A 57,671-nucleotide genomic window follows, 5' to 3' on the forward strand; every position below is an offset into this window, starting at 1 on the left:
AGAGGCAGACCAGGGGAACTGAAACATCTAAGTACCCTGAGGAAGAGAAAACAATAGTGATTCCGTCAGTAGCGGCGAGCGAACGCGGAACAGCCTAAACCAAGGGGCTTGCCCCTTGGGGTTGTGGGACGTCTCACATGGAGTTACAAAGGAATATGGTAGGCGAAGAGGTCTGGAAAGGCCCGCGATAGAGGTAAAAGCCCTGTAGCCTAAACTGTGTTCTCTCCGAGACGGATCCCGAGTAGTGCGGGGCACGTGAAACCCCGTATGAATCCAGCAGGACCATCTGCTAAGGCTAAATACTACCTGGCGACCGATAGTGAAACAGTACCGTGAGGGAAAGGTGAAAAGCACCCCGGAAGGGGAGTGAAATAGAACCTGAAACCGTGTGCTTACAAAAAGTCAGAGCCCGATCTATGGGTGATGGCGTGCCTTTTGTAGAATGAACCGGCGAGTTACGTTTAACATGCAAGGTTAAGGTGAGAAGCCGGAGCCGCAGCGAAAGCGAGTCTGAATAGGGCGACTAAGTATGTGGACGTAGACCCGAAACCGTGTGATCTACCCCTGTCCAGGGTGAAGGTGCGGTAACACGCACTGGAGGCCCGAACCCACGCATGTTGAAAAATGCGGGGATGAGGTGGGGGTAGCGGAGAAATTCCAATCGAACTCGGAGATAGCTGGTTCTCCCCGAAATAGCTTTAGGGCTAGCCTCGGTGAATGGAGTGGTGGAGGTAGAGCACTGATTGGGTGCGGGGCCCGCAAGGGTTACCAAGCTCAGTCAAACTCCGAATGCCATTAACTTCTTGCCGGGAGTCAGACAGTGAGTGCTAAGATCCATTGTCAAAAGGGAAACAGCCCAGACCATCAGCTAAGGTCCCCAAGTGTGTGTTAAGTGGGAAAGGATGTGGAGTTGCACAGACAACCAGGATGTTGGCTTAGAAGCAGCCACCATTGAAAGAGTGCGTAATAGCTCACTGGTCGAGTGACTCTGCGCCGAAAATGTAACGGGGCTAAACACACCACCGAAGCTATGGCTAGATGCAGAGGCAGACCAGGGGAACTGAAACATCTAAGTACCCTGAGGAAGAGAAAACAATAGTGATTCCGTCAGTAGCGGCGAGCGAACGCGGAACAGCCTAAACCAAGGGGCTTGCCCCTTGGGGTTGTGGGACGTCTCACATGGAGTTACAAAGGAATATGGTAGGCGAAGAGGTCTGGAAAGGCCCGCGATAGAGGTAAAAGCCCTGTAGCCTAAACTGTGTTCTCTCCGAGACGGATCCCGAGTAGTGCGGGGCACGTGAAACCCCGTATGAATCCAGCAGGACCATCTGCTAAGGCTAAATACTACCTGGCGACCGATAGTGAAACAGTACCGTGAGGGAAAGGTGAAAAGCACCCCGGAAGGGGAGTGAAATAGAACCTGAAACCGTGTGCTTACAAAAAGTCAGAGCCCGATCTATGGGTGATGGCGTGCCTTTTGTAGAATGAACCGGCGAGTTACGTTTAACATGCAAGGTTAAGGTGAGAAGCCGGAGCCGCAGCGAAAGCGAGTCTGAATAGGGCGACTAAGTATGTGGACGTAGACCCGAAACCGTGTGATCTACCCCTGTCCAGGGTGAAGGTGCGGTAACACGCACTGGAGGCCCGAACCCACGCATGTTGAAAAATGCGGGGATGAGGTGGGGGTAGCGGAGAAATTCCAATCGAACTCGGAGATAGCTGGTTCTCCCCGAAATAGCTTTAGGGCTAGCCTCGGTGAATGGAGTGGTGGAGGTAGAGCACTGATTGGGTGCGGGGCCCGCAAGGGTTACCAAGCTCAGTCAAACTCCGAATGCCATTAACTTCTTGCCGGGAGTCAGACAGTGAGTGCTAAGATCCATTGTCAAAAGGGAAACAGCCCAGACCATCAGCTAAGGTCCCCAAGTGTGTGTTAAGTGGGAAAGGATGTGGAGTTGCACAGACAACCAGGATGTTGGCTTAGAAGCAGCCACCATTGAAAGAGTGCGTAATAGCTCACTGGTCGAGTGACTCTGCGCCGAAAATGTAACGGGGCTAAACACACCACCGAAGCTATGGCTAGGATCGACTTCACTGCGCCTTTGAGGCGTGTTTATCCGGATTGACATTGATGCCGTACATCATCCACAGGGATGAAAGGCTAAATGCTTCCAGGGGATAAACACAAGGCTTCGAAGCTGGAGTGAAGTCGATCCTGGGGTAGGGGAGCGTTGTATGTAGGTTGAAGGTGTACCGTAAGGAGCGCTGGACAGCATACAAGTGAGAATGCCGGTATGAGTAACGAAAAGATCAGTGAGAATCTGATCCGCCGAAAGCCCAAGGTTTCCTGAGGAAGGCTCGTCCGCTCAGGGTAAGTCGGGACCTAAGGCGAGGCCGAAAGGCGTAGTCGAAGGACAACAGTTTGAAATTACTGTACCACCGTAATCCGCTATGAGCGATGGGGTGACGCAGGAGGGTAGTGACGCGGACTGATGGATATGTCCGTCTAAGCAGTGAAGAGGCAGACCAGGGGAACTGAAACATCTAAGTACCCTGAGGAAGAGAAAACAATAGTGATTCCGTCAGTAGCGGCGAGCGAACGCGGAACAGCCTAAACCAAGGGGCTTGCCCCTTGGGGTTGTGGGACGTCTCACATGGAGTTACAAAGGAATATGGTAGGCGAAGAGGTCTGGAAAGGCCCGCGATAGAGGTAAAAGCCCTGTAGCCTAAACTGTGTTCTCTCCGAGACGGATCCCGAGTAGTGCGGGGCACGTGAAACCCCGTATGAATCCAGCAGGACCATCTGCTAAGGCTAAATACTACCTGGCGACCGATAGTGAAACAGTACCGTGAGGGAAAGGTGAAAAGCACCCCGGAAGGGGAGTGAAATAGAACCTGAAACCGTGTGCTTACAAAAAGTCAGAGCCCGATCTATGGGTGATGGCGTGCCTTTTGTAGAATGAACCGGCGAGTTACGTTTAACATGCAAGGTTAAGGTGAGAAGCCGGAGCCGCAGCGAAAGCGAGTCTGAATAGGGCGACTAAGTATGTGGACGTAGACCCGAAACCGTGTGATCTACCCCTGTCCAGGGTGAAGGTGCGGTAACACGCACTGGAGGCCCGAACCCACGCATGTTGAAAAATGCGGGGATGAGGTGGGGGTAGCGGAGAAATTCCAATCGAACTCGGAGATAGCTGGTTCTCCCCGAAATAGCTTTAGGGCTAGCCTCGGTGAATGGAGTGGTGGAGGTAGAGCACTGATTGGGTGCGGGGCCCGCAAGGGTTACCAAGCTCAGTCAAACTCCGAATGCCATTAACTTCTTGCCGGGAGTCAGACAGTGAGTGCTAAGATCCATTGTCAAAAGGGAAACAGCCCAGACCATCAGCTAAGGTCCCCAAGTGTGTGTTAAGTGGGAAAGGATGTGGAGTTGCACAGACAACCAGGATGTTGGCTTAGAAGCAGCCACCATTGAAAGAGTGCGTAATAGCTCACTGGTCGAGTGACTCTGCGCCGAAAATGTAACGGGGCTAAACACACCACCGAAGCTATGGCTAGATGCTTTGCATCTGGGGTAGGGGAGCGTTGTATGTGGGTTGAAGGTGTACCGTAAGGAGCGCTGGACAGCATACAAGTGAGAATGCCGGTATGAGTAACGAAAAGATCAGTGAGAATCTGATCCGCCGAAAGCCCAAGGTTTCCTGAGGAAGGCTCGTCCGCTCAGGGTAAGTCGGGACCTAAGGCGAGGCCGAAAGGCGTAGTCGAAGGACAACAGTTTGAAATTACTGTACCACCGTAATCCGCTATGAGCGATGGGGTGACGCAGGAGGGTAGTGACGCGGACTGATGGATATGTCCGTCTAAGCAGTGAAGCTGATGTGTAGGCAAATCCGCACATCAATAAGGCTGGGCTGTGATGGGGAGCGAAAATTGTAGTAGCGAAGCTGGGGTAGGGGAGCGTTGTATGTAGGTTGAAGGTGTACCGTAAGGAGCGCTGGACAGCATACAAGTGAGAATGCCGGTATGAGTAACGAAAAGATCAGTGAGAATCTGATCCGCCGAAAGCCCAAGGTTTCCTGAGGAAGGCTCGTCCGCTCAGGGTAAGTCGGGACCTAAGGCGAGGCCGAAAGGCGTAGTCGAAGGACAACAGTTTGAAATTACTGTACCACCGTAATCCGCTATGAGCGATGGGGTGACGCAGGAGGGTAGTGACGCGGACTGATGGATATGTCCGTCTAAGCAGTGAAGCTGATGTGTAGGCAAATCCGCACATCAATAAGGCTGGGCTGTGATGGGGAGCGAAAATTGTAGTAGCGAAGGTCATGATCTCACACTGCCAAGAAAAGCCTCTAGCCAGGAGAAGGTGCCCGTACCGCAAACCGACACAGGTAGGCGAGAAGAGAATTCTAAGGCGCGCGGAAGAACTCTCGTTAAGGAACTCGGCAAAATGACCTCGTAACTTCGGGAGAAGAGGTGCCTCGGTAGGGTGAATAGCCCGAGGGGGCCGCAGTGAAAAGGCCCAAGCGACTGTTTAGCAAAAACACAGGTCTGTGCGAAGCCGCAAGGCGAAGTATACGGGCTGACGCCTGCCCGGTGCTGGAAGGTTAAGGGGAGTGGTTAGGCCGAAGCTGTGAACCGAAGCCCCAGTAAACGGCGGCCGTAACTATAACGGTCCTAAGGTAGCGAAATTCCTTGTCAGGTAAATTCTGACCCGCACGAATGGCGTAACGACTTGGGCGCTGTCTCAACGAGAGATCCGGTGAAATTTTAATACCTGTGAAGATGCAGGTTACCCGCGACAAGACGGAAAGACCCCATGGAGCTTTACTGCAGCTTGATATTGAATTTGGGTACGATCTGTACAGGATAGGTGGGAGCCGTTGAGGCAGGAGCGCAAGCTTCTGCGGAGGCGCCGTTGGGATACCACCCTGATCGTATCTAGGTTCTAACCTAGTGCCCTTACCGGGTACGGGGACCGTGTCAGGCGGGCAGTTTGACTGGGGCGGTCGCCTCCTAAAGAGTAACGGAGGCGTTCAAAGGTTCCCTCAGAATGGTTGGAAATCATTCGCAGAGTGCAAAGGCATAAGGGAGCTTGACTGCGAGACCTACAAGTCGAGCAGGGACGAAAGTCGGACTTAGTGATCCGGTGGTACCGCATGGAAGGGCCATCGCTCAACGGATAAAAGCTACCCTGGGGATAACAGGCTTATCTCCCCCAAGAGTCCACATCGACGGGGAGGTTTGGCACCTCGATGTCGGCTCATCGCATCCTGGGGCTGAAGTAGGTCCCAAGGGTTGGGCTGTTCGCCCATTAAAGCGGTACGCGAGCTGGGTTCAGAACGTCGTGAGACAGTTCGGTCCCTATCTGTCGTGGGCGCAGGAAATTTGAGAGGAGCTGTCCTTAGTACGAGAGGACCGGGATGGACGTACCGCTGGTGCATCAGTTGTTCCGCCAGGAGCATGGCTGAGTAGCTACGTACGGACGGGATAAGCGCTGAAAGCATCTAAGCGTGAAGCCCCCCTCAAGATGAGATTTCCCAATTAGTAAGACCCCTTGAAGACGACGAGGTAGATAGGTTGGAGGTGGAAGTGCAGCAATGCATGGAGCTGACCAATACTAATCGGTCGAGGGCTTATCCAAATTTCGAACAACGCAGATTCGTTTCGGATTCAGTTTTCAGGAATCAATTCCTGAAGCATTTACGCTGTAAATGCCCGTTTGGTGGCGATAGCGGAGGGGTTCCACGCGTACCCATCCCGAACACGACCGTTAAGCCCTCCAGCGCCGATGGTACTTGGACCGAAGGGTCCTACAAGTCGAGCAGGGACGAAAGTCGGACTTAGTGATCCGGTGGTACCGCATGGAAGGGCCATCGCTCAACGGATAAAAGCTACCCTGGGGATAACAGGCTTATCTCCCCCAAGAGTCCACATCGACGGGGAGGTTTGGCACCTCGATGTCGGCTCATCGCATCCTGGGGCTGAAGTAGGTCCCAAGGGTTGGGCTGTTCGCCCATTAAAGCGGTACGCGAGCTGGGTTCAGAACGTCGTGAGACAGTTCGGTCCCTATCTGTCGTGGGCGCAGGAAATTTGAGAGGAGCTGTCCTTAGTACGAGAGGACCGGGATGGACGTACCGCTGGTGCATCAGTTGTTCCGCCAGGAGCATGGCTGAGTAGCTACGTACGGACGGGATAAGCGCTGAAAGCATCTAAGCGTGAAGCCCCCCTCAAGATGAGATTTCCCAATTAGTAAGACCCCTTGAAGACGACGAGGTAGATAGGTTGGAGGTGGAAGTGCAGCAATGCATGGAGCTGACCAATACTAATCGGTCGAGGGCTTATCCAAATTTCTTAGAGCGCAGATTCGTTTCGGATTCAGTTTTCAGGCGATCAAGCCTGATACACCTTAAGCTGCATGTCCTTTCTGGGGACTGATCTTTTCTCGCAGCGATTTCGAGAAGCGGAAGCTTCGAAAAATCATGTTTGGTGGCGATAGCGGAGGGGTTCCACGCGTACCCATCCCGAACACGACCGTTAAGCCCTCCAGCGCCGATGGTACTTGGACCGAAGGGTCCTGGGAGAGTAGGACGCCGCCAAGCACATGAAGCCATTGTTGAGCAATCGACAGTGGCTTTTTTGGTTTGTGCAGGGTTGTGGAAAAGCTGTGGATAAATTTCAGTAACTACTGAAAACTTACGCACATGTGGATACAATTTCAGGAAGAAGTCTTTTCCCTGATAATGTGGACTGAAACGCATATTCAGGCGAATGAGTCAAGAGAAAACCTAAGTAATCCACTGTTTTTGTGGATAAAAAGTGAATTTTGTGGATAGATAAATATGAATCGTGGATAACTAATTTTTGCCGGGAAGAAACTCTTTCCGGTTTTTTGTTTTACTGTACAAAACCTGTGGATAACTTTTGTTCACGGGCTATTTTTGTACCTCATTAGCTTCTGGACAATTTGAGAGTGCAAAGGCATAAGGGAGCTTGACTGCGAGACCTACAAGTCGAGCAGGGACGAAAGTCGGACTTAGTGATCCGGTGGTACCGCATGGAAGGGCCATCGCTCAACGGATAAAAGCTACCCTGGGGATAACAGGCTTATCTCCCCCAAGAGTCCACATCGACGGGGAGGTTTGGCACCTCGATGTCGGCTCATCGCATCCTGGGGCTGAAGTAGGTCCCAAGGGTTGGGCTGTTCGCCCATTAAAGCGGTACGCGAGCTGGGTTCAGAACGTCGTGAGACAGTTCGGTCCCTATCTGTCGTGGGCGCAGGAAATTTGAGAGGAGCTGTCCTTAGTACGAGAGGACCGGGATGGACGTACCGCTGGTGCATCAGTTGTTCCGCCAGGAGCATGGCTGAGTAGCTACGTACGGACGGGATAAGCGCTGAAAGCATCTAAGCGTGAAGCCCCCCTCAAGATGAGATTTCCCAATTAGTAAGACCCCTTGAAGACGACGAGGTAGATAGGTTGGAGGTGGAAGTGCAGCAATGCATGGAGCTGACCAATACTAATCGGTCGAGGGCTTATCCAAATTTCGAACAACGCAGATTCGTTTCGGATTCAGTTTTCAGGAATCAATTCCTGAAGCATTTACGCTGTAAATGCCCGTTTGGTGGCGATAGCGGAGGGGTTCCACGCGTACCCATCCCGAACACGACCGTTAAGCCCTCCAGCGCCGATGGTACTTGGACCGAAGGGTCCTGGGAGAGTAGGACGCCGCCAAGCACATGAAGCCATTGTTGAGCAATCGACAGTGGCTTTTTTGGTTTGTGCAGGGTTGTGGAAAAGCTGTGGATAAATTTCAGTAACTACTGAAAACTTACGCACATGTGGATACAATTTCAGGAAGAAGTCTTTTCCCTGATAATGTGGACTGAAACGCATATTCAGGCGAATGAGTCAAGAGAAAACCTAAGTAATCCACTGTTTTTGTGGATAAAAAGTGAATTTTGTGGATAGATAAATATGAATCGTGGATAACTAATTTTTGCCGGGAAGAAACTCTTTCCGGTTTTTTGTTTTACTGTACAAAACCTGTGGATAACTTTTGTTCACGGGCTATTTTTGTACCTCATTAGCTTCTGGACAATTTGCTTGATATACTCAATCTGAGCAACCATTGGACTCTATCTCTATAAATTCATTAACGGGGTGAGCAGCATGGAAATAAGGCAATTGCATGCAGATGATTTTGAAGAAGGCTTAGGCTTGTCTGAATATGCTTTTCAGTACAAGGTGTCCGGAGAAGACAGGGAACGCGCCAGAGAGAAGTTCAAGCCGGAACAAATATGGGGAGTATTCGAAGGACCAAGTTTAAGTGCCAAGCTGGTACTTCTTCCGCTTCAGGCATACATACAGGGCAAGCCCGTATCTATGGGCGGAATTGCGGGTGTAGCCACGTGGCCGGAGAACCGCAGGCAGGGATATGTGGCCAAGCTGCTGACCCATGCGCTGCAAACAATGAACGAGGCGGGTCAAACGCTGTCTTTTCTGCACCCGTTTTTAATCCCCTTTTACCGGAAATTCGGCTGGGAGATCTATTGTGAATATAAGAAATACAACATACCTGTGAATAAATTTCCGCGGAAGGCTGAAATACAGGGTTCTGTGAAACGCGGTGCGGCTAATGTTGAAATATTACAGCAGCTGTACAACTCATTTGCAAGCCGTTATAATGGCACGCTCCTGCGTGATGAGGACTGGTGGAGAGACAGTGTACTCGATGAGGATACACATCAGTGTGTGTTTTATTCGGAGCAGGGTGAACCGGAAGGGTATGTGCTGTATAAAATAGTGAACAAAGAACTGGTCATTGATGAATTTGTCTATCTGAATGAGAAGGCCCGCCAAGGGCTGTGGACTTTTCTGGCCAACCATGACTCGATGATCACCGGAGCTTCATTGAAGCTGGTTCCCTCTGATGACATCCTGCCGTATTTGCTTCCCGACCCGCGGATTGCCCAGGAGAATTATCCGTACTTCATGGCACGCATTGTCAACGCCAAAGCCTTTATAGAGAATTTGTCTTTCCATGCGCTGAGCGGTATCCGGGAACGGCTGCTTTATATTGAAGATGAGCATGCCCCCTGGAATAACGGCCTGTGGCGTTGGATAGTAGCTGAACATGGGGAGGTATCATTTACTCAGATCCAAGGAGACAGATCAAACGCTGATCTTATATGCAGTATTGGTACACTTACCGCGCTGTTGATGGGATATAGACGTCCAGTTGAAATGGCCCGGTATGGACAGTTATCCGGTACACATGAAGCTGTAGATTGGCTGGAGAAGCTGATCCCGCAGGCGCAAACGGCTTTATTTGATTTTTTCTGACAAACCTGAAGGCTCTTCTGCTTACCGTAGAAGCAGGGGAGCCTAATATACATATCCCCTTGCAATGGGATCCGTGAAGCTATTCGGAATACAATGCGGCTAAAAAGTAAAAAATAAGAGCAACCACTTGGAATTCAGTGAGAATATGTTATAATATGAAAAAAGTCAAAGAAAGTCAAAGTCAACGCAAGCTCGACAGCAGTGTTCTTAGGATTGTAACAGTTGGTGGTCTGGCTAAGTACGAAGGCTGTTGCAGCCGATTCGCACTTCGGTCCCCGGGTTAAATTCTTTAGAGCTATGTATGGACGGCGGACGTTGACACAGCACAAGCTTAACCAAGGCTTACACACTGGAGGATGAGTGATGCGTAATATCTCCGATATTATTGAACAATATCTGAAGAATATTTTGCATGAAAGTCCCGAAGGTACGGTGGAAATTCAGCGCAATGATCTGGCGGACCAGTTCTCTTGTGTGCCGTCGCAGATCAATTACGTCATCAGTACACGCTTTACTTTGGAAAAGGGATATGTAGTGGAGAGCAAACGCGGCGGTGGAGGTTATATCCGGATTCAGCGCTTCGAGCTGCCTCAGAATGTGGCACTGTATGCACATCTGAACTCCACAATAGGGAATGATATTGACCAGAATTCCGCCGAAGGACTGATTTATCAGCTGGAGGAGGCCCGTTTTCTCTCCAAGCGTGAAGCGTGTCTTATGCGGTCTGCTGTTTCCAGGGAATGCCTGACGGTTAATCTGCCGTACCGGGATGAGATTCGTGCCAAGCTAATGAAGGCCATGCTAATCTCTTTGTTAGGTAAATAATTGTCAAAATGTGAGGGAGGGACACCGCTCATGCTATGCCAGGAATGCGGGGTCAAACCGGCTACACTCCACTTCACGAAGATCGTGAACGGAGAGAAGACAGAATTTCATATTTGTGAAAGCTGTGCGCGGGAAAAGGGGGAGCTCATCCCCGGTACTGCCGGAGGATTCTCCATACACAGCTTGCTTTCCGGGCTGCTTGATCTGGAGAGCGCAGGCAAGGGCAAGTCAGAGGCCGCACAGACTGTGCAGGGGCTGCAGTGTGAGAACTGCGGTATGACCTATTCACAGTTCAGCAAGCTTGGACGGTTCGGCTGCAGCTCCTGCTACAAATATTTTGACAGCACGCTGGACCCGCTCTTCAGACGGGTACACGGAAGTACGGCCCATGTGGGCAAGCTTCCCAAACGGGCGGGTGCACAGATCATGTGTAAACGCCAAATTGATGAGCTGAAGCAGGAATTACAGCAGAGCATTATGCAGGAGGAGTTTGAAACTGCAGCTGAGCTGAGGGACAGAATCCGCAAACTTGAAAAAGAAATGCCACAAGAGTAAAGTCTTTGATATATAGGAGGGGATTCCACATGTCAAGTCTCCGGTTTACCGAACAAGCACTTAGTGACTGGATGCGCTGCGGCGGGAGTCATTCCGAGATTGTTATCAGCAGCCGCATGCGTATCGCCCGTAATCTGGAGCACCTTCCTTTCCCGCTATTGGCGTCTGCGCAGCAGTCGGAAGAGGTGCTGGAGCAGCTTGCTCCTGTATTTCAGGGAGAAGCCTCCGCGGATTTCGGCAACTTTCAGCTGCTGAGACTGGATGAGCTCGATGAGCTGGATAAAAAAGTACTGGTGGAGAAGCATCTGATCAGTCCTAATCTGGCTGATGATTCCAAAGGCGGAGCAGTCATTCTTAATGAGGACGAGTCAGTCAGCATTATGATCAACGAGGAGGATCATCTCCGCATTCAATGCCTGTTTCCGGGTCTGCAGGTGAGAGAAGCCTGGGTAAGGGCAACAGCCATCGATGATATCTTTGAGGCTGCTGTCAATTACGCTTTTGATGACCGCAGAGGATACCTGACCAGTTGTCCCACCAATGTGGGAACCGGGCTCAGAGCCTCGGTAATGGTTCATCTGCCGGCATTGGTTATGACCCATCAGATTAACCGAATTCTATCCGCTGTTAATCAGGTCGGTCTTACCGTTAGAGGAATTTATGGTGAAGGCAGCGAAGCAGTAGGGAATATCTTTCAGATTTCCAACCAGATTACGCTTGGTCAGACCGAGAATGAGATTATTGAGAATCTCCACAGCGTAGTCACCCAGATTATAGAGCATGAGCGGAACGCGCGTGAACGCCTGCTTGTGGATTCCGCCCTGCGGATTACCGATCGCATCAAACGTTCATACGGGATTCTAGCCTACGCGGCTGTGATGGAGCTTAAAGAGTCAGCACAGCGGCTCTCCGATCTGAGGCTTGGTGTAGATTTGGGGATACTGGAAGGGCCTTCGATTTCAGTGCTTAATGAGCTGAATGTCAAGACTCAGCCGGGTTTTCTGCAAAAGCTGTTCGGCGACGAGCTTTCGTCCACCGAACGCGATATGTACCGGGCGAAGCTGCTCCGGGAAACACTGGGATCACAACATTAATTATAGATATATATTATCCGTGGAGGTGCAGGAGATATGATGTTTGGAAGATTTACAGAACGCGCACAAAAGGTGCTGGCGCTGGCGCAGGAAGAAGCCGTACGTTTGGGACACAACAACATTGGGACAGAACATATTTTGCTCGGACTGATTCGTGAAGGTGACGGCATAGCCGCCAAGGCACTGATCGGACTCGGTCTGGGTCTTGAGAAGATTCAGGATGAAGTGGAAACGCTGATTGGCAGAGGTCAGGAACAACCGACCAACATCGCTTATACTCCTCGTGCCAAAAAAGTTATCGAGCTGTCTATGGACGAAGCCCGCAAGCTGGGACATACGTACGTGGGCACAGAACATATCCTGCTCGGACTCATCCGGGAAGGAGAGGGCGTAGCTGCCCGTGTGCTGAACAATCTCGGTATCAGCCTGAATAAGGCCCGTCAGCAGGTGCTGCAGCTTCTGGGCAGCAGTGAAGCCACTTCAAGCCATAGCGGTGCTCCGGTTAATGTCAGCACACCAACGCTGGATGGTCTGGCCCGTGACTTGACTGCCTATGCCAAGGACGGCAACCTCGACCCTGTTATCGGCCGCAGCAAGGAAATTGAACGTGTTATTCAGGTGCTCAGCCGCCGTACCAAGAACAATCCGGTGCTGATCGGTGAGCCAGGGGTTGGTAAAACAGCAATTGCTGAAGGCCTGGCCCAAAAGATCATCAATAATGAAATTCCGGAAACCTTGCGCGACAAACGCGTAATGACCCTGGATATGGGTTCTGTAGTTGCCGGTACGAAATACCGCGGTGAGTTCGAAGACCGCCTCAAAAAAATCATGGATGAGATTCGCCAGGCAGGCAATATCGTGCTCTTCATCGATGAGCTGCATACCCTGATCGGAGCCGGTGGTGCGGAAGGTGCAATTGATGCCTCCAACATCCTGAAGCCCGCTCTGGCCCGTGGTGAACTGCAGTGCATCGGTGCCACAACGCTTGACGAATACCGCAAATACATTGAGAAAGACGCAGCGCTCGAACGCCGCTTCCAGCCGATTACGGTGGATCAGCCTTCTCCTGCAGAAGCTGTACAGATCTTATTCGGTCTTCGGGACCGTTATGAAGCCCATCACCGGGTGAAGATTACGGATGAAGCTATTGTGGAAGCTGTGAAGCTGTCCGACCGCTATATCCCTGACCGGTTCCTGCCGGACAAAGCGATTGACCTGATAGATGAAGCAGGCTCCAAGGTAAGACTTAACTCTTACACCATCCCGCCGAATCTGAAGGAACTCGAAATGCGTCTGGATGATATCCGCAAGGAGAAGGATTCCGCTGTACAAAGCCAGGAATTCGAGAAGGCTGCAGCGCTGCGCGATACCGAGCAGAAGATCCGTGAAGAGCTCGATACCACGAAGAACCAGTGGAAAGAGAAGCAGGGCCGTACGGACTCCCAGGTTACGCCTGAGGATATCGCACAGGTGGTTGCCAGCTGGACCGGCATTCCGGTCAGCAAGCTGAAGGAAGAGGAGACCGACCGTCTGCTCAATATGGAATCAATACTGCATGAACGGGTAATCGGCCAGGATGAAGCCGTTAAGGCTGTCAGCCGGGCACTCCGCCGGGCGCGTGCGGGTCTGAAGGATCCGAAACGACCAATGGGCTCCTTCATCTTCCTCGGTCCAACCGGGGTCGGTAAAACTGAGCTGGCACGGGCACTTGCCGAAGCCATGTTTGGTGACGAGAATGCGGTAATCCGCATCGATATGTCGGAGTACATGGAGAAGCACTCTACCTCCCGTCTGGTCGGAGCGCCTCCAGGCTATGTAGGATATGAAGAAGGCGGACAGCTGACTGAGAAGGTGCGCCGCAAACCGTATTCCGTTGTCCTGCTGGATGAGATTGAGAAGGCTCACCCAGAAGTATTCAATATTCTGCTGCAGGTACTGGAAGACGGCCGTCTGACCGACTCCAAAGGCCGTGTAGTCGATTTCCGCAATACCTTAATTATCCTGACCTCTAACGTAGGCGCACAAGCGATCCGCAAGAATTCGACTCTGGGCTTCACCGCGGTACAGGATGCCGGTGCCGATTACGGCAATATGAAGGGCAAGGTAATGGAAGAGCTGAAGAAGAGCTTCCGCCCTGAGTTCCTGAACCGGATCGACGAGATTATTGTCTTCCACTCTCTGGATGAGAAGCATATCGCCGAGATCGTTACCCTGATGTCCGAGGAGCTGCGCAAGCGTCTGCGTGAATATGATGTAGACTTCCTGCTTACCGACGGCGCCAAGGCGTTCCTGGCCAAAGAGGGCTATGACCCGGCCTTCGGTGCCCGCCCGCTCCGCCGGGCGATTCAGAAGCACATCGAAGACCGCCTTTCCGAAGAGCTGCTTAAGGGCAACATCAAGAAAGGTGATTCCCTCAACATTGATGAGGTGAACGGTGAGCTTGTGGTAACCAAAGTGGAAGTGCCGGCCGAGCTCTCCCTGGAGAAGGAAGAGAAGGAAGTCGAAACTGAATAATTTTCCAGCAATATGAAACAAAGCTCCCGCTCCTCCGTATAGAGGGGCGGGAGCTTTTATATGTCCGGAGTGATTAATTCTGCCCTGAATCAGGCAGGTTAAGGAGGACGCAAACGAAAAGTAGATCTTAAGTGACCTTTCGTTCAGTGTGCAGAAATGGTAAACTTTGATTAAGAGAAAATTATCCGCAATTTTAGCAAGTTCGGACTGTAAGGAGCGCACATGGCCAAACCAAAAACAAAATTTTTCTGCACCGAATGTGGTTACGAATCACCGAAATGGTTCGGGAAATGCCCGGGCTGCCAGGAATGGAACTCAATGGTGGAAGAAACGGAAAGCGTAGTCAAAACACAAGGCATGAATGCACCTATTTTTCAGAGTAAAGAAAAGGCGCAATCGATCATAAATATAGAAAGTGACAAAGAGCCGCGTATCCTGACAGGCATCGGAGAGCTTAACCGTGTGCTTGGCGGCGGTATCGTACCCGGCTCGCTGGTACTGGTCGGTGGCGACCCCGGAATCGGGAAGTCCACATTGCTGCTGCAGACATCGCACGCCCTTACAACCCAGGGGCTCCGCGTTCTGTATATCTCCGGGGAAGAATCAGTGCGCCAGACCAAGCTTCGGGCTGACCGCCTCGGGGCGTTGTCGGCGGAACTGTATGTTCTGTGTGAGACGAACATGGAGAGCATTGAAGAAGCAATCGAGCAGATTAAGCCGCAGTTTCTGGTCATCGACTCGATTCAGACGGTATTTATGCCTGAAGTGACTAGTGCACCAGGTAGTGTAACTCAGGTGCGGGAATGTACGACAAGATTTATGCGGATTGCCAAAATCCGTGGAATCGCAACGGTACTTGTAGGACATGTAACGAAAGAAGGCGCAATTGCCGGTCCACGGATGCTGGAGCATATGGTGGACTGTGTGCTCTATTTCGAAGGAGAACGTCATCATACGTACCGGTTGCTGCGGGCGGTGAAGAACCGCTTTGGCTCAACCAATGAAATCGGTATTTTCGAGATGGGTGAGGTTGGGCTTACCGAGGTGGAGAACCCTTCCGAGCTGTTCCTTTCTGAGCGGCCGCTCGGAGTAGCCGGTTCCGCGGTTGTAGCCAGCATGGAAGGCACAAGACCAGTGCTTGTCGAATTACAGGCGCTGGTTGCAGCAACCCATTTCCCTTCGCCCCGCAGAATGTGCACAGGTATGGATCATCAGAGAATGGCGCTGATCATTGCTGTCCTGGAGAAACGGATGGGCATGTTCCTGCAGAATCAGGATGCTTACCTCAATGTTGCCGGAGGTGTTAAGCTGGATGAGCCGGCGGTGGATCTGGCTGTCGCCATCAGTATTGCTTCCAGCTTCCGGGATATTCCGACCAAGCCGTATGATGTGTTTTTTGGGGAGGTAGGACTTACCGGCGAGGTGAGAGGGGTGTCACGCGCAGAGATGCGGGTGAAGGAGGCCGCTAAGCTCGGCTTCCGGCGGGTAATTATGCCTGAGAAAAGCATGAAAGGCTGGAAGCATCCGCAGGATATCCAGATTATAGGCGTCAGCACCGTAGCAGATGCACTAGCGGTCGCGTTAGATTAGGGGGCACAGGGACATGAAAGAATACAATCCATTAGATAATATGAATGATCTGCTTAGAATGGCCGCACCCGGAACACCTTTCCGGGAGGGGCTGGAGAATGTGCTGCGCGCGAAGACCGGGGCACTTATTGTTGTCGGATACAGTCCGGAAGTGATGGAAGTTGTCGATGGCGGATTCTCCATTAACTGCGATTTTTCACCCAATTATTTATACGAGCTGGCCAAAATGGACGGAGCGATCATTCTGAGTGAGGATCTGAAGCGGATTCTGTATGCCAACACCCAGCTGATCCCCGATTCCTCCATTTCATCCATTGAGACAGGTATCCGTCACCGGACCGCTGAACGGGTGGCTAAACAGACCGGCAAACTGGTTGTTTCCATTTCCCAGCGGCGGAATATAATCACCCTGTATCAGGGCTCTATCCGCTATGCGCTGAAGGAGATAGGAGCGATTCTGGCCAAAGCCAATCAGGCGATTCAGACCTTAGAGAAGTACAAAGCCGTGCTGACACAGGGGTTGACTAACCTTTCTGCTGCCGAATATGAGGGGCTTGTGACGGTTGCTGAGGTAGTCGGCGTGATCCAGCGGGTAGAAATGGTATTGCGGATCAAAATGGAAATTAAGCGATATATTAACGAACTCGGCAATGAAGGCCGGCTGATCAGCATGCAGATGGAAGAACTGGTCGGAAATACAGAGGAAGAAGCCTGGCTTCTGTACAGAGACTATGCAAGAGAGGAGCAGGAGGACAAAATCCGCGAAATTATCGCCGGGCTGAAGCGAAGCAGTGACGATGAACTGATGGATGACAACCATATTGCCCGCTTGCTGGGCTATTCCTCCACGGCTATTGCATCCGAGGAAGCCGTAACTCCGCGCGGTTACCGTCTGCTCAACAAAATTCCGCGGCTGCCGAATGTGATCATCCACAATCTGGTGGAACGCTTTGAAATGCTGCCTAATCTGATGACGGCGAGCATTGCTGAACTTGATGAGGTAGACGGCATTGGCGAGGTCCGCGCACGTAATATTCAGGACGGACTGAAGCGGCTCCAGAAACAAGTTCTTATTGACAGGCAAATGTAAATAACATACAATCACGTAATATTGGGAACCCATGAAGTTCAAAGTAGGAAAATTGAGGTGAAGAAATGATACAAAAATCAATTCCGAGTCTTTTTACCATCGGTAATCTGATGCTTGGAATGTTTGGTATCATGATGGCGTTTGACGGTAAGCTGAGCATGGCCGCTATCATGGTGATTATCGCTATGCTGCTCGACGGGCTCGATGGCCGTGTTGCGCGCGCGCTGAAGTGTGAGAGTGAGTTCGGCAAGGAGCTGGATTCCTTATCCGATGTAGTATCTTTCGGTGTGGCGCCAGCGCTGATCATGTATCTCACAAGCCTGCAGGATTTGAACTCTGCACTAGGATGGACTATTACAGCGATTTTCCCGGTGTTTGGAGCTTTGCGTCTGGCCCGGTTTAATGTCCGCCCGGGGATTCCGGGATATTTTGTAGGATTGCCGATTCCTGCTGCAGGTGGCGTTCTGGCCACGCTGGCACTTTTTCATAAAGATGTATCTGCACCGTTTATGATTGTCGCTACCCTGCTGCTGTCTTACCTGATGGTTAGCACGGTGAAGTACCCTAACTTCAAGAAGATCGGCTTCCCCAAAAAGGCAGTTATAGGTGCACCTGTAGTAATTGTGATCGCCGTAGCGGTAGCCGTTGTTTTCCCTGAACAGATTGCCAAGCTGATCTTTGCTTTGCTTGCGTTATATGCCCTATACGGGTTCAGGCAGAGTCTGGGCCTCTTGACAGCCCGCCGTCAACGCCGCCGCAGGAAGAGACATGCGGAAGATAAGGTGTATCACTCCAAGAACGGATAGTCCTAACTACGTAATTATTACTTTTTTTATCTATACAGAAAAGGGACGCCGCCGCAGGAAGAGACATGCGGAAGATAAGGTGTATCACTCCAAGAACGGATAGTCCTAACTACGTAATTATTACTTTTTTTATCTATACAGAAAAGGCTGTGCCCTCCCTGACTCAGGAGAAGGCACAGCCTTTTCTGTATTTGTAACGGATGAAGGAGAGCGCGGGCTGCCCTGCTAGGACAAGTTAAATAATCCGAGTGTAGCGCATTTTTGCGATTCCTTTGACACAACCTCGTCCATATTAATATCGAGCAAATTGCAAAGTGCAGACATATAGAACAGCTCGCGGCCCAGTTCTGAGGCAATGACTTCCCGGCAGTTCTCACACAGTTCACCTTCAAGGTGGGTTCCGGCAAGCTCTTTGGCTTGTTCAAGTCCCAAAGCCGGTTCGAAGACCTGCTTGGTTGCGTGCAGCTGAATGCAGCCGCATTCAGTAATGGATTTGACGACAGCTCGGTTGACGGATGCACTGCTCTGTCCGTTCTTGGACATTACATCCAGAAGACTGCGGTGACGGAGCAGCAGTTCGGAAACTTGATCCTGGAAAGCCTGTAAACTTGGTGCGCTCATTTTCCATTCACCCCTGGGTTCGTAATTGAGTTCATTATATGCCAGGGCCTCCCCTGTTTTCAACAAGGAATAGAAGTTTACGGCAAGCTTTGCAGACCAGGAAATTAATGGATTCAGAAAAAATAACGGCCCCCCGGATTATCGTCCTAAAAATTGGAACATACTGGTGAGGTATAGATGATTTTTGGATGAATAGAAGGAGGTGCTGGTTATGTGGAAAAAGATTATTTTGACGCTTGCCGGGTTATGTGGAGCCTGGTCCGGTTATTCGCTATATCATGCGGCAGAAAGAGGGTTCCCGGAAGGCATGGGAAAACTGGGTGATAGCTTGCCTGTGGAAGGAAGCATTTTGTTTGCGGTGCTGGGTGCCATTATTTTTTTGATTGCGGGGACGTTATGCGCGGATTGGGCGAGTACAAAACTGCAGGAGGCGGTTCAGTATTGTTCGCGCATACCGATGAGCGAACTCGCTGCAGGCGCTGCAGGACTTACAGGAGGTCTGCTGCTGTCACTGCTGCTGTATCCAGTCATGGCTTGGCTGGGCAAGGCCGGAGAGCTGCTGCAGGTGGCAGCAACCCTGGCTCTGGGTTATTTGGGCCTGCGGATCGGGCTGGAGAAGAAGGAAGAGCTGGCTTCGCTTTGGACTACCGGACGCTGGGGGCGTTCTGCTGAACCGGAGGGACGGGGACCTGAGGAGCATAAGATTCTTGATACGAGCGTTATTATCGATGGCCGGATTGCCGATATCTGCAAAACGGGTTTCATTGAAGGAACCATCGTTATTCCCGAGTTTGTTCTTGAGGAGCTTCAGCATATCGCGGATTCGTCAGATCTGCTGAAGCGCAACCGCGGACGCAGAGGGCTTGATATCCTAAACAAGATCCAGAAAGAACTGGATGTCAAAGTGCTGATCTACGAGGGTGATTTCGAGGAGATTTCCGAAGTGGACAGCAAGCTGGTCAAGCTGGCTAAGGTGCTGCATGGCAAGGTTGTTACCAATGACTTCAATCTCAACAAGGTTTGCGAGCTCCAGGGCGTATCGGTGCTGAACATTAACGATCTGGCCAACGCGGTGAAGCCGGTGGTTCTGCCTGGTGAGGAAATTATTGTGCAGGTGATCAAAGACGGCAAAGAACATGGACAAGGCGTGGCTTATCTTGACGACGGCACCATGATTGTCGTGGAAGGCGGCCGTGATTATATCGGCAGTACGATGGAGGTTCTGGTTACCAGTGTGCTACAGACTTCCGCAGGCCGGATGATTTTTGCCAAACCGAAGCTGCTGGAAAAAGCGCAATAAGGGTAAGTCAGCCCCTGGAGCGGTCTTATAGGCTTGGAAATGCCGTCCAAACACGTTATGATGGGGATATACGTGAAAGACAGGAGCCGAAAGAATGTCAAACAGTGTAGGCGCCGTTATAGTGGCGGCAGGCAGAGGGACACGAATGGGAACGGCAGAGAGCAAACAATATCTGCTGCTTCAGGGCAAACCGATTATCGTGCATACCCTTGAGGTATTCCAGAAGCATGAACTCATCTCTGAAATCGTGCTTGTCACCGGTGAAGAGGATGTGCAGCGCTGCCGGCAATGGGTACAGGCCTACAAGCTGGACAAAGTGTCTGTTGTTATTCCGGGAGGGGCTGAACGCCAGCACTCGGTACGCCGGGGATTGGGAGAACTTACGACCACCTGGGTAATGGTACATGATGGTGTCCGGCCTTTCGTACAGGGCAGTGAGATTGAAGCTTGTTATGAACGGGCCAGATCTGCCGGAGCCTCTGTGCTTGCAGTTCCGGTTAAGGATACGATCAAGCAGGTGGATGGCGAAGGCAATGTGCTGTCTACGCCGGACCGGCGAAGTCTGTGGGCGATTCAGACCCCGCAGACTTTTCGTTTGTCCGAACTGTTGTCAGCCTACGACGAGGCAGAGCGTGACGGCTTCCTCGGTACAGATGACTCCAGTCTGGCGGAACGCAGCGGAATTACCGTTTCTGTAGTAGAAGGAAGCTACAGGAATATTAAGATTACGACACCGGAAGACCTGGATTTCGCTGAATTCACAGAAAGAAGCAGGGGAGAGGAACAGAGATGATCGCTGTAGGACAAGGATTTGACGTGCATCAGTTGGTGGAAGGAAGGCCGTGTATCATTGGCGGAGTGACTATTCCCTATGAAAAGGGGTTACTGGGACACTCTGACGCGGATGTGCTGCTGCATGCAATAAGCGATGCTATACTGGGGGCGCTTGGACTGGGGGATATCGGCAGACATTTTCCAGATACCGATCCTGCCTTCAAGGATGCAGACAGCTTGAAGCTGCTGGAGCATGTATGGGCGCTTGCCCGTGACCGGGGATACCGGCTGGGAAATATAGATTCGACCATCATTGCCCAGAAACCCAAAATGGCGCCTTATATTCCGCAAATGACCGAGGTTATTGCCCGTGCACTGGATGCGGACCTCTCAAAGGTCAATGTAAAAGCGACAACTACCGAGCAACTCGGCTTCGCCGGACGCGGAGAAGGAATTGCTGCACAATCTATTGTCTGTCTGCTCCAAGATGTGATATCATCTTGAGATGGCTGAAGTAACAATAGCCTAATTTTAACCAATATGAAGCGGAGGGAAAACCATGACGGATCAAGTCCGGGTGCGTTACGCACCGAGCCCTACGGGACATTTACATATCGGAAATGCCAGAACGGCGTTGTTTAACTACCTGTTCGCCCGCAATCTGGGCGGCAAATTCATTATCCGGATCGAAGATACAGACCTTAAGCGTAATATCGCAGAAGGCGAAGAAAGCCAGTTGAAATATTTGAAATGGCTGGGAATGGATTGGGATGAGAGCGTAGATGTAGGCGGCGAATATGGCCCTTACCGCCAGACAGAACGTCTGGATCTGTACCGTGTCTACTGGCAGGATCTGCTGGACCGCGGCCTTGCTTACCGCTGCTATTGTACAGAAGAGGAGCTGGAAGCAGAGCGTGAAGAACAGACTGCACGCGGCGAAACCCCTCGTTATTCGGGCAGACACCGTAATCTGACGGAGGAGCAGCGCCTTGCCTATGAGGCGGAAGGCCGTATTGCCAGCATCCGTTTCCTGGTTCCGGAAGACCGTACTTATACCTTCAATGATATCGTTAAAGGCAGCATTTCGTTCAACACCAAAGAAATGGGCGACTTCGTCATTGTGAAGAAGGATGGTATTCCAACCTATAACTTCGCTGTAGCTGTAGATGATCATTTGATGGCCATCTCCCATGTGCTGCGCGGGGAAGACCATATCTCCAACACGCCGCGTCAGCTCATGATCTATGAAGCTCTTGGCTGGGAAGCGCCGCTGTTCGGCCACATGACACTGATTGTCGGCGATGACCACAAGAAGCTGAGCAAACGGAATGAATCGATCATTCAGTTTATCGAGCAGTATGACCAGCTTGGCTATCTGCCGGAAGCGCTCTTCAACTTCATCACATTACTCGGCTGGTCGCCGGAGGGTGAGGAGGAGATCTTCAGCAAGGAACAGCTGATCTCGATCTTCACTGCCGACCGTCTGTCGAAGAGCCCGGCTGTATTCGATACGAACAAGCTGGCACATCTCAATAATCATTATATCAAGCATGCCGATCCTAAGCGGATCGCGGCACTTGCTATTCCCCATCTGCAGAAGGCGGGACGTCTGCCGGAGGTTCTGAGTGATGAGCAGCAGATATGGGCGGAAAGCCTGGTTGCGCTGTATCAGGAACAGATGAACTCCGCTTCGGATATTGTGGGGCTCTCCGAGCTCTTCTTCCGCAGCCATCTGGAACTGGAGACGGAAGCGGCACAAGTACTTGCCGAAGCCCAGGTTCCTGAAGTGCTCTCCGCTTTTCTCGCTAAAGTGGAAGCTGCCGAGGATTTCGGCGCTGCCAATATGGCTGTGCTGATCAAAGAAGTCCAGAAAGAAACCGGACACAAAGGTAAAGCGCTGTTTATGCCGATTCGTGTCGCTCTGACCGGTCAGATGCATGGCCGTGATTTGAATGCGACCATCGCGCTGCTTGGCCGGGAACGGGTCATCGAACGTCTGAAATCGCAGATCAAAGGCGCATAAACCGGGGGATATGAGGGTAGAACCCCTTGTCAGCCCTGCGGCTTTTCGCTAAGATAGAAGAATATAATAACTAATAATAGCTGTGATCAGGAAAAGTACGCGTATACGGGCAATTGCCAGAGAGAATAACCGCTGAGGGAGATTTCCCTTGCAGGCTGGGAGTTATTCATTTGTCTGCCGCTGAACATGCACCTGTGAGCTGCACGGTTGAGCGTCCCTGTCTGTCAGGGGACAGTAGACTGTGCCGGGGACGTTGCCGTTACAGACGCCAAGAGGAACACCGCATGCACCTGCCGCGAAGATAACGGCAGTCTGATTGTGCGTATGTTCAAGCAGAGTGGGACCACGGTTAAACGTCTCTGCAGCATTATGCTGCAGGGGCGTTTTTTGTTGAAATATAAGGATACCGATTGAATGCTCACAGCATACAGATGAATAGAGCAAGTGGGCTGAAGACACTATCTTCCTTTGCGCACCTGTAAACAGGAGGTGGGGAAGTCAAAGAAGAGGGGAACCGTGATGTTTAAGCATATCAAGTCGGACATTCGGGCAGTATTCGACAACGATCCCGCTGCCCGCAGCAAGTTCGAGGTTGTCTTCACCTACGCCGGGCTTCATGCTATATGGGCACACCGGATTGCCCACTCTTTTTATAAACGCCGCTGGTTTACACTGGCACGCATCGTATCGCAGATGAGCAGATTTATGACCGGAGTGGAGATTCATCCGGGTGCGGTTGTCGGCAGCCGGTTGTTCATCGACCATGGAATGGGTATAGTCATTGGTGAAACCTGTGAGATTGGTGACGATGTCATTATCTATCAGGGGGTCACACTTGGAGGGACAGGGAAAGAAAAGGGCAAACGCCATCCTACCGTCGGCAATAATGTTGTCATCGGCTCCGGTGCCAAAGTACTGGGATCGTTTAGAATCGGCGATAATTGCAATATCGGCTCCAATTCAGTGGTTCTGCGCGAAGTGCCCAGCAACAGCACCGTTGTAGGAAATCCCGGGCGCGTGGTTAAGCGCAACGGGGAACGCGTGTCCGACCGGCTGGATCATACCCAGATGCCGGATCCGCTGATTGATTCCCTGCGTTTCCTGCAGAAGGAAATCGAAGAGCTGCGCGAGCAGATGGGCTCCGAAGACAAGCAGAAGAAGGAACAGCGGCGGCTGGAGAGCCAGCAGTATATCGGCGATTATGAAATATAACCATATGGAGATTCAAGAGAATCCAGGGGGAACAGAAAGGATTGGGAACAGAATGGCTGTACAGATTTATAACACAATGACACGGAGCAAGGAAGAATTCGTACCGCAGGAACCTGGCAAAGTAAAAATGTATGTATGCGGTCCAACCGTTTACGGCTATATGCATATCGGGAATGCCAGACCGGTTATCGTTTTTGACATGGTCCGCAACTACCTGGAGGCCCTCGGCAATGAAGTCCGCTATCTGACGAACTTTACCGATGTGGATGATAAAATGATCCGCAAAGCGGAAGAGATGAACATTACTGTAGCTGAGGTCGCGGAAATGTTCATCTCCGCCTATCAGGAAGACCTGGCCGGACTTGGTGTAAAGCCGGCAACAATGAATCCGCGCGTTACAGAGAGCATGGACAAGATCATTGAGTTCATTAAGGAGCTTGAGGAGAAGGGATATGCTTACGAGAACGGCGGAGATGTGTACTACCGGACCGGCAAGTTTGCCAATTATGGCAAGCTCTCAGGCCAGAATCTGGAGGAGCTGCGCTTTGGTATCCGTGTTGAGGTGGATTCGCGCAAGGAGAACCAGGAGGATTTTGTGCTCTGGAAGGCAGCCAAGCCGGGTGAGGTACACTGGTCCAGTCCATGGGGAGAGGGGCGTCCGGGCTGGCATATCGAGTGCTCGGCAATGGTCCGCGAATATTTGGGTACAACGATCGACATCCATGGCGGCGGTGAGGATTTGAAGTTCCCGCACCATGAGTGCGAATGCGCGCAAACAGAAGTGCTGACGGGTGAGCCGCTGTCGAAGTATTGGATGCACAACGCATTTTTGAACATTGGTGATGAGAAAATGTCGAAATCACTTGGAAATGGTCTGCTTGTGAAGGATATTCGTGCACGCTTCAAAGCGGGGACTATCCGTTATTTCATGCTTTCAAGCCATTACCGCAATCAGCTGAACTTCTCGGAGGAAGCACTGCTGTCTGCTGAAAAAAGCGTGGAGCGCATCACTACGGCAGCAGGTAATGTGAAGCATCGCCTTGAACTGGATACGGACGGGGCAGAGGGAGCGGCAAGTCCACAGATCGTGGAACGCCTGGCAGCTATTGTTGGCAATTTCCACGCCAGAATGCAGGATGATTTCAATACGCCGGATGCGATTACCGCTCTGTTTGACTGGGTAAGCCTGGCCAATTTGACGCTTGCTGATAATGACGCTCATTCCGCAGACTTTGCAGCACTGCTGAAGGCTTTTTCCGAGATGAATTCAGTACTGCGCCTTACTCCGGAGGCGGATGAAGAGGTCGCCAGTGAAGAGGTTGAGCGTCTCATTGCTGAACGCGCTGAAGCGCGCAAGAATAAGAACTGGAGCCGGTCCGATGAAATCCGCGATGAGCTGAATGCTCTGGGCATCCTGCTGGAAGACACTCCACAGGGAATGCGGTGGCGGCGTAAATGAGCGGGCAGTTTGATCTGAACAGCGCATGGTTCCCGTACGAACCGTCCAAGCCGGCCCGTTTGCTCTCGCCGATTGTTCTGGCGTATGCAGGAGATGCCATTTATGAAGTGGCTGTGCGGCAGTATCTGATTTCGCTGCCCAATCTGCGTCCGAATCATCTGCACCGCTCGGCAACGGGACTGGTCTCGGCCAAAGCCCAGAGCACGATTCTTGCCTACCTTGAGCCGGTGCTCACAGAGGAAGAGAAGGATGTGGTAAGACGAGGGCGCAATGCCAAGTCCGGCACGATTCCCAAAAATGCAGATGTGCTGGAATACCGCCACGCGACTGCTTTTGAATGCCTGATCGGGCATTTGTATTATACAGGACAGCAGGCGAGAATCCAGGAGCTTGTTCACAGCAGCATCGAATACATGTTGAACCGGACCAAGTGAGTTTAAACAGGCCGCGGAGTTTATAGTTATATATGGGTACTTAGAACAGGAGACATGAACATGGAAGAATTGAGAACGGAAGAGGAAATACTGGCGGGCAAGCATTCAGTCCTTGAAGCGCTTCGTGCCGGCCGGACACTGAACAAAATATGGATCGCCGAAACCGCACAAAAGCACTTAACGGCACCTATCGTCGCTGAAGCCCGCAAAGCAGGAATTGTAATTCAGCATGTAGATAAGCGGAAGCTGGATCAGCTCGCACCGGGAGTTCAGCATCAAGGGGTGGTTGCGCAGGCGGCACCGTTTGCCTACACCGAGGTTGCTGATATTCTTGCGGTTGCTGAAGCCAAAGGGGAACCGCCTTTTCTTCTTTTGCTGGATGAAATTGAGGACCCTCATAACCTGGGATCTATCTTGCGTACTGCCGACTGCACCGGTGTGCATGGTGTCATTGTACCGAAACGGCGTTCGGCGCAGATTACAGCAACAGTATCCAAAACCTCTGCCGGTGCAGTGGAATATGTGCCTGTTGCACGCGTAACCAATCTGGGCCAGACAATAGACCGCCTGAAAGAACTTGGGGTGTGGGTGGTTGGAACCGATGTGGATACAGATCAGAATCTCTTCGGATCTGATATTTTTAACGGACCGGTAGCGGTGGTTATCGGCAATGAGAATAAAGGAATGGGCCGCCTGATCCGTGAGAAATGCGACGTGCTGCTGAAGCTGCCGATGGCGGGAAGAATCAACTCTCTTAATGCTTCCGTGGCAGCCGGTGTAATTATGTACGAGGTGCTCCGCCGCCGGCAAGAACAGGGATAACTATGGCAGACTGGCGCGATATACTGCTCGTGGACGGATACAACATGATCGGAGGCTGGCCGGAACTTGCGGCGCTGTCGCAGACCGGCATGCAGGGGGCACGCGACCGGCTGCTCGATATGCTGGCCGATTATCAGGCATTCTCCGGGCTGCGCGTCATAGCCGTATTCGATGCATACCGTGTGCCGGGACTTGGACGGTCGTTTGTACAGGGGAAAGTCCAGGTCTTCTTCACTAAGGAAAAGGAAACGGCAGATGAGTGCATTGAGCGGCTGGTGGGAGAATTCACTCACCGCCGCAGACAGATTTCTGTGGCGACCAGCGATTTTGTGGAGCAGCATGTTGTTTTTGCGCAAGGGGCGCTCCGGATCTCGGCAAGAGAACTGAGACTGGAGATTGAAGAGAATCATAAACAGGTTAAAAAGGCTATTGAACCGGGAAGTGTAAGCAGCACCCGTCACTCCCTGGAAGACAAGCTGCCTCCGGAAACGCGGAAACGTCTTGAAGACTGGCGCAGGCAGTAATTAAGAAATGCCATAATATGTTATAGAAGATTGTTTTTGGACAATCTTCGGTTGACGTTGTAAGGTAACATAATATATACTGATCCTATATTTCGCGAAGTAACGATGTGTCTTGCGTTGCAGCCGGGGGGATTCTTGGTGAGTGTCGACCTCAAGGAATTAATGCTATCCGAGTATGATTTCATAAGTGATGAAGAAATTGTCGAGATCTTCCGTGGTGGCGACAGTGGCGCATTGGAACATTTAATCAACAAGTACCGTAATTTCGTACGTGCCAAGGCTCGTTCCTATTTTTTGATCGGGGCAGATCGTGAAGATATTGTACAGGAAGGCATGATTGGCTTATATAAGGCAATTCGTGACTTCAAGGGGGACAAGCTTTCCTCGTTCAAGGCGTTTGCCGAGCTGTGCATCACCCGACAGATTATAACTGCCATTAAGACGGCGACCCGCCAGAAGCATATTCCGCTGAACTCATATGTCTCGCTCGACAAACCCATCTATGATGAGGATTCCGACCGGACACTGATGGATGTGATTTGCGGAACGCAGGTGCTTGATCCTGAAGAACTGATTATCAACCAGGAGGAGTTCATCGGACTGGAAGATAAGATGGCGGAGATCCTTAGTGATCTGGAACGCAAGGTTCTGATGCTCTATCTGGATGGACGGTCCTATCAGGAAATTGCTGAGGACTTGAAGCGGCATGTGAAGTCTATTGACAATGCTCTGCAGCGAGTGAAGCGTAAGTTAGAAAGATATCTGGAAGTGCGTGACAATTAATGATATAATGAACTAGAAAGGCTCGGGACTCGAGTCTTTTTTTAGTGTCCCGCAAGATTTCGGCGTGATGGGTGTAATTTGTTCAGACAACAGTAGGCTGCAGGTTTATACCATGGCGGAATGATCCATAATGGTAGTGAAGACAGCGAGTGGCAAAGGAATACTCAAGACCAAAGATTATGTACGGCACCAGGCTACACCACCCGGAAAAACCCAGTGCGATGGGGGAATTCTTTCGTTGACACGGGCAATGATATTATGCTAAAGTGTTTTAGGTAGGCCTAAATTCGCGGCTTTTTTTTGAATCAATATTTGCGTCTTCTAATTTAACGGTTAGAAGTACGTCTTCGGGAGGTGCATATCATGCGGGTAATTATCACTTTAGCTTGTACAAGTTGCAAACAAAGAAACTATGCAACAACCAAAAACAAGCGAAATCACCCCGACCGCTTGGAGATGAAGAAATTTTGCAAGTTTTGTAACGAGCAAACTCCTCATCGCGAAACCAGATAGTCTTTGGAGGTGTAGTCGGCGTGAAACGTAGTTTCAAGTCTTTGTTTTCCTTTTTCACTGAGAGCTGGAGTGAACTCAAAAAGGTTCGCTGGCCTAGCCGTAAGGAACTGAAAAACTATACATTGATCGTTCTCGGTACAATTGTAGTTATCGCTCTTTACTTCTGGGTTCTGGACATCGGTATTTCCGCTGTGATTGAAGCGATTATTTAGAGAGGTCCCAGGTGGCTTGATATGGAAAAAAGATGGTATGTCGTTCATACCTATTCCGGGTATGAGAATAAGGTCAAGGCCAATTTGGAAAAACGCGTTGAGTCCATGGGCATGGAAGACAAAATATTCCGCGTTCTTGTTCCTATGGAAGAAGAACTGGTAAACAAGGATGGCAAGAAAAAAACTGTCATGCGCAAAGTTTACCCTGGTTACGTTTTGGTCGAAATGGTTCAGACTGATGATTCCTGGTATGTAGTCCGCAATACGCCGGGCGTTACCGGATTTGTCGGTTCAACTGGTTCGGGGTCCAAGCCTACCGCTCTGCTCCCTGAAGAGGTTGAACAAATTCTGAAGCATATGGGCATGGTTGAACCTAAAGCGAAGATTGATTTCGAAATTAAGGAATCCGTACGTATTATGGTCGGTCCGTTTGCGAATTTTGTGGGCTCCGTGGAAGAGATTTTGGCAGACAAAAGCAAGATCAAGGTACATGTCAACATGTTTGGACGGGAAACCCCGCTCGAGTTGGATTTCACTCAAGTGGAGAAGATATAACAAGCGCAAGGGTTTCTTGTGGGAGAATGCTGTTTAGCATTCGAATACCACTATTTACGCAAGGAGGTGTCACTCATGGCTAAAAAAGTTATTAAAATGGTGAAACTGCAGATTCCTGCAGGGAAAGCGAATCCAGCGCCTCCAGTAGGTCCGGCGTTAGGTCAAGCAGGTGTCAACATCATGGCATTCTGTAAGGAATTCAACGCTCGTACTGCCGACCAGGCTGGCCTGATCATCCCGGTTGAAATTACAGTATTTGAAGACCGTTCCTTTACCTTCATCACTAAAACTCCTCCGGCTGCTGTTCTGCTTCGCATCGCTGCAAAAGTAGAAAAAGGATCCGGTGAACCAAACAAGAAGAAAGTAGCAAAACTCGGCCGCGCAGCGGTTCGTGAAATTGCTGAAACAAAAATGCCCGATCTGAACGCTGCATCTATCGAAGCTGCAATGCGTATGGTTGAAGGTACTGCCCGCAGTATGGGTATCACAATCGAAGACTAATATGTATTCGATGAACCGGTCATTCATGACCGCAATATGTGGGAGGAATTTCCGCTAACACCACAAAGGAGGAACATTTTCATGGCTAAACATGGTAAGAAATACCAAGAATCTGCTAAGCTGATCAACAGCGAAGCAACTTACGAGCCTTCAGAAGCTGTAGAGCTTGTGAAAAAGGCAGCAACTGCTAAATTCGACGAAACCGTTGAAGCAGCAGTTCGTCTGGGTGTAGACCCGCGTAAACAAGACCAAGCTGTTCGTGGTGTTGTTGTCCTGCCTCACGGCACAGGCAAAACTCAACGCGTGCTTGTATTTGCAAAAGGTGAAAAAGCGAAAGAAGCGGAAGCTGCTGGCGCGGATTTTGTTGGTGATGCTGATATGATCAACAAAATTCAACAGGGCTGGTTTGAATTCGACGTCTGCGTTGCTACACCTGATATGATGAGTGAAGTCGGTAAACTGGGTCGTCTGCTCGGTGGTAAAGGCCTCATGCCTAACCCTAAAGCAGGTACAGTTACTTTCGACGTTACCAAGGCTGTTCAAGAAATTAAAGCCGGTAAAATCGAATATCGTCTTGACAAAGCGGGTCAAATTCACGCGCCAATCGGCAAAGTGTCTTTCAACGCTGAACAACTGAACGAGAACCTTAAATCCCTCATCGACGCTCTGAATCGTGCGAAACCGGCTGCTGCTAAAGGTGTATACCTTAAAGGCATCGCTATTTCGTCCACAATGGGACCTAGCGCTCGCGTGAACGCAGCTGCTTTCAGATAATTAAGGGTTGACTCTTTGAGTCATCTTTGATAATCTATAACAGTTGTGAACATTAAGGTGATCAATCTTGAATTCGAATATGCTTACCGTAGACAGTAGGTGCCGTAGGGCTTAATTTCCTACCGAGGTGTTGTGATAGAAACAAAAAGTAACAGGTTCGCCTGACTGCTTTCCGTTTTATCAAGCCTTCGTGAATCTGCGGAGGCTTTTCTAATGCCTGCGTAGGAACGGCGCGGATTCTCCGGAAGAATCGCCGTCACATAAATTTTCAGGAGGTGTATACAATTGGCAAATGCAAAAGTAATCCAAGCTAAACAGGATGCGGTTGATGTTGTAACTGGCAAACTGCAGAACAGTATCTCTACTGTTGTTGCGGACTACCGCGGATTGAACGTTTCGCAAGTGACTGAACTGCGTAAGCAGCTTCGTGAAGCTGGCGTTGATTTTCAAGTCCTGAAGAACACATTGCTTCGCCGTGCAACTGCAGCGGCTGAGTTGACTGATCTGGACGCTGTCCTGACTGGTCCTACAGCGATCGCTTTCAGTGAAACTGATGCGGTAGTAGCAGCCAAAATTTTGAACGACTTCGCTAAGAAGAACGACGCTCTGAAACTTAAAGGCGGCGTTGTAGAAGGTCGCGTTATCGACGCTGACCAACTGAAAGCACTGGCTGAGCTTCCATCCCGCGATGGTTTGCTGTCCATGCTGCTTAGCGTGCTTCAAGCTCCAATCCGCAACTTCGCGCTTGCAGTTAAAGCTGTTGCTGAAAAAGAAGAACAAAGCGCGTAAGCCTTTGCTTCTAGCTTCATAATCAATACCACAAACCAATTCAAATATAATGGAGGTTCAATCATGAGCAAAGAAACAATCTTGGAAGAAATTAAAGGCATGAGCGTATTGGAACTGAACGACCTGGTTAAAGCAATCGAAGAAGAATTCGGCGTAACTGCAGCAGCTCCAGTAGCAGCTGGCGGCGCAGTAGCAGCTGTTGAAGAAGAACAATCCGAATTCGACGTAATTTTGACAGGCGCTGGCGCTTCCAAAATCAACGTTATCAAAATCGTTCGCGAAATCACAGGTCTTGGCTTGAAAGAAGCTAAAGACGTTGTAGACAACGCTCCAAAAGCAATCAAAGAAAAAGTAAGCAAAGAAGAAGCAGAAGCTACCAAAGCAAAATTGGAAGAAGCAGGCGCTTCTGTAGAAGTGAAATAATTTGATTTAAGTAGGTACTGCCCCGGATATGAAGTGATTCATTCCGGTTCTTGCAACCCCCTTGAACTTGTTCAAGGGGGTTGCTCTATAAGATATGCTTTGTATATTAGAGCCAAGTGAAAGGGAGGATTGTATGTCGCAGCATTATTACTCGCAGCAGCCGGAAGCACGTCATGACAGACGCAGCATCGATACGGTACTGAGAGGCAAAAGCCTCCGCTTTACAAGCGACGCCGGTGTTTTTTCCAAAGGGGATATTGATCATGGCAGCCGAGTTCTGATCGAAGCAATGGAAATTCCGGATGGGGCAGAGGTGCTGGATGTTGGCTGTGGTTACGGCCCTATGGGGATTAGTGCAGCACTCCTCACTCCCAAGGGACATGTGACGATGATTGATATCAACAGCCGTGCGGTAGAGCTTGCCCGCGAGAATGCGCAGCATAACGGAATCCGCAATGTTACGGTTATGGAAAGTGATGTACTGTCTGCGGTGAAGGGGCGTACATTCGATGTGATTCTTACCAACCCGCCGATTCGTGCAGGCAAGGCTGTAGTTCATGAGATTTTTGAGCAGGCACATGCGCATTTGAATGAGGGTGGAAGTCTGTGGATAGTCATCCAGAAGAAGCAGGGCGCACCATCGGCCGCCGCCAAGCTGGAAAGCCTGTTCTCGGATGTGGAAGAAGTGGGGAAAGACAAGGGTTATCGCATTATCAGAGCGAAGAAGTAAAAAAATATTAATACTTATTGACATGCAATGTTGATAGTGTTATTATTATAAAATGTCAGTATTAAGCTAGGCTCCATGTCTTTAGTTTGCTGAAATGTCAAGTGATATATTGTCGCCCGGTAAGCGCATGCCGTACGGCAGGTTTTTGCGAATTCCGTTCTCTATGTTCCTGTCACGGCGAAGGTCGCCGGGACAATAGATAATAGCGCATAAACTGTTGCTTGGTGACGTATAATACGCACGTTTTGGGCAAATCTACTGGATAAGGAGTATTTTGGCCGTGGATAGATGCGCTCTTTTTTCGAAAGATTTCGATAAGGGGCTTTTCTGTATTTATGGCTGAATCCTTGTGTTATGGTTCCATTATACGGGTCCAAACAAGGGTTCGCAATCAATTTTTAAGTGAGTAGACATGAGGGGTGAGTAAAGTTGGCAGGACATCTTGTTCAGTATGGTCGACGCACTCGGCGGAGCTATGCGAGAATTAACGAGGTACTCGAGGTCCCGAACCTGATCGAGATCCAACAAAAATCTTATGACTGGTTTTTGGAGGAAGGATTGCGGGAAATGTTCCAGGACATCTCGCCGATCCAGGATTTCACAGGGAATTTGGTACTAGAGTTCATTGATTACAGCCTGGGTGAACCGAAGTATACGGTTGACGACGCTAAAGAGCGGGACGTGACATATGCGGCTCCTCTGCGTGTGAAGGTGCGTCTCATCAATAAGGAGACCGGTGAGGTCAAAGAGCAGGAAGTGTTCATGGGAGATTTCCCGCTGATGACGGAAACCGGCACTTTTATTATCAATGGTGCGGAACGGGTTATTGTCAGCCAGTTGGTTCGCTCTCCAAGCGTCTATTTCAGCACAAAAGTGGATAAGAACGGCAAAAAAACCTACACCGCCACAGTAATTCCGAATCGCGGAGCTTGGCTGGAGCTGGAGACCGACGCTAAGGACATCATGTATGTCCGTATCGACCGGACCCGTAAGATCCCGGTAACCGTGCTTCTGCGTGCTCTAGGCTTCGGCAGTGATGCTGAAATTCTGGAACTGCTTGGCAATGATGAATATATTCGCAATACGCTGGATAAAGACAACACGGACTCCACGGAGAAGGCGCTTATTGAAATTTACGAGCGTCTGCGTCCGGGCGAACCACCGACACTTGACAATGCCAAGAGCCTATTGGTCGCACGTTTCTTTGATCCGAAACGTTATGATTTGGCCAATGTAGGCCGTTACAAAATCAATAAAAAGCTGCATATCAAGAATCGTCTGTTCAATCAGCGTCTGGCACAGCCTTTGGTTGATGAATCTACAGGAGAAATCCTGGCTGAATCCGGCCAGATGGTTGACCGCCGCCTGCTTGATGAGCTGATTCCTTATTTCGAGAAGAATGTAGCTGGCAAGAACTACCGTGTTACCGGCGGGGTTATGGACAGTGAAGATATTCCGCTGCAGACCATTGACGTATTCTCGCCAATTGAAGAAGGCCGGATTATCAAGCTGATCGCCAATGGCAACATTGACAAGTCGGTCAAGCATATTACCCAGGCTGATATTATATCCTCAATCAGCTACTTTATTAATTTGCTGCACGGTATCGGCAATACAGATGATATCGACCACTTGGGTAACCGCCGTCTGCGTTCTGTAGGTGAATTGCTGCAGAATCAGTTCCGTATCGGTCTGTCCCGTATGGAGCGCGTGGTGCGGGAGAGAATGTCGATTCAGGACGCCAATGCGATTACACCGCAGGCACTGATCAACATCCGTCCGGTTATCGCGTCCATCAAAGAGTTCTTCGGTAGTTCGCAGCTGTCCCAGTTTATGGATCAGACGAACCCGCTTGCTGAACTTACACACAAACGTCGTTTGTCGGCACTCGGACCCGGCGGTCTGACACGTGAACGCGCAGGCTTTGAAGTCCGCGACGTACATCACAGTCACTACGGCCGTATGTGTCCTATCGAAACACCGGAAGGTCCGAATATCGGTCTGATCAACTCCTTGTCTACCTTTGCACGCATCAATGAATACGGCTTTATTGAAGCTCCGTATCGTTGGGTGGATCCAAAGACTGGCAAGGTTACAGAACAAATCGATTACCTGACTGCCGATGAAGAAGATAACTATGTAGTTGCCCAGGCGAATGTACAGATTGATGAGCATGGTACATTTAAGGAAGACATGGTTATCGTCCGTTACAACAAAGATTCAGATAACATTACTACAATGCCTAGTAACCGTGTTGACTACATGGACGTTTCACCTAAGCAGGTTGTGTCGGTCGCTACGGCGCTCATTCCGTTCCTTGAGAACGATGACTCCAACCGCGCGCTGATGGGATCGAACATGCAGCGGCAGGCCGTTCCGCTTCTGATTCCGAAAGCTCCGCTTGTCGGCACAGGGATGGAACATAAATCCGCCAAGGATTCGGGCGTATGTATTGTCTCCAAATATGACGGTATTATCGAACGCTCCTCTGCCAATGAAATCTGGCTGCGCCGTGTAGAGGCAGTTGAAGGCAAGGAAGTTAAAGGCGATATCGTTAAATATAAATTACACAAATTTATGCGTTCGAACCAAGGGACTTGCATTAATCAGCGTCCGCTGGCTAAACGTGGCGATATTGTTAAGAAAGGTGACATTCTGGCAGACGGACCATCCACAGAAATGGGCGAACTTGCTCTTGGCCGTAACGTAGTCGTTGCGTTCATGACTTGGGAAGGTTACAACTACGAGGATGCGATCCTGCTGAGTGAGAAGCTGGTTAAGGAAGATGTATACACTTCGATTCATATCGAGGAATACGAATCCGAAGCCCGTGACACCAAGCTGGGACCTGAAGAGATCACGCGTGATATTCCAAACGTTGGTGAAGAGGCGCTCCGCAATCTGGATGAGCGCGGAATCATCCGTATCGGTGCGGAAATCAATGCCGGCGACATTCTGGTAGGTAAAGTTACTCCGAAGGGTGTAACTGAACTGACTGCTGAAGAACGCCTGCTGCACGCTATCTTCGGTGAGAAGGCCCGCGAAGTCCGCGATACCTCCTTGCGCGTTCCGCATGGTAGTGATGGTATTATCGTTGACGTTAAGGTGTTCACCCGTGAGAACGGCGATGAGCTGCCTCCTGGTGTGAATCAACTGGTTCGTGTCTACATCGCTCAGAAACGTAAGATTTCTGAAGGTGACAAGATGGCCGGACGTCACGGTAACAAGGGCGTCGTTGCCCGTATTCTGCCAGAAGAGGATATGCCGTTCCTTCCGGACGGTACACCGGTACAGGTTGTCCTGAACCCGCTGGGCGTACCTTCACGTATGAACATCGGACAGGTGCTGGAAGTCCATATCGGTATGGCGGCACTTCGTCTGGGTATCCACGTAGCTACTCCGGTATTCGACGGAGCCCGTGAGTATGACGTGTTTGATACGATGGAAGAAGCCGGTATGCAGCGTAACGGTAAGACTGTGTTGTATGACGGACGTACAGGCGAGCGCTTCGAGCGTGAAGTTACTGTCGGCGTTATGCACATGATCAAGCTTGCGCACATGGTTGACGATAAGATTCATGCCCGTTCTACAGGTCCTTACTCACTCGTTACACAGCAGCCACTGGGCGGTAAAGCTCAGTTCGGCGGACAGCGTTTCGGGGAAATGGAAGTGTGGGCGCTTGAAGCTTACGGCGCGGCGTATACACTGCAAGAAATTTTGACCGTGAAATCCGATGACGTGGTCGGCCGTGTGAAAACGTACGAATCCATCGTCAAAGGTGAAAATGTTCCAGAACCGGGTGTTCCGGAATCGTTCAAGGTATTGATCAAGGAGCTGCAGTCGCTGGGTATGGATGTCAAAATCCTTAGCGGTGACGAGCAGGAGATCGAGATGAAAGAACTGGACGATGAGGACGAGACGTCAGGCGACAAGCTGAGCCTCAATTTAGAAGGCGCAGAAGTCGGCATAGAGTAGTTCACCAGCAAGACACTAATTTCATTACACAAAGGACCGCGCCCTCTGTTGACTTACCGTCAAGAGAGGGCTGTGGTACTAAATCAGGATATAGGTTAAGGAGGGTTGCTCCTTGTTGGACGTTAACAATTTTGAATTTATGAAAATCGGGCTCGCTTCCCCGGAAAAAATTCGTTCTTGGTCCCGCGGAGAAGTAAAAAAACCGGAAACCATTAACTATCGTACTTTGAAACCGGAAAAAGAGGGTCTTTTTTGCGAACGCATCTTTGGACCGCAAAAGGACTGGGAATGTCACTGTGGTAAATACAAACGCGTCCGTTATAAGGGCGTTGTGTGCGACCGCTGCGGCGTGGAAGTTACCCGCGCTAAAGTCCGCCGCGAACGTATGGGCCACATCGAGCTGGCAGCTCCGGTATCTCATATCTGGTATTTCAAAGGTATTCCGAGCCGTATGGGTCTGGCACTGGATATGTCTCCAAGATCGCTCGAAGAGATTATCTACTTTGCATCTTATGTTGTAACCGATCCGGGTGAAACTCCTCTGGAGAAGAAACAACTGCTGTCTGAGAAAGAATACCGCAGCTATCGTGAGAAATACGGCTACGGGTTCCAGGCTGGCATGGGTGCTGAAGCCGTCAAAAAACTGCTTCAGGATATCGATATCGATAAAGAACTGGAATTCCTCAAAGAAGAGCTGCGCACGGCCCAAGGCCAGCGCCGTAACCGGGCGATCAAACGTCTGGAAGTTATTGAGGCTTTCCGCAACTCCGGCAACAAGCCAGACTGGATGATCATGGATGTGCTCCCGGTTATTCCTCCGGAGCTTCGCCCTATGGTTCAGCTCGATGGCGGCCGTTTTGCTACGTCTGACCTTAATGACCTGTACCGCCGCGTAATTAACCGTAACAACCGTCTGAAGAGACTGCTGGATCTCGGCGCTCCTGATATTATCGTGCAGAATGAGAAACGGATGCTCCAGGAAGCTGTTGATGCCCTGATTGATAATGGCCGCCGCGGCCGTCCTGTAACAGGTCCTGGTAACCGTCCGCTCAAATCGCTCAGCCATATGCTGAAAGGTAAACAAGGACGTTTCCGCCAGAACTTGCTCGGTAAGCGCGTTGACTATTCCGGACGTTCCGTTATCGTCGTAGGACCTTACCTCAAGATGTACCAATGCGGTCTTCCGAAGAAGATGGCACTGGAACTCTTCAAACCGTTTGTAATGAAAGAATTGGTTAATAAGGGCCTTGCCCACAACATCAAGAGTGCGAAACGTAAGGTTGAGCGCGTAAGTCCTGAAGTCTGGGATGTACTTGAAGAAGTAATCAGAGAGCATCCGGTTCTGCTGAACCGTGCCCCTACGCTGCATAGACTTGGTATACAGGCGTTTGAACCGATTCTGGTAGAAGGTCACGCGATCCGTCTTCACCCGCTCGTATGTACGGCTTACAATGCCGACTTTGACGGTGACCAGATGGCGGTACACGTTCCTCTATCCGCTGAAGCTCAAGCTGAAGCCCGTATCCTCATGCTGGCGTCCGGTAACATCCTGAACCCTAAAGATGGTAAGCCGGTTGTTACTCCTTCCCAGGATATGGTCCTTGGTACGTTCTATCTGACGATGGATAACAATGAAGAAAAAGGAACAGGCATGATTCTGCGTACCGTGAACGAGGCTGTTTCAGCTTACCAACGCGGAACCGCTGGTCTGCATGCGCGTGTAGCTATTCCTGTTAAAGCATTGGGTAAAACCAACTTCACAGAAGCACAACAAGGCGCATTGCTGATTACAACGGTAGGTAAGATTATCTTCAACGAAATCTATCCAAGCAGTTTCCCATACATCAACGAAGCTACCAAAACAAACTTGCTGCAGGGTACACCGGAAAAGTACTTCATCTATGAAAAAGGCGCGAATATCCGCGAACTGATCATGGCTGCTCCGGAAGCAAGTGCTGTAGGTAAAGAATATCTGGGCCTCATTATTGCCCGCTGCTTCGAAACCTATCACACTACCAAAACTTCTGTGATTCTGGATAAAATCAAGCAACTCGGCTTTACGTACTCTACACGTTCCGGTGTTACGGTTGCCGTATCAGACGTTATCGTGCCAGAGGAAAAAGCTACAATTCTTAAAGAATCCGAAGCCAAGGTTGATGTAGTTGCGAATCAATACCGCCGTGGTCTGATTACGAATGATGAACGTTATGACCGTGTTATCGAGATCTGGTCGAAGACTAAGGATGAACTTACCAATGTCCTGCTGAAATCGATGGACCGTTTCAACTCCATCATGCTCATGGTCGACTCCAAAGCGCGTGGTAACAAATCGCAGATTACTCAGCTTGGTGGTATGCGTGGTCTGATGGCTACACCTTCGGGCCGGATTTTCGAATTGCCAATCAAAGCGAACTTCCGTGAAGGTCTGACTGTCCTCGAGTACTTTATCTCCACTCACGGAGCGCGTAAAGGTCTGGCCGATACAGCACTGCGTACAGCGGATTCCGGGTACTTGACACGCCGTCTCGTTGACGTGGCACAGGATGTGATCGTCCGCGAAGAGGATTGCGGTACCGATAAAGGCTTCACCGTCAGCCGGATTCAAGATGGGAAGGAAGTTATCGAGGATCTCTACGACCGTATTGAAGGCCGGTATTCCTTCGAGACTGTCCGTCATCCGGAGACGAAGGAAATCATCGTTCACCGTAACGACCTGATTGACTCCGACAAGGCTGAAGAAATTGTGAATTCCGGTATTACGAAGCTCCAGATCCGCTCTGTATTGAGCTGCCGTGCCCGTCACGGTGTCTGCAAGAAATGCTACGGACGTAACCTGGCAACAGGTAAATTCGTGGAAATCGGGGAAGCTGTCGGTATTATTGCCGCACAATCCATCGGTGAACCAGGAACACAGCTTACCATGCGTACATTCCATACCGGCGGTGTTGCCGGAGACGATATCACGCAAGGTTTGCCGCGTATCCAGGAGTTGTTTGAAGCCCGTAACCCTAAAGGTCAGGCGACAATCAGTGAGATTGACGGGGTAGTTAAGGAAATCCGGGAAACCAAGGACCGTCGTGAAATCGAAGTCCAGGGCGAAGCGGAGTCCAAGACGTATTCCATCACTTACGGTTCCCGTCTGCGTGTCAGTGAAGGCCAGGAGATTGAAGCCGGCGATGAATTGACAGACGGTTCTATCGACCCTAAAGAAATGCTGCGTATCAAAGGGATCCGTGGGGTACAGAACTACATTCTGCAAGAAGTACAGCGTGTATACCGTAACCAGGGCGTTGAGATCAATGATAAGCACATTGAAGTTATGATCAAGCAGATGCTGCGCAAAATCCGTATTATCGATGCTGGAGATACCACTCTCCTGCCGGGTGCTTTTGCGGATATTCATGAATATGAAGCAGCCAACAAGGAAGCTATCCTGTCTGGTAAAGAACCTGCAGTTGCCAAACCGGTACTGCTCGGTATTACCAAAGCCTCTCTGGAAACAGACTCCTTCCTGTCTGCGGCCTCTTTCCAGGAAACTACCCGTGTCTTGACGGATGCAGCAATTAAGGGTAAAGTGGATAAGTTGCTCGGTCTTAAAGAAAATGTTATCATCGGTAAGCTGATTCCTGCAGGTACAGGTATGAATCGTTACCGTAATGTGAAGCTTAGTGATCCGAATGAAGAAAGCAAGCAAGCCGCTTTAGAAACGGTTCCAGCTGAGTAATAAATAATCATCGCATTCAGCATTAGCGTCACGTGATAACCTTGCGTGACGCGGCTGTCTGTTGTGAATATTAATAAAATTATTGCTGTTTTTCTTGACATCGTGTGCTGAGGATGCTAATATGTCTAAGGTGCGTGAGTAGCCTTGTCATTCTTGTTCAGTGGAGGTAATGTTTTTCATGACTGATGATAGAGGGTTACAGGATGCTCAGGTCAAGATCGGTTCCAAACAAACCGTCAAGGCGGTGGAGTTGGGCCAAGCCGCAGAAGTCTATGTGGCGGAGGACGGAGATCAACGGCTTACTTCCAGAATTGTTATGCTTTGCGGCAAACAAGGTGTGAAGGTCACATATGTGGACACCATGCTGAATTTGGGCAAGGCCTGCGGTATAGAAGTTGGTGCTGCTATGGCAGCCGTCTTAAAACAATAGCAACAAGAGAACGTTTTTGTACCGGGGTACACTTCGGCAGCAAGGACTTTTCATTTGTCTTTTTATGAACCACCTGGGTCTGTGGACTTAATGTTTGTAAATTGACTATCATTTTAGGAAGGGGGTGGCACAACATGCCAACTATTAATCAATTGGTTCGTAAAGGCCGTCAAGCCAAAATCGAAAAATCCAAATCTCCCGCTCTTCAAAAAGGGTTCAACGCCCTCAAGCGTGAGGCTACAAATTTGAGCGCCCCGCAGAAACGCGGTGTGTGCACTCGTGTAGGCACAATGACTCCACGTAAACCAAACTCAGCACTTCGTAAGTATGCCCGTGTTCGTTTGACGAACCGTCTTGAGGTGACTGCTTACATTCCGGGTATCGGACACAACCTTCAAGAGCACAGTGTAGTATTGCTGCGCGGAGGTAAAGTTAAGGACCTTGCAGGAGTTCGTTACCACATCGTTCGTGGTGCACTTGATACTGCAGGCGTTGCTAACCGGATGCAAGCTCGCTCCAAATATGGTGCGAAACGTCCTAAGGCTAAGAAATAAGACAAGCATTTTCGAATAATAACCATTTAAGAAAGGGGGATATCCATGCCACGCAAAGGTCCAGTTACTAAGAGAGATGTATTGCCAGATCCATTGTATAATAGCAAGTTGGTTACTCGTTTGATCAACCGTATTATGCTGGGTGGTAAAAGAGGTGTCGCTCAAAGCATTTTGTACAATTCGTTCAAGTTGATTCAGGAACGTACAGGTAAAGAACCGATGGAAGTTTTCGAAGCTGCCATCAAGAATATCATGCCTGTATTGGAAGTTAAAGCTCGTCGTGTCGGCGGTGCTAACTACCAGGTACCTATCGAGGTTAAACCTGAAAGACGTACTGCTTTGGGATTACGTTGGCTTGTAAACTACTCACGCAACCGCGGTGAGAAGACTATGGAAGAGCGTTTGGCGGCTGAGATTATCGATGCTTCCAACAACACAGGCGCTTCCGTTAAGAAACGTGAAGACACGCACAAGATGGCTGAAGCGAACAAAGCGTTTGCTCACTACCGCTGGTAGGATTATAGCCGTTCAAATAACTTCTATTTTGAAAGGAGATCCATTTCATGGCAAGAGAGTTCTCCTTAAAAAATACACGTAATATCGGGATCATGGCACATATTGATGCTGGTAAAACTACTACCACTGAGCGGATTCTTTTCTATTCAGGCCGCACGCACAAAATCGGTGAAGTTCACGAAGGTGCTGCTACAATGGACTGGATGGAGCAAGAACAGGAGCGCGGAATTACCATTACTTCCGCTGCTACCACCGCTGCTTGGAAGGGTAACCGCGTAAATATCATTGATACCCCAGGACACGTTGACTTCACCGTTGAAGTTGAACGTTCCTTGCGTGTATTGGATGGGGCAGTAGGCGTTTTTAGCGCCAAAGAAGGTGTTGAACCTCAGTCCGAGACTGTTTGGAGACAAGCTGACCGTTATAGTGTTCCGCGGATCGCCTATGTCAACAAAATGGATATCATCGGCGCTGATTTTCTTAATGTAATTCAGTCTATGCGTGAGCGTTTAATGGCGAATGCAGTTGCTATTCAATTGCCAATCGGCGCAGAGAACGACTTCATTGGGATTATTGACCTGATTGAGCAAAAAGCTCATATGTTCAAGGACGAATTGGGGCAAAACATTGAAATAACAGATATTCCTGCTGAATATTTGGAACAAGTTGAAGCATTGCGTCTTGAGTTAATCGAGAAGGTTGCAGAGCTTGACGAAGACCTGACTATGAAGTACCTTGAAGGTGAAGAAATTACAGTCGCGGAAATCAAAGCTGCATTGCGCATTGGCGTATGTGAAGTTAAGATTTTCCCGGTAATTGTTGGATCCTCTTATCGTAACAAAGGGGTTCAGCTTATGTTGGACGCTGTTGTTGATTACTTGCCATCACCTCTTGATGTTCCAGCTATTGTTGGTCATCATGATGATGGAACTGAAGGGGTTCGCCATTCGTCGGATGAAGAGCCGTTCTCAGCTTTGGCATTTAAAATCATGACAGACCCTTATGTAGGTAAGCTTACGTTCTTCCGTGTTTACTCCGGTGTTCTGGAGTCCGGATCGTACGTAGTCAATGCTACTAAGAACAAACGTGAGCGTATCGGACGTATTCTACAAATGCATGCGAACAGCCGCCAAGAGATTTCTATCGTGTACTCTGGTGATATCGCTGCAGCTGTAGGATTGAAAGATACAAGCACGGGCGATACTCTGTGTGATGAGAAGAATCCAATTATTTTGGAATCAATGAACTTCCCTGATCCGGTTATCGAAATCGCAGTAGAACCAAAAACCAAAGCTGACCAAGATAAATTGGGCGTTGCTCTCGGCAAGTTGACCGAAGAAGATCCAACTCTTCGTGCTCATACTGATGAAGAAACTGGCCAAACTATCCTGGCAGGTATGGGTGAGCTTCACTTGGATATTATTATTGATCGTATGCGACGTGAATTCCACGTTGAAACTAACGTTGGTAAACCACAGGTTGCTTATCGTGAAACATTCAAGGCGCCTGCTCGTGTCGAAGGTAAATTCGTTCGTCAATCAGGCGGACGTGGTCAATACGGTCACGTATGGGTTGAATTCGAACCTCTCGAGGCTGGTACTGGCAACCAATTCGAAAGTAAAGTAGTCGGCGGTTCTGTACCTAGAGAATATGTCGCTCCTGCACTTGCGGGTATTGAAGAAGCTATGAAAAATGGTGTCATCGCAGGCTTCCCGCTTGTTGATGTTAAAGCCACTATCGTAGATGGTTCTTATCATGATGTTGACTCCAATGAAATGGCGTTTAAAGTTGCTGGATCATTGGCACTTAAGGCTGCTAAAGACAAGTGTAAACCTGTCCTGCTTGAGCCAATCATGAAAGTGGAAGTAACTGTTCCTGAGGAATACATGGGTGATGTTATGGGGATGCTTAGTTCCCGTCGCGGTAAGATCGAAGGTATGGATTCCCGTGGTGGAGCTCAAATTATTCGGTCTAAGGTGCCTCTTTCCGAAATGTTCGGTTACTCTACAACACTTCGTTCCGGTACTCAAGGACGCGGCGTATTCTCAATGGAGCTTTCTCACTATGAAGAAGTTCCTAGAAGTATTGCAGAAGAAATCGCAGCCAAGAATAAAGGCGGAGAATAATCTCAATTTTTAACTTGCCGTCCGGGTATATCACATAAGTCATCTTAGAATTGCATGTAGGCGGGCGGCTCAAATATAAGGAACCCCACATTAAGGAGGAACTGTTCAAATGGCAAAGGCAAAGTTTGAACGTAACAAACCGCACGTTAACATTGGTACTATTGGTCACGTCGACCATGGTAAAACAACTCTGACTGCTGCAATCACTACTGTATTGTCCAAAAAATACGGTGGCGCTGCTGTAGCATTCGACCAAATCGATAAGGCTCCTGAAGAACGCGAACGTGGTATCACTATCTCCACTGCTCACGTTGAATATGAAACTCCTAATCGTCACTACGCTCACGTAGACTGCCCTGGACACGCCGACTATGTTAAAAACATGATCACTGGCGCAGCGCAAATGGACGGAGCTATCCTGGTTGTATCCGCAGCTGATGGCCCTATGCCACAGACTCGTGAACACATCCTGCTGTCCCGTCAAGTAGGCGTTCCTTACATCGTTGTATTCTTGAACAAATGCGACATGGTTGAAGACGAAGAGTTGCTTGAACTGGTTGAAATGGAAGTTCGCGACCTGCTGAGCGAATACGACTTCCCAGGCGATGATACTCCAATCATCCGTGGATCTGCTCGTGAAGCTCTACAGAACCCTGAAGGCGAATATGCACAGAAGATCGTTGAAATGTTCGAAACGATCGACACGTACATCCCGCTTCCAGAACGTCAGACTGACAAACCATTCTTGATGCCTGTCGAAGATGTATTCTCCATCACTGGCCGCGGTACTGTGGCAACTGGTCGCGTAGAACGCGGAACAGTTAAAGTCGGAGAAGAAATCGAAATCGTTGGTATTCACGAAGAAAAGAAAAAATCCGTTGTTACAGGCGTTGAAATGTTCCGTAAATTGCTCGATTCCGCACAAGCGGGCGACAACATCGGCGCATTGCTGCGTGGTGTAGACCGTAACATGATCGAGCGCGGCCAAGTATTGGCTAAGCCGAACTCCGTTAACCCACACACAGAGTTCACTGCTCAGATCTACGTTCTGACTAAAGAAGAAGGCGGACGTCACAAACCATTCTTCACTGGTTACCGTCCACAGTTCTACTTCCGTACAACTGACGTAACTGGCATCATCAACCTGCCAGAAGGTACTGAAATGGTTATGCCTGGTGACAACATCACTGTAACTGTTTCCCTGATCTCCCCAATCGCTATTGAAGAAGGTACTAAATTCTCCATTCGCGAAGGCGGACGTACAGTTGGTGCCGGTTCCGTAGCTTCCATCCAGAAATAATTCGTCTCTATCCGTTAGGATAGATCCGGAATATAAGTCAGGGCCCCTTCATTATGAAGGGGCCCTGTTTTAATTGCTGGCAGTATGGTTTAGATTTCTTTGGCATAGGCCGGACTTGGCAGCTTGGACAGAACGACATACAGACTGGAAGGGGAAGAGCTGTTATTAGTGTAGGCAAAAGATTCATCGCCGGCGATATAGATGGTCTCTCCTTCAATAAGAGGCTGCTCCGCTTCATTTACATGAATGGTTCCATCTCCTTTTAAAGCAAGGATATATACATCCGCTCCAGGATGCTTATGAACAGGCAGCTTTTGACCCTGCATGAAATTAAGCACGAATACAACACTTTCACCTTGCTGGAATAGGATTTTCTTTGTAAAACGTTCCTCCTGATACTGCAGCACGTCAACTAAACTTTTCTTTTCCATTAAATAATCCCTGCTTTCATAATTATAAATTTATCCATCTCGATCTCATCCATTAAAGCTTTACTTCGTATTCGCAGTGCTCATGACCGGTAACGTTGCATTTGATCTCTTTAACAGAGACCTTACGGCCGAGAATCTTGCCGAGTGCCCCTTCAAGAATCGCTCCCTCTAAATCACATACCATTTTTTCATCTTCAAGTGAAGGCAGTCCTTTGCAAAAGCAGTCCTCCACTGCAATATTAATCCTTCGCTCATCCGAATGAACAATCCGCGGAATACCGATTTTGAGCTCCTCAAACATTTGTAGAAGATCATCAACAGAGCTGACAGGCAGACTTTCACCAATCTTTCTGCCAATGGTAAGCGTAGTCCCCTTTCCTCCCAGGGGAAGCCCCTGGTTGAGTCCGATCAGACGTATGGTACGAAATAACTCAAGGGGCACCGTATTACCAAGGGTACTCCTATCAATCTGACGCATATCCTCAAATGAATATTGCAGCAATTACTCCAACTCCTTTACTCTCTCTATAACTCTATTGTAATGATAAGCCGGTGAAGAATCCTTGATGCAGATCAAGTTTTTGAGAATTATGTGTTTCCAGTCACCCGCCGGAATCCGGAATCTTGATATGTTAGAGTCAGCTATAAGGAAGGGTGAAGGATCATGAGCTGTACTACCTGCAATTCGCATGCCTGTGTACGTCAGGTTCCCGTGTTTCGGAGCTTGTCTGATGAGGAATTAGTGATGATCGAATCGATTACAGAGACCCATAACTATAAAAAAGGAAGTCAAGTGTGCAGAGAAGGGGAGCCGTCTGAAGCATTGTTTGTAGTAAAAAGCGGTCTCATCAAGCTGACTCAGAACAGTAAGGATGGAAAGCAGCATATTGTCCGTTTTCTTTTCCCGGGCGATTATTTCGGCCAGTTTGCCTTGCTCCATAATAAAAATAATGATGTAACGGCAGAGGTGATTGAGAGCGGAGAGGTATGCCGGATGCACCGCAAAGATTTTATTCCCTTACTGGAGAAGAATGCTGGTCTTGCCTTTAGCTTCCTGATGTCTGTTAGCGAGCAGCTGCATCAGGCCGAGGAGGCTGCAGGGGCATTGCACATGTTTGAGGTTGAGAAGAGACTGGCCAGGCTGTTGGTATACCTGTATACAAGGAATCTTGCCGAATCGGCAGTGACTGTACAAGCCTTAGGACAATCTGTAGATTTGCCGTCAGCCCAAAAAGAAGTAGCAGCCATGATTGGAACTACCGCAGAAACTCTAAGCCGCAAACTGAATAAACTGGAAGCATTGAAGATTATCGCCATGCATAAAAGAACCGTGAATATTCTTGAGCTGGAAGCTCTTATTCAGATTGCAGAAATCAGAGATTGAAATCCTATTGTTCGACAAAATACGACTAATTACAATGCTGTACATGCGTATTTTCAACATAATTCTACAAAATAATACTTAAAATTCTTTACATCTAATCTATCGATGGAGTAGAATACTTCTATATAGACAATGTAAATTATTAGGATTTTCAGGGAGCGTGGAAGTATGGGGAAATGTCCTTTTTCATTTATGCATGGTCTGACTTCAAAGAACACCAATGAGGAATCTTCCGCCGCTCCATCAACGGACAGCAAGAGCTTTGCACCCACTGCCACAGAGACGTTTCATACCCTTGACGGGCATGATGATTTGAACGAGCAAATGCGAATGATCGATTTAACTGAGGAAGATTTAAGACTTCTGCGCTTGATGAAACCGGCTGTAGAACAGAGAATCGACGATATCACTAATCAATTCTATAATACGGTTCTTGGAGTTAACAAACTGGAAGCAATTATTCTGGAACACAGCAGTATTGAACGCCTTAAAAAGACTTTGCGTGAGCATATCATCGAGATTTTTGATGGTAATGTTAACGAGGAGTACGTTGCCAAGCGGCTAAAAATTGCGAATATTCATAAGAGGATTGGCCTGGAGCCTAAATGGTATCTTTCTGCTTTTCAGAATCTGCAGAATGTGTTCATCACGGCTATTTATATTGAGACGCATACAGATGTCGAGAGGATCAAATTGGTCCAGACCGTAACCAAATTGCTTAATCTGGAACAGCAGCTGGTCCTTGAGGAATATGAGAAGGAGAACATTAGGGAAAAGGAAGAACAGTATCTGCTGGTTAAGAACGAATTGAAACACAAGATAGCTGAATTCAGCGGAGAGCTGATTGACCTTAGTATAGATACCAACGCCGCTGTGGAGCAGCTGGTGGCGAGCAGCAATGAAGTCAACAATACATTCCAGCGCACTGCCGCCTCCGCTCTGGAGTCACAGGGGAAGGCCAGGGAGGGACATGGACAGCTTAACAACCTTACGGGTCAGATTAATCTTATATATGAGAGTACTAATGAGATGGAGCGGTCAGTAAATGAACTGAGCAGTTCATCACAGAAAATCCGTAAAATTGTGGTGGCTGTCCAGGATATTGCTGACCAGACCAAGATTCTGTCATTGAATGCAACGATCGAGGCTGCAAGAGCGGGAGAACACGGGCGGGGGTTCAGTGTTGTAGCGCAGGAGGTAAGCAGACTTGCAGAAGATACCAAGAATACGGTGGTCCGGATCGGTGAACTGACCCTTCAGTCCAGCTCCCTTACGTCGCAGGTTGTTGGGGAGATCCGCAAAGTTCAGGAGTTGACGGAGAGCGGCAAACACCAGTCCCTCGAGACTAGCAGGCTCTTCAGTGATATTGTAGACTCTATGCAGACGAGTACCCAGAGAATTGTTACGGTAGAGGAAGAGATCAAGGTGCTTATTCAGACCATTGAAGGTATTGGTTCAGCAACTGCGCAGACAGCAGCTTCGGCAGGACAATTCAAATCTGCGACGGATAATTTATAGAAGGAACCATTTATATAGAAGAAAAACGTTATATTGCAGCGCGCAAGGTGCCATTCTGAACAAGAAAGGCACCTTTTCTATTTTTTTCGTAAAAAGTTGATTTGTTTTTGCAAATCCCCTTGCAATATAGCCGCCTATTATATATAATAATAAATGTTGTTCTGAGACGTTGCGATGATGTGAGAGGTTACTGACACACCCGGCCCCTTTGCCATGAGGTCGACGTCAGAAAATTTTCACGGAGTATGTCCGATAATAAATTGGGCGATAGAAGGAGGGACTAAAATGGCAAAGCAAAAAATTCGTATTCGCTTGAAAGCATACGACCACAGAATTCTTGATCAATCCGCAGAGAAAATCGTTGAAACAGCAAAACGTTCGGGTGCTGGTGTATCCGGGCCGATCCCGCTGCCAACTGAGAAGCAAATCATTACTATTCTCCGTGCGGTACACAAGTACAAGGATTCCCGTGAACAGTTTGAACAACGGACTCACAAACGTTTGATCGATATTGTGAACCCAACACCACAAACTGTGGATGCCTTGATGCGCTTGGATCTACCGTCCGGTGTAGATATCGAAATCAAATTGTAATTTCATTATTAAGCAACTAGGAAAAGAAAAGAGGTGTCAACATTGAAAGGTATCTTAGGAAAAAAACTCGGTATGACTCAAGTGTTTACTCCAGAAGGTAACGTAATCGCGGTTTCTGTTATCGAAGCTGGCCCTTGTGTGGTACTGCAAAAGAAAGACCTGAATATCGACGGATATGAAGCAGTGCAGTTGGGCTTTTCCGATAAAAAGGAAAGTCGCTCCAACAAGCCTGAACAAGGTCACGCCAAAAAGGCAAACGCAACACCTAAGCGCTACGTTCGCGAAATTCGCGGTGTTGACCTCGGGTCACTCGAGGTTGGACAAGAGCTTAAGGCTGACATCTTCGCAGAAGGCGAATTTGTTGACGTAACAGGTACTTCGAAAGGTAAAGGCTTCCAGGGTAACATCAAACGCTGGGGACAAAGCCGCGGACCAATGGCACACGGATCGCGCTACCACAGAAGACCAGGCTCCATGGGTTCCATTCAAGCTAACCGTGTTCCTAAGGGCAAACGCCTGCCAGGACATATGGGTCACACGACTATAACGGTTCAAAAGCTTGAGATTATCCGAGTTGACGTAGAACGTAATGTATTGCTGGTTAAAGGTGCGATTCCGGGCCCTAAAAACAGCTTCGTGAAAGTTAAACAAACCGTTAAGAAATAATTTCTGAAGAAAGGAGGAACATGAAATGCCAAAAGTAACACTTTTTAATACTAGTGGTAACGAAGTTGGCGAAGTTGAACTGAGTGATTCAGTTTTCGGTATCGAACCGAACGTACATGTGCTGCATGAAGCTGCACTTATGCAAAGAGCTTCCCTTCGTCGTGGTACACACAAAGTAAAAGGACGTTCTGAAGTGCGTGGCGGCGGACGTAAGCCTTGGAAACAAAAAGGTACAGGTCGTGCTCGTCAAGGCTCCATTCGTTCACCACAATGGAAAGGCGGCGGCGTAGTCTTCGGACCAACACCACGCAGCTATTCCTGGAAATTGCCTAAGAAGGTTCGCCGGTTGGCCATCAAATCCGCGTTGTCCTCGAAAGTACTTGAGAATGACATCATCGTATTGGATAGCTTGACTATGAGTGCTCCGAAGACGAAAGAATTCGCAGCTATTCTGAACAACCTGAAGGTTGGCACAAAAGCATTGATCGTAGCTCCTAGCTATGATGACAATGTAGCGCTTTCCGCTCGTAACATCCCTGGGGTGAAATTCGTAGCGGCTGACGGCATCAATGTTCTTGACGTACTGACGTACGACAAACTGATTATCACTAAAGAAGCAGTTCTGAAGGTAGAGGAGGTGTTCGCGTAATGAAAGATCCGCGTGATATTATCAAGCGTCCGGTGATTACGGAACGCACATCCGAATACATGAGCGAATTGAAATACGCTTTTGAAGTGGATATCCGTTCTAACAAGACCGAAATCAAAAAAGCTGTTGAAGCTATTTTTAAAGTTAAAGTTGTTAGTGTGAACACAATGCGTGTACCTGGCAAACTGAAACGTTACGGCAAATATTCCGGTTACACTCCGGAGTGGAAAAAAGCCATCGTTAAGCTTAGCCCGGACAGCAAACCGCTCGAATTCTTTGAAGCGGTAGAATAATACTCTTAAAGTAAGGAGGAAACTATAGTGCCAATCAAAAAGTACAAACCGACCTCTCCGGCAAGACGCAACATGTCTGTGTCTACGTTTGAAGAAATCACAACAAACCAGCCAGAGAAATCGTTGCTTTCTCCGCTGTTCAAACATGCGGGACGCAACAACCAAGGTAAAATTACGGTTCGTCACCACGGCGGCGGACACAAACGTAAATACCGTATCATCGACTTCAAACGGACTAAAGACGGCATACCAGGTAGCGTTGCTACAATCGAGTATGACCCGAACCGTACTTCCAATATTGCTTTGATCCACTATGCTGATGGAGAGAAACGTTATATTATCGCTCCTAAAGGCCTTAAAGTTGGGGATAAAGTTGAGTCCGGCCCTGCTGCGGACATCAAAATTGGTAACAGCCTTCCGCTGATCAACATCCCGGTAGGTACAATTATCCACAACATCGAGTTGAAACCAGGTAAAGGCGGACAGTTGGTTCGTGCTGCTGGTACTGAAGCTCAGTTGCTGGGTAAAGAAGAAAAATACGTATCCGTTCGTTTGAACTCCGGCGAAGTTCGCAGAATCCTCAGCGTATGCCGCGCAACCATCGGATCCGTAGGTAACGAAGATCATGAATTGATCAAGATTGGTAAAGCCGGACGCAGCCGCTGGCTGGGACGTCGTCCTGAAGTTCGCGGTGTTGTCATGAACCCTAACGATCACCCACACGGTGGTGGTGAAGGCCGTGCTCCAATCGGACGTAAATCGCCAATGTCACCTTGGGGTAAACCAACCCTCGGCTACAAAACGCGTAAGAAAAACAAAGCATCTGATAAATATATCGTTCGTCGCCGCACAAAATAAGACGCTTCTGGCAAGTTAGGCTAGCGCGAAGCGTCGATTCGCGGTTTGAAGAACCGGATGAAGGGAGGATTCACACATGGGTCGCAGTTTAAAGAAGGGGCCGTTTATTGATGGCTACCTGCTGAAAAAAGTTGAGGATTTAAACGAGGCAGATAAGAAAGTTGTAGTTAAAACTTGGTCCCGTCGCTCAACCATTTTCCCTCAGTTTATCGGACATACGTTTGGTGTATATGACGGCCGCAAACACGTGCCTGTATACGTAACAGAAGATATGGTAGGTCACAAGTTGGGCGAGTTCGCGCCAACACGTACTTACAAAGGCCACGCGGGTGACGATAAGAAAACCAGAAGATAATTAACGTCTTCGTTTGAGAGGAGGGAAAACAATGGAAGCAAAAGCACATGCAAGATCGGTGCGGATTTCCGCTCGTAAAGCGAAACTGGTTGTTGACTTGATTCGCGGCAAGCAAGTGGGGGAAGCAATTGCAATTCTTCGCCACACTCCGAAATCCGCTTCTCCGGTTGTTGAGAAGCTACTGAACTCGGCGATTGCGAACGCTGAGCATAACTACTCTTTGGACGTGAACAGCTTGTTCGTAAGCGAAGTTTTCGTTAACCAGGGTCCAACTATGAAACGTTTCCGTCCGCGCGCCATGGGCCGCGCAAGCCGGATTAACAAACGTACCAGCCACATTACTTTGGTGGTATCTGAGAAATAAGGAGGGATAACACGTGGGTCAAAAGGTAAATCCAGTCGGACTCCGAGTCGGTATTATTCGCGATTGGGAATCTAAATGGTATGCAGGCAAAGATTTCGGTACTCTTTTAATGGAAGACGTCAAAATCCGGGAATACCTTAAAGGCAAGTTGAAGGATTCCGCTGTTTCCCGCATTGAAATCGAAAGAGCGGCAAGCCGCGTGAACGTTACAATTCACACTGCTAAACCTGGTATGGTAATTGGTAAAGGCGGAGCAGAAGTAGAAGTACTTCGCAGCGCAGTTACAACTATCGCCGGTGGCAAAAAAGTACACATCAACATCAATGAAATTAAACACCCTGAACTGGATGCAATTCTGGTTGCAGAAAGCATTGCACAACAATTGGAACGTCGCGTATCGTTCCGTCGTGCACTGAAACAAGCTATTCAGAGAACTATGCGTTCAGGCGCAAAGGGAATTAAAACTCAAGTAGGCGGACGTCTTGGCGGCGCTGAGATTGCCCGTTCAGAAGGTTATAGCGAAGGAACAGTTCCACTTCATACGCTTCGTGCTGATATCGATTACGGAACAGCTGAAGCACATACAACTTACGGCCTGATCGGCGTAAAAGTATGGATCTACCGTGGAGAAGTTCTTCCCCCAGCTAAGAAACAAGCTGCTCAGGAAGGAGGCAACTAATCATGTTGGTACCAAAACGCGTTAAACACCGCAAGCAACAACGCGGTCACATGAAGGGTATGGCAAAAGGCGGTACAGAATTGAACTTCGGCGAATATGGTTTGCAGGCACTGGAACCATCGTGGATCACTAACCGTCAGATCGAAGCTGCCCGTATCGCAATGACACGTTACATCAAACGTGGCGGTCAAGTATGGATCAAGATTTTCCCAGATAAGCCTATTACTCAGAAGCCTCTCGAGGTTCGTATGGGTAGTGGTAAAGGTAACGTTGAGAAGTGGGTAGCCGTAGTTAAACCGGGCAAGATTATGTTCGAACTCGGAGGCGTGTCGGAAGAAATCGCTCGTGAAGCGATGCGTCTTGCCGCTCACAAGCTGCCTGTAAAGACTAAGTTTGTGAAACGTGAAGAATTGGGTGGTGAAGCAAATGAAAGCTAATGAACTTCGCAACTTAACCACTGCCGAGATTGAACAAAAGATCGCTGGATTCAAAGAAGAACTTTTCAATCTCCGTTTTCAATTGGCAACTGGCCAACTGGATAACCCGACTCGGATTCGTGACGTGCGCAAGGAAATAGCTCGTGCTAAAACCGTTATCCATCAAAGAGTACTTGGGATCAGTTAAGTGACCGCGGATTCTTAATCCGTAATCAGGAAGGAGGCTAACTATGAGCGAAGAACGTAATGCACGTAAAGTGCTGACCGGTAAAGTAGTCAGTGATAAAATGGATAAAACCATCGTAATTGCTGTTGAAACCTATAAAAAGCACAATCTGTATCACAAACGCATCAAGTCCACGAAGAAATTCAAGGCACATGATGAAGAGAATGTAGCTAAAATTGGTGATGTCGTGAAAGTCATGGAAACTCGTCCATTGTCCAAAGACAAACGGTGGAGACTGGTTGAAGTGGTAGAAAAAGCGGTAATCATCTAATACGAAGCTGAACCCTTTCCGGAAGGAGGAAATTAATAATGATTCAACCATTTACACGTTTGCATGTGGCTGACAACTCTGGTGCGAAGGAACTGATGTGTATCCGCGTACTAGGTGGTACTGGACGCCGTACAGCAGCAATCGGCGATTTGATCGTTTGTTCCGTTAAACAAGCAACACCAGGCGGCGTTGTCAAAAAGGGTGATGTTGTTAAAGCGGTAGTTGTTCGTACGAAACGTTCTGTACGCCGTAAAGATGGATCTTACATCGCATTCGACGAAAACGCAGCTGTTGTTGTAAAAGACGACAGAAGCCCGCGCGGAACACGTATCTTCGGACCAGTTGCTCGCGAACTTCGCGACAAGGACTACATGAAGATCGTTTCCTTGGCACCGGAAGTAATCTAATAAATCGAGCCGGTCTCGGTTTTAATTGAAAAGGTCAGTTATAGGAGGTGTAATAAATGCCTAGAGTGAAAAAAGTTCTGGAATCCCATAACAATAAACTGCACGTGAAGAAAGATGATGTGGTACTTGTGATCAGCGGGAAAGACAAAGGTAAAAAAGGCCGTGTCATCGCTGCTTATCCTCGTGAAAACCGCGTCCTGGTAGAAGGCGTGAACATGGTGAAAAAACACCAGAAGCCGAACCAGTTGAATCCACAGGGTGGAATCATCGAGCAAGAAGCTTCGATTCATGTGTCCAACGTAATGCACATCGATCCGAAGAGCGGTAAAGTAACACGTATTGGCTACAAAGTGCTCGATAACGGTAAGAAGGTTCGGGTAGCAAAACGATCCGGAGAGATTATCGACTAATACAGTCCTAAAGAAAGGAGGTAAATCTTCATGGCAGCAAGAATGAAAGAACGTTTTCTGAATGAAATTACACCTGCTCTGATGCAGAAGTTTAACTATACTACTGTTATGCAAGTGCCTAAGATCGAGAAGATCGTCATCAACATGGGTGTGGGTGACGCTGTTCAAAACTCCAAAGTACTTGATGCTGCAGTTAATGACATGCAATTGATCACTGGTCAAAAGCCAGTTATCACTAAAGCAAAGAAATCCATCGCCGGTTTCAAACTGCGCGAAAATATGCCGATCGGGGTTAAAGTAACACTGCGCGGCGAGCGTATGTATTACTTCCTGGATAAATTGATCAACGTAACGCTTCCACGCGTACGTGACTTCCGTGGTATTTCCAACAAAGCCTTTGATGGCCGTGGTAACTACACACTGGGTCTTAAAGAGCAATTGATCTTCCCGGAAATCGAATATGACAAAGTGGATAAAGTCCGCGGTATGGACATCGTTATTGTAACGACTGCAAAGACGGACGAGGAATCCCGTGAGCTGCTGAATCAGCTGGGAATGCCTTTCACAAAATAAGAATCATCCATTTCTCCGAAAATGTTTAGGAGGTGTCAGTCTAAGTGGCAAAGACTTCAATGAAAGTTAAACAACAACGCGAGCCTAAGTTCAAAGTACGTGCATATACACGTTGCGAGCGTTGCGGTCGTCCACATTCGGTATTGCAAAAGTTCAAAATTTGCAGAATTTGTTTCCGTGAATTAGCTTATAAAGGCCAGATTCCTGGCGTGAAAAAAGCAAGTTGGTAAGAAGTTTATAAACGGGAAGGAGGTTTACACACATGACTATGTCTGATCCTATTGCAGATATGCTTACTCGTATTCGTAACGCCAACACTGTGCGTCACGAGACAGTAGAAATGCCTGCTTCTACTATGAAGAAACAAATCGCGGACATCTTGAAACGTGAAGGTTTCATCCGTGATGCTGAATTCGTTGAAGATAGCAAACAAGGGATTATCCGTATTTTCTTGAAATACGGCCCGAACCAGGAGCGCGTTATCTCTGGTCTGAAAAGAATCAGTAAACCAGGTCTTCGCGTTTACACGAAGAGCAATGAAGTGCCTCGTGTACTCGGTGGTCTGGGAATCGCGATTATCTCCACATCTAAGGGAGTTATGACCGACAAAGAAGCTCGTCAATCAAAATCCGGCGGAGAAGTTGTCTGCTACATTTGGTAATAAACGTCACAAGATAAGGAGGTGCAACACATGTCTCGTATTGGTCGCAAACCAATCGCAGTACCTAGCGGTGTAGATGTCACTTTGGACAACACCGTTATTACAGTAAAAGGTCCTAAAGGCACTTTGACTCGTGAGCTTCATAAAGACATGAAGATTACAGTTGAAAATAACGAAATCACTGTTGTTCGCCCGTCGGACAACAAATTGCATCGTTCACTTCACGGCACAACCCGCTCCGTTGTCAACAACATGGTGAGTGGTGTGACTGAAGGTTTCTCGAAATCTCTGGAGCTGGTTGGGGTCGGATATCGTGCAAGCAAATCCGGAGATAAAATCGTACTGAACGTTGGTTACTCCCACCCGGTTGAAATTACACCGGAAGCGGGTATCGAGTTCGATGTTCCTGCGAACACGAAGATCATCGTTAGAGGTATCGATAAAGAACGTGTAGGCGCTTATGCTGCCAAAATCCGTTCCGTACGTGAACCAGAGCCGTACAAAGGTAAAGGTATCAAATATGAAGGCGAGCGTATCATCCGCAAGGAAGGTAAAGCTGGTAAGAAGAAATAACCAGCTCTACCTTAATTGTAAGATACCCCGTGCATCTTAAAGTGAAGCTGTTTACGGCAAACTGAAGGGAGTGAAAGGGAAGTCATGATTACAAAAGAGGATAAAAACAAGGCTCGTCTCAAAAGACACCTGCGTGTTCGTAAGAAGATCCAGGGTACTACTGAGCGTCCACGTTTGAACGTGTTCCGTTCTTCGAAACACATCTACGCTCAATTGATCGATGACGTGACAGGCGTTACTATCGTAGCTGCCTCCACACTGGATAAAGAATTGAGTGCAACAATCGGAAATGGCGGCAGCGTTGAAGCTGCAGGTAAAGTGGGTCAATTGATCGCTGAGCGCGCTAAAGAAAAAGGTTATGCAGTGGTTGTATTTGACCGCGGTGGATACTTGTACCATGGACGGATTCAGGCTTTGGCTAACGCAGCACGCGAAGCTGGTCTTGAATTCTAGAATATTTCTTAAAAGGAGGTTAACGACTTGCGTGTAGATCCGAACAGTTTAGAACTGACAGAAAGAGTTGTGCACATTAACCGTGTTGCAAAAGTTGTAAAAGGCGGACGCCGTTTCAGCTTTAGCGCACTTGTTGTTGTGGGCGACGGCAACGGCTATGTCGGTGCAGGTATCGGTAAAGCCGGCGAAGTTCCGGATGCCATCCGTAAAGGCATTGAAGACGCCAAGAAAAACCTGATCCACATTCCAATCGTAGGAACTTCGATTCCTCACTTGGTTACTGGGCATTTCGGCGCAGGACGCGTTCTGCTGAAACCAGCATCCGAAGGTACCGGCGTTATCGCTGGTGGTCCAGTTCGTGCGGTACTTGAATTGGCAGGCGTTGGCGACATCTTGACAAAATCTTTGGGTTCTTCGAATTCCATGAACATGGTCAATGCTACTTTAGAGGGACTTTCCCGTCTGAAACGCATTGAAGAGGTCGCGAAGCTTCGCGGCAAATCTGTCGAAGAATTACGCGGTTAAGGAGGGGAACGTCAATGGCAAAATTGCAAATTACCCTCGTACGCAGTGTGATCGGACGTCCAGAAACACAACGTGTTACTGTTAAGACGCTCGGCCTGCGCAAAACCAACTCGTCCGTGGTTCACAACGACACTCCTGCAATTCGCGGAATGATCAACAAAGTGAGTCACTTGCTATCCGTTACTGAAATTGAAGGCTAATTGCCTCGCATAAATTAACAAACATAAGGAGGTGCAAACGATGAAGTTACATGAACTTGCTCCAGCTCCTGGTTCACGCAAAGAACGCAACCGCGTTGGTCGTGGTCCAAGTAGCGGGAACGGTAAAACTTCGGGCCGCGGTCACAAAGGTCAAAACTCCCGTTCCGGCGGTGGTGTGCGTCCAGGCTTCGAGGGTGGACAAAATCCACTCTATCGTCGTCTGCCTAAACGTGGTTTCATCAATCCTACCCGTAAAGAGTA

59 protein-coding genes, 4 rRNA genes and 6 other annotated features (1 of these 69 running past the window's edge) are annotated in these 57,671 nt (G+C 49.0%); of the genes, 60 read left to right on the forward strand and 3 right to left on the reverse strand.

Features of this window, described 5'->3' with window-relative positions; all coding sequences use genetic code 11:
- The first annotated feature begins 1,012 nt into the window (after positions 1–1,012).
- Positions 1,013–1,436: a sequence feature (23S ribosomal RNA rRNA prediction is too short), on the forward strand.
- A 7-nt stretch (positions 1,437–1,443) separates the two neighbouring features.
- Positions 1,444–2,291 (forward strand) — a sequence feature (23S ribosomal RNA rRNA prediction is too short).
- Positions 2,292–2,366: 75 nt separating this feature from the next.
- The 12 genes from QW71_RS40920 (at position 2,367) to pssA (ending at position 17,809) form a co-directional block, all read left to right on the forward strand.
- A 23S ribosomal RNA gene (locus QW71_RS40920) occupies positions 2,367–5,635 on the forward strand.
- A 77-nt stretch (positions 5,636–5,712) separates the two neighbouring features.
- A 5S ribosomal RNA gene (gene rrf, locus QW71_RS13180) occupies positions 5,713–5,813 on the forward strand.
- Positions 5,814–6,476: 663 nt separating this feature from the next.
- A 5S ribosomal RNA gene (rrf, locus tag QW71_RS13185) occupies positions 6,477–6,593 on the forward strand.
- A gap of 345 nt (positions 6,594–6,938) precedes the next feature.
- Positions 6,939–7,068, forward strand: a sequence feature (23S ribosomal RNA rRNA prediction is too short).
- A 20-nt stretch (positions 7,069–7,088) separates the two neighbouring features.
- Positions 7,089–7,248 (forward strand) — a sequence feature (23S ribosomal RNA rRNA prediction is too short).
- A 19-nt stretch (positions 7,249–7,267) separates the two neighbouring features.
- Positions 7,268–7,521 (forward strand) — a sequence feature (23S ribosomal RNA rRNA prediction is too short).
- A gap of 89 nt (positions 7,522–7,610) precedes the next feature.
- Positions 7,611–7,727 (forward strand): 5S ribosomal RNA (gene rrf / locus QW71_RS13190).
- A gap of 435 nt (positions 7,728–8,162) precedes the next feature.
- Complete coding sequence (gene eis / locus QW71_RS13195; RefSeq protein ID WP_039298526.1) at positions 8,163–9,335, forward strand: enhanced intracellular survival protein Eis; 1,173 nt, start codon at positions 8,163–8,165, stop codon at positions 9,333–9,335.
- A gap of 363 nt (positions 9,336–9,698) precedes the next feature.
- Positions 9,699–10,160: a CtsR family transcriptional regulator gene (locus tag QW71_RS13200; RefSeq protein ID WP_039298529.1), complete on the forward strand. Its 462-nt coding sequence runs from the start codon at positions 9,699–9,701 to the stop codon at positions 10,158–10,160.
- A gap of 30 nt (positions 10,161–10,190) precedes the next feature.
- Positions 10,191–10,715: a UvrB/UvrC motif-containing protein gene (locus QW71_RS13205; RefSeq protein ID WP_039298531.1), complete on the forward strand. Its 525-nt coding sequence runs from the start codon at positions 10,191–10,193 to the stop codon at positions 10,713–10,715.
- Between the two features lie 29 nt (positions 10,716–10,744).
- Positions 10,745–11,809, forward strand: coding sequence for a protein arginine kinase (locus tag QW71_RS13210; RefSeq protein ID WP_039298534.1), 1,065 nt, complete (start codon positions 10,745–10,747; stop codon positions 11,807–11,809).
- Positions 11,810–11,845: 36 nt separating this feature from the next.
- Positions 11,846–14,323, forward strand: a complete 2,478-nt coding sequence (clpC, locus tag QW71_RS13215; RefSeq protein WP_039298537.1) for an ATP-dependent protease ATP-binding subunit ClpC — start codon at positions 11,846–11,848, stop codon at positions 14,321–14,323.
- Between the two features lie 222 nt (positions 14,324–14,545).
- Positions 14,546–15,913, forward strand: a complete 1,368-nt coding sequence (radA, locus tag QW71_RS13220; RefSeq protein WP_039298540.1) for a DNA repair protein RadA — start codon at positions 14,546–14,548, stop codon at positions 15,911–15,913.
- Positions 15,914–15,926: 13 nt separating this feature from the next.
- Positions 15,927–17,003, forward strand: coding sequence for a DNA integrity scanning diadenylate cyclase DisA (gene disA / locus QW71_RS13225; RefSeq protein ID WP_039298543.1), 1,077 nt, complete (start codon positions 15,927–15,929; stop codon positions 17,001–17,003).
- A gap of 65 nt (positions 17,004–17,068) precedes the next feature.
- A complete protein-coding gene (gene pssA, locus QW71_RS13230; RefSeq protein ID WP_039298546.1) occupies positions 17,069–17,809 on the forward strand; it encodes a CDP-diacylglycerol--serine O-phosphatidyltransferase in 741 nt (246 codons plus the stop codon).
- Between the two features lie 225 nt (positions 17,810–18,034).
- Here pssA and QW71_RS13235 read toward each other — a convergent pair whose 3' ends face one another.
- Entirely contained in the window at positions 18,035–18,430 is a 396-nt protein-coding gene (locus QW71_RS13235; RefSeq protein ID WP_039298549.1) for a hypothetical protein, read from the reverse strand.
- A 211-nt stretch (positions 18,431–18,641) separates the two neighbouring features.
- On the opposite strand from QW71_RS13235, the gene QW71_RS13240 reads away from it, so the two are divergent.
- From QW71_RS13240 to tuf, 25 genes are all read left to right on the forward strand, one after another.
- Positions 18,642–19,730: a PIN/TRAM domain-containing protein gene (locus tag QW71_RS13240; RefSeq protein WP_039298552.1), complete on the forward strand. Its 1,089-nt coding sequence runs from the start codon at positions 18,642–18,644 to the stop codon at positions 19,728–19,730.
- 94 nt (positions 19,731–19,824) lie between these two features.
- The gene (gene ispD / locus QW71_RS13245; RefSeq protein WP_039298554.1) at positions 19,825–20,523 is read left to right on the forward strand and encodes a 2-C-methyl-D-erythritol 4-phosphate cytidylyltransferase; all 699 of its coding nucleotides are present in this window, start codon (positions 19,825–19,827) and stop codon (positions 20,521–20,523) included.
- A complete protein-coding gene (gene ispF / locus QW71_RS13250) occupies positions 20,520–21,008 on the forward strand; it encodes a 2-C-methyl-D-erythritol 2,4-cyclodiphosphate synthase (protein WP_039298556.1) in 489 nt (162 codons plus the stop codon). The genes ispD and ispF overlap by 4 nt, the downstream gene beginning before the upstream one ends.
- A 55-nt stretch (positions 21,009–21,063) precedes the next feature.
- A complete protein-coding gene (gene gltX / locus QW71_RS13255) occupies positions 21,064–22,527 on the forward strand; it encodes a glutamate--tRNA ligase (protein ID WP_039298559.1) in 1,464 nt (487 codons plus the stop codon).
- A 519-nt stretch (positions 22,528–23,046) separates the two neighbouring features.
- A complete protein-coding gene (gene cysE, locus QW71_RS13260) occupies positions 23,047–23,739 on the forward strand; it encodes a serine O-acetyltransferase (protein WP_039298562.1) in 693 nt (230 codons plus the stop codon).
- 52 nt (positions 23,740–23,791) lie between these two features.
- The gene (gene cysS, locus QW71_RS13265; RefSeq protein ID WP_039298723.1) at positions 23,792–25,198 is read left to right on the forward strand and encodes a cysteine--tRNA ligase; all 1,407 of its coding nucleotides are present in this window, start codon (positions 23,792–23,794) and stop codon (positions 25,196–25,198) included.
- Positions 25,195–25,632 carry a Mini-ribonuclease 3 gene (locus QW71_RS13270; RefSeq protein ID WP_039298565.1) on the forward strand — a complete coding sequence of 146 codons (438 nt, stop codon included), beginning with the start codon at positions 25,195–25,197 and terminating at the stop codon, positions 25,630–25,632. Before cysS ends, QW71_RS13270 begins: the two co-directional genes overlap by 4 nt.
- 60 nt (positions 25,633–25,692) lie before the next feature.
- Positions 25,693–26,454: a 23S rRNA (guanosine(2251)-2'-O)-methyltransferase RlmB gene (rlmB, locus tag QW71_RS13275; protein WP_039298566.1), complete on the forward strand. Its 762-nt coding sequence runs from the start codon at positions 25,693–25,695 to the stop codon at positions 26,452–26,454.
- 2 nt (positions 26,455–26,456) lie between these two features.
- Positions 26,457–26,978, forward strand: coding sequence for an NYN domain-containing protein (locus QW71_RS13280; protein ID WP_039298569.1), 522 nt, complete (start codon positions 26,457–26,459; stop codon positions 26,976–26,978).
- Positions 26,979–27,116: 138 nt separating this feature from the next.
- Positions 27,117–27,761, forward strand: a complete 645-nt coding sequence (gene sigH, locus QW71_RS13285; RefSeq protein WP_020427086.1) for an RNA polymerase sporulation sigma factor SigH — start codon at positions 27,117–27,119, stop codon at positions 27,759–27,761.
- A gap of 363 nt (positions 27,762–28,124) precedes the next feature.
- Entirely contained in the window at positions 28,125–28,274 is a 150-nt protein-coding gene (gene rpmG, locus QW71_RS38965) for a 50S ribosomal protein L33 (RefSeq protein ID WP_074086515.1), read from the forward strand.
- Between the two features lie 20 nt (positions 28,275–28,294).
- Entirely contained in the window at positions 28,295–28,486 is a 192-nt protein-coding gene (secE, locus tag QW71_RS13290) for a preprotein translocase subunit SecE (protein ID WP_020427085.1), read from the forward strand.
- A gap of 21 nt (positions 28,487–28,507) precedes the next feature.
- Positions 28,508–29,041, forward strand: a complete 534-nt coding sequence (gene nusG / locus QW71_RS13295) for a transcription termination/antitermination protein NusG (protein WP_020427084.1) — start codon at positions 28,508–28,510, stop codon at positions 29,039–29,041.
- Between the two features lie 75 nt (positions 29,042–29,116).
- Entirely contained in the window at positions 29,117–29,542 is a 426-nt protein-coding gene (gene rplK, locus QW71_RS13300) for a 50S ribosomal protein L11 (protein WP_020427083.1), read from the forward strand.
- 81 nt (positions 29,543–29,623) lie between these two features.
- Entirely contained in the window at positions 29,624–30,316 is a 693-nt protein-coding gene (gene rplA, locus QW71_RS13305) for a 50S ribosomal protein L1 (RefSeq protein ID WP_039298583.1), read from the forward strand.
- Between the two features lie 68 nt (positions 30,317–30,384).
- Positions 30,385–30,537: a sequence feature (ribosomal protein L10 leader region), on the forward strand.
- A gap of 64 nt (positions 30,538–30,601) precedes the next feature.
- The gene (rplJ, locus tag QW71_RS13310) at positions 30,602–31,105 is read left to right on the forward strand and encodes a 50S ribosomal protein L10 (RefSeq protein ID WP_039298586.1); all 504 of its coding nucleotides are present in this window, start codon (positions 30,602–30,604) and stop codon (positions 31,103–31,105) included.
- 63 nt (positions 31,106–31,168) lie between these two features.
- A complete protein-coding gene (rplL, locus tag QW71_RS13315) occupies positions 31,169–31,528 on the forward strand; it encodes a 50S ribosomal protein L7/L12 (RefSeq protein ID WP_039298590.1) in 360 nt (119 codons plus the stop codon).
- 133 nt (positions 31,529–31,661) lie between these two features.
- Positions 31,662–32,258, forward strand: a complete 597-nt coding sequence (locus QW71_RS13320) for a class I SAM-dependent methyltransferase (protein ID WP_039298593.1) — start codon at positions 31,662–31,664, stop codon at positions 32,256–32,258.
- A 429-nt stretch (positions 32,259–32,687) separates the two neighbouring features.
- The gene (gene rpoB / locus QW71_RS13325) at positions 32,688–36,233 is read left to right on the forward strand and encodes a DNA-directed RNA polymerase subunit beta (protein ID WP_039298596.1); all 3,546 of its coding nucleotides are present in this window, start codon (positions 32,688–32,690) and stop codon (positions 36,231–36,233) included.
- 112 nt (positions 36,234–36,345) lie between these two features.
- On the forward strand, positions 36,346–39,957 hold the full coding sequence (rpoC, locus tag QW71_RS13330) for a DNA-directed RNA polymerase subunit beta' (RefSeq protein WP_039298599.1): 3,612 nt from the start codon (positions 36,346–36,348) through the stop codon (positions 39,955–39,957).
- Between the two features lie 178 nt (positions 39,958–40,135).
- Positions 40,136–40,387, forward strand: coding sequence for a ribosomal L7Ae/L30e/S12e/Gadd45 family protein (locus tag QW71_RS13335; protein ID WP_039298604.1), 252 nt, complete (start codon positions 40,136–40,138; stop codon positions 40,385–40,387).
- A gap of 134 nt (positions 40,388–40,521) precedes the next feature.
- Complete coding sequence (rpsL, locus tag QW71_RS13340; protein ID WP_020427075.1) at positions 40,522–40,941, forward strand: 30S ribosomal protein S12; 420 nt, start codon at positions 40,522–40,524, stop codon at positions 40,939–40,941.
- A gap of 45 nt (positions 40,942–40,986) precedes the next feature.
- Positions 40,987–41,457, forward strand: a complete 471-nt coding sequence (gene rpsG / locus QW71_RS13345; protein ID WP_020427074.1) for a 30S ribosomal protein S7 — start codon at positions 40,987–40,989, stop codon at positions 41,455–41,457.
- Positions 41,458–41,504: 47 nt separating this feature from the next.
- The gene (gene fusA, locus QW71_RS13350; RefSeq protein ID WP_039298609.1) at positions 41,505–43,583 is read left to right on the forward strand and encodes an elongation factor G; all 2,079 of its coding nucleotides are present in this window, start codon (positions 41,505–41,507) and stop codon (positions 43,581–43,583) included.
- A 109-nt stretch (positions 43,584–43,692) separates the two neighbouring features.
- Positions 43,693–44,883, forward strand: coding sequence for an elongation factor Tu (gene tuf / locus QW71_RS13355; protein WP_039298612.1), 1,191 nt, complete (start codon positions 43,693–43,695; stop codon positions 44,881–44,883).
- An 89-nt stretch (positions 44,884–44,972) separates the two neighbouring features.
- Here the strand turns inward: tuf and QW71_RS13360 are convergent, their stop codons facing one another.
- Positions 44,973–45,314 (reverse strand): cupin domain-containing protein, encoded by a 342-nt coding sequence (locus QW71_RS13360; protein WP_039298615.1) that lies wholly within the window; start codon positions 45,312–45,314, stop codon positions 44,973–44,975.
- A gap of 52 nt (positions 45,315–45,366) precedes the next feature.
- Positions 45,367–45,816, reverse strand: a complete 450-nt coding sequence (locus tag QW71_RS13365) for a V4R domain-containing protein (RefSeq protein ID WP_039298618.1) — start codon at positions 45,814–45,816, stop codon at positions 45,367–45,369.
- A gap of 162 nt (positions 45,817–45,978) precedes the next feature.
- Here QW71_RS13365 and QW71_RS13370 point away from each other — a divergent pair, with 162 nt between their 5' ends.
- From QW71_RS13370 to rplO, 23 genes are all read left to right on the forward strand, one after another.
- On the forward strand, positions 45,979–46,698 hold the full coding sequence (locus QW71_RS13370) for a Crp/Fnr family transcriptional regulator (protein ID WP_039298621.1): 720 nt from the start codon (positions 45,979–45,981) through the stop codon (positions 46,696–46,698).
- Between the two features lie 168 nt (positions 46,699–46,866).
- On the forward strand, positions 46,867–48,216 hold the full coding sequence (locus QW71_RS13375; RefSeq protein WP_052770012.1) for a globin-coupled sensor protein: 1,350 nt from the start codon (positions 46,867–46,869) through the stop codon (positions 48,214–48,216).
- A 285-nt stretch (positions 48,217–48,501) separates the two neighbouring features.
- Positions 48,502–48,810, forward strand: coding sequence for a 30S ribosomal protein S10 (rpsJ, locus tag QW71_RS13380; protein ID WP_017692074.1), 309 nt, complete (start codon positions 48,502–48,504; stop codon positions 48,808–48,810).
- Between the two features lie 42 nt (positions 48,811–48,852).
- Complete coding sequence (gene rplC / locus QW71_RS13385) at positions 48,853–49,476, forward strand: 50S ribosomal protein L3 (protein ID WP_036692386.1); 624 nt, start codon at positions 48,853–48,855, stop codon at positions 49,474–49,476.
- Positions 49,477–49,501: 25 nt separating this feature from the next.
- Positions 49,502–50,125, forward strand: coding sequence for a 50S ribosomal protein L4 (gene rplD / locus QW71_RS13390; protein ID WP_039298632.1), 624 nt, complete (start codon positions 49,502–49,504; stop codon positions 50,123–50,125).
- Entirely contained in the window at positions 50,125–50,418 is a 294-nt protein-coding gene (gene rplW, locus QW71_RS13395) for a 50S ribosomal protein L23 (protein WP_039298634.1), read from the forward strand. The genes rplD and rplW overlap by 1 nt, the downstream gene beginning before the upstream one ends.
- 27 nt (positions 50,419–50,445) lie before the next feature.
- Positions 50,446–51,276, forward strand: coding sequence for a 50S ribosomal protein L2 (rplB, locus tag QW71_RS13400; protein WP_039298637.1), 831 nt, complete (start codon positions 50,446–50,448; stop codon positions 51,274–51,276).
- Between the two features lie 76 nt (positions 51,277–51,352).
- Positions 51,353–51,631, forward strand: coding sequence for a 30S ribosomal protein S19 (gene rpsS, locus QW71_RS13405; RefSeq protein ID WP_039298640.1), 279 nt, complete (start codon positions 51,353–51,355; stop codon positions 51,629–51,631).
- A 31-nt stretch (positions 51,632–51,662) separates the two neighbouring features.
- Positions 51,663–51,995 carry a 50S ribosomal protein L22 gene (gene rplV / locus QW71_RS13410; RefSeq protein WP_036680546.1) on the forward strand — a complete coding sequence of 111 codons (333 nt, stop codon included), beginning with the start codon at positions 51,663–51,665 and terminating at the stop codon, positions 51,993–51,995.
- A gap of 13 nt (positions 51,996–52,008) precedes the next feature.
- Entirely contained in the window at positions 52,009–52,674 is a 666-nt protein-coding gene (gene rpsC, locus QW71_RS13415) for a 30S ribosomal protein S3 (protein ID WP_039298645.1), read from the forward strand.
- A 2-nt stretch (positions 52,675–52,676) separates the two neighbouring features.
- A complete protein-coding gene (gene rplP / locus QW71_RS13420; protein ID WP_039298647.1) occupies positions 52,677–53,111 on the forward strand; it encodes a 50S ribosomal protein L16 in 435 nt (144 codons plus the stop codon).
- Complete coding sequence (rpmC, locus tag QW71_RS13425) at positions 53,101–53,298, forward strand: 50S ribosomal protein L29 (protein WP_019908232.1); 198 nt, start codon at positions 53,101–53,103, stop codon at positions 53,296–53,298. Before rplP ends, rpmC begins: the two co-directional genes overlap by 11 nt.
- 43 nt (positions 53,299–53,341) lie before the next feature.
- A complete protein-coding gene (rpsQ, locus tag QW71_RS13430) occupies positions 53,342–53,608 on the forward strand; it encodes a 30S ribosomal protein S17 (RefSeq protein WP_039298654.1) in 267 nt (88 codons plus the stop codon).
- A 38-nt stretch (positions 53,609–53,646) separates the two neighbouring features.
- Positions 53,647–54,015, forward strand: coding sequence for a 50S ribosomal protein L14 (gene rplN, locus QW71_RS13435; RefSeq protein ID WP_019908234.1), 369 nt, complete (start codon positions 53,647–53,649; stop codon positions 54,013–54,015).
- A 56-nt stretch (positions 54,016–54,071) separates the two neighbouring features.
- Positions 54,072–54,425: a 50S ribosomal protein L24 gene (gene rplX, locus QW71_RS13440; RefSeq protein ID WP_019908235.1), complete on the forward strand. Its 354-nt coding sequence runs from the start codon at positions 54,072–54,074 to the stop codon at positions 54,423–54,425.
- Positions 54,426–54,455: 30 nt separating this feature from the next.
- A complete protein-coding gene (gene rplE / locus QW71_RS13445; RefSeq protein ID WP_039298657.1) occupies positions 54,456–54,998 on the forward strand; it encodes a 50S ribosomal protein L5 in 543 nt (180 codons plus the stop codon).
- A gap of 44 nt (positions 54,999–55,042) precedes the next feature.
- Positions 55,043–55,228 (forward strand): type Z 30S ribosomal protein S14, encoded by a 186-nt coding sequence (locus tag QW71_RS38970; RefSeq protein ID WP_036589425.1) that lies wholly within the window; start codon positions 55,043–55,045, stop codon positions 55,226–55,228.
- Positions 55,229–55,260: 32 nt separating this feature from the next.
- The gene (gene rpsH, locus QW71_RS13450; protein ID WP_019908239.1) at positions 55,261–55,659 is read left to right on the forward strand and encodes a 30S ribosomal protein S8; all 399 of its coding nucleotides are present in this window, start codon (positions 55,261–55,263) and stop codon (positions 55,657–55,659) included.
- Between the two features lie 30 nt (positions 55,660–55,689).
- Positions 55,690–56,232, forward strand: coding sequence for a 50S ribosomal protein L6 (rplF, locus tag QW71_RS13455; RefSeq protein WP_036692405.1), 543 nt, complete (start codon positions 55,690–55,692; stop codon positions 56,230–56,232).
- A gap of 84 nt (positions 56,233–56,316) precedes the next feature.
- On the forward strand, positions 56,317–56,685 hold the full coding sequence (gene rplR, locus QW71_RS13460) for a 50S ribosomal protein L18 (protein WP_039298660.1): 369 nt from the start codon (positions 56,317–56,319) through the stop codon (positions 56,683–56,685).
- A gap of 27 nt (positions 56,686–56,712) precedes the next feature.
- On the forward strand, positions 56,713–57,210 hold the full coding sequence (gene rpsE / locus QW71_RS13465; RefSeq protein WP_036652980.1) for a 30S ribosomal protein S5: 498 nt from the start codon (positions 56,713–56,715) through the stop codon (positions 57,208–57,210).
- A gap of 14 nt (positions 57,211–57,224) precedes the next feature.
- Positions 57,225–57,410: a 50S ribosomal protein L30 gene (gene rpmD, locus QW71_RS13470; protein WP_019908243.1), complete on the forward strand. Its 186-nt coding sequence runs from the start codon at positions 57,225–57,227 to the stop codon at positions 57,408–57,410.
- A gap of 40 nt (positions 57,411–57,450) precedes the next feature.
- Positions 57,451–57,671, forward strand: partial view of a 50S ribosomal protein L15 gene (gene rplO, locus QW71_RS13475; RefSeq protein WP_039298666.1) — the 5' portion only. Its footprint extends 220 nt past the window's final position; only the first 221 of its 441 coding nucleotides appear in the window; its start codon is at positions 57,451–57,453; its stop codon lies off the right edge, out of view.

It is taken from the genome of Paenibacillus sp. IHB B 3415 (assembly GCF_000802655.2).
Taxonomy (GTDB): Bacteria; Bacillota; Bacilli; order Paenibacillales; family Paenibacillaceae; genus Paenibacillus_AQ; species Paenibacillus_AQ phytohabitans.

Bases quoted from the DNA above. Each gene is read 5' to 3' on its own strand.
- eis (WP_039298526.1), top strand. From the start codon at position 8,163: ATGGAAATAAGGCAATTGCATGCAGATGATTTTGAAGAAGGCTTAGGC.
- QW71_RS13200 (WP_039298529.1), top strand. From the start codon at position 9,699: ATGCGTAATATCTCCGATATTATTGAACAATATCTGAAGAATATTTTG.
- QW71_RS13205 (WP_039298531.1), top strand. From the start codon at position 10,191: ATGCTATGCCAGGAATGCGGGGTCAAACCGGCTACACTCCACTTCACG.
- QW71_RS13210 (WP_039298534.1), top strand. From the start codon at position 10,745: ATGTCAAGTCTCCGGTTTACCGAACAAGCACTTAGTGACTGGATGCGC.
- clpC (WP_039298537.1), top strand. From the start codon at position 11,846: ATGATGTTTGGAAGATTTACAGAACGCGCACAAAAGGTGCTGGCGCTG.
- radA (WP_039298540.1), top strand. From the start codon at position 14,546: ATGGCCAAACCAAAAACAAAATTTTTCTGCACCGAATGTGGTTACGAA.
- disA (WP_039298543.1), top strand. From the start codon at position 15,927: ATGAAAGAATACAATCCATTAGATAATATGAATGATCTGCTTAGAATG.
- pssA (WP_039298546.1), top strand. From the start codon at position 17,069: ATGATACAAAAATCAATTCCGAGTCTTTTTACCATCGGTAATCTGATG.
- QW71_RS13235 (WP_039298549.1), bottom strand. From the start codon at position 18,430: ATGAGCGCACCAAGTTTACAGGCTTTCCAGGATCAAGTTTCCGAACTG.
- QW71_RS13240 (WP_039298552.1), top strand. From the start codon at position 18,642: ATGTGGAAAAAGATTATTTTGACGCTTGCCGGGTTATGTGGAGCCTGG.
- ispD (WP_039298554.1), top strand. From the start codon at position 19,825: ATGTCAAACAGTGTAGGCGCCGTTATAGTGGCGGCAGGCAGAGGGACA.
- ispF (WP_039298556.1), top strand. From the start codon at position 20,520: ATGATCGCTGTAGGACAAGGATTTGACGTGCATCAGTTGGTGGAAGGA.
- gltX (WP_039298559.1), top strand. From the start codon at position 21,064: ATGACGGATCAAGTCCGGGTGCGTTACGCACCGAGCCCTACGGGACAT.
- cysE (WP_039298562.1), top strand. From the start codon at position 23,047: ATGTTTAAGCATATCAAGTCGGACATTCGGGCAGTATTCGACAACGAT.
- cysS (WP_039298723.1), top strand. From the start codon at position 23,792: ATGGCTGTACAGATTTATAACACAATGACACGGAGCAAGGAAGAATTC.
- QW71_RS13270 (WP_039298565.1), top strand. From the start codon at position 25,195: ATGAGCGGGCAGTTTGATCTGAACAGCGCATGGTTCCCGTACGAACCG.
- rlmB (WP_039298566.1), top strand. From the start codon at position 25,693: ATGGAAGAATTGAGAACGGAAGAGGAAATACTGGCGGGCAAGCATTCA.
- QW71_RS13280 (WP_039298569.1), top strand. From the start codon at position 26,457: ATGGCAGACTGGCGCGATATACTGCTCGTGGACGGATACAACATGATC.
- rpmG (WP_074086515.1), top strand. From the start codon at position 28,125: ATGCGGGTAATTATCACTTTAGCTTGTACAAGTTGCAAACAAAGAAAC.
- nusG (WP_020427084.1), top strand. From the start codon at position 28,508: ATGGAAAAAAGATGGTATGTCGTTCATACCTATTCCGGGTATGAGAAT.
- rplK (WP_020427083.1), top strand. From the start codon at position 29,117: ATGGCTAAAAAAGTTATTAAAATGGTGAAACTGCAGATTCCTGCAGGG.
- rplA (WP_039298583.1), top strand. From the start codon at position 29,624: ATGGCTAAACATGGTAAGAAATACCAAGAATCTGCTAAGCTGATCAAC.
- rplL (WP_039298590.1), top strand. From the start codon at position 31,169: ATGAGCAAAGAAACAATCTTGGAAGAAATTAAAGGCATGAGCGTATTG.
- QW71_RS13320 (WP_039298593.1), top strand. From the start codon at position 31,662: ATGTCGCAGCATTATTACTCGCAGCAGCCGGAAGCACGTCATGACAGA.
- QW71_RS13335 (WP_039298604.1), top strand. From the start codon at position 40,136: ATGACTGATGATAGAGGGTTACAGGATGCTCAGGTCAAGATCGGTTCC.
- rpsL (WP_020427075.1), top strand. From the start codon at position 40,522: ATGCCAACTATTAATCAATTGGTTCGTAAAGGCCGTCAAGCCAAAATC.
- rpsG (WP_020427074.1), top strand. From the start codon at position 40,987: ATGCCACGCAAAGGTCCAGTTACTAAGAGAGATGTATTGCCAGATCCA.
- fusA (WP_039298609.1), top strand. From the start codon at position 41,505: ATGGCAAGAGAGTTCTCCTTAAAAAATACACGTAATATCGGGATCATG.
- tuf (WP_039298612.1), top strand. From the start codon at position 43,693: ATGGCAAAGGCAAAGTTTGAACGTAACAAACCGCACGTTAACATTGGT.
- QW71_RS13360 (WP_039298615.1), bottom strand. From the start codon at position 45,314: ATGGAAAAGAAAAGTTTAGTTGACGTGCTGCAGTATCAGGAGGAACGT.
- QW71_RS13370 (WP_039298621.1), top strand. From the start codon at position 45,979: ATGAGCTGTACTACCTGCAATTCGCATGCCTGTGTACGTCAGGTTCCC.
- QW71_RS13375 (WP_052770012.1), top strand. From the start codon at position 46,867: ATGGGGAAATGTCCTTTTTCATTTATGCATGGTCTGACTTCAAAGAAC.
- rpsJ (WP_017692074.1), top strand. From the start codon at position 48,502: ATGGCAAAGCAAAAAATTCGTATTCGCTTGAAAGCATACGACCACAGA.
- rplD (WP_039298632.1), top strand. From the start codon at position 49,502: ATGCCAAAAGTAACACTTTTTAATACTAGTGGTAACGAAGTTGGCGAA.
- rplW (WP_039298634.1), top strand. From the start codon at position 50,125: ATGAAAGATCCGCGTGATATTATCAAGCGTCCGGTGATTACGGAACGC.
- rpsS (WP_039298640.1), top strand. From the start codon at position 51,353: ATGGGTCGCAGTTTAAAGAAGGGGCCGTTTATTGATGGCTACCTGCTG.
- rplV (WP_036680546.1), top strand. From the start codon at position 51,663: ATGGAAGCAAAAGCACATGCAAGATCGGTGCGGATTTCCGCTCGTAAA.
- rplP (WP_039298647.1), top strand. From the start codon at position 52,677: ATGTTGGTACCAAAACGCGTTAAACACCGCAAGCAACAACGCGGTCAC.
- rpmC (WP_019908232.1), top strand. From the start codon at position 53,101: ATGAAAGCTAATGAACTTCGCAACTTAACCACTGCCGAGATTGAACAA.
- rpsQ (WP_039298654.1), top strand. From the start codon at position 53,342: ATGAGCGAAGAACGTAATGCACGTAAAGTGCTGACCGGTAAAGTAGTC.
- rplN (WP_019908234.1), top strand. From the start codon at position 53,647: ATGATTCAACCATTTACACGTTTGCATGTGGCTGACAACTCTGGTGCG.
- rplX (WP_019908235.1), top strand. From the start codon at position 54,072: ATGCCTAGAGTGAAAAAAGTTCTGGAATCCCATAACAATAAACTGCAC.
- rplE (WP_039298657.1), top strand. From the start codon at position 54,456: ATGGCAGCAAGAATGAAAGAACGTTTTCTGAATGAAATTACACCTGCT.
- rpsH (WP_019908239.1), top strand. From the start codon at position 55,261: ATGACTATGTCTGATCCTATTGCAGATATGCTTACTCGTATTCGTAAC.
- rplF (WP_036692405.1), top strand. From the start codon at position 55,690: ATGTCTCGTATTGGTCGCAAACCAATCGCAGTACCTAGCGGTGTAGAT.
- rplR (WP_039298660.1), top strand. From the start codon at position 56,317: ATGATTACAAAAGAGGATAAAAACAAGGCTCGTCTCAAAAGACACCTG.
- rpmD (WP_019908243.1), top strand. From the start codon at position 57,225: ATGGCAAAATTGCAAATTACCCTCGTACGCAGTGTGATCGGACGTCCA.